This is a genomic window from Streptomyces erythrochromogenes (assembly GCF_036170895.1).
GTDB lineage: Bacteria > Actinomycetota > Actinomycetes > Streptomycetales > Streptomycetaceae > Streptomyces > Streptomyces erythrochromogenes.
Genome location: NZ_CP108036.1, coordinates 1473003 through 1530673, shown reverse-complemented (window position 1 = coordinate 1530673; position 57671 = coordinate 1473003). Strand labels below are relative to the sequence as shown.

Below are 57671 nucleotides of genomic sequence, written 5' to 3'. Positions count from 1 at the left end.
GGTGGATCTGTGTCTCACGCGTCGGATAGGGTCGCCGCTGGCCCGGATGCCGGGTTGACGTCCGCAGTAGAAACACCCAGCAGACCGCCCGGCTCGACGTGTGCGGCCGAGACTCCACGATGTGAAGGCCCTCAGTTGCCGCGGCGCTCGCACGGCCGCCGTTCTGGTCCGGTACCGGGGGATGAATTGAATACGCTTTCCGTCGTGATTCCGGCGCTCAACGAGGCGCCCAACCTGCCCACCGTGGTCAACTCGGTGCCCACGAGCGCGCTCCGCGCTCTGGGCTGGGAGACCGAGGTCATCGTCGTCGACAACGCTTCCACCGACGACACCGCCGCAGTGGCCGCCGCACTCGGCGCCACCGTCGTCTCCCAGCCGGAGCGGGGGTACGGCAACGCCTACCACGCCGGCTTCCGCGCGGCGAAGGGCGACGTCATAGCGACCGGCGACGCCGACTGCACCTACCCGTTCGACTCCCTGCCCGAACTGCTGGGCACCTTGACCGAGGCCGACGTCGAGTTCATGACGACCAACCGGCTCCGCCGCGAGAACCGCTCGGCGATGAAGCGGTCCCACACCGTCGCCAACCACGCGCTGAGCGCCCTGAGCCGGGCCCTGTTCCGCAACGGACTGCGCGACTCGCAGTCCGGCATGTGGGTCTTCCGGCGCTACGTCTGGGACGGCGTGGAGGTGAAGTCGACCGGCATGGCCTTCTCCCAGGAGATCAAGAACGCCGCGACCCGGGCCGGCTACCGGTACCTCGAAGTGCCCATCGAATACCGCAACCGCCAGGGCGAGGTGAAGCTCAACGCGCTGCCCGACGGGATGGCCAACCTGCGCCAGCTCTTCGAGCACCGCTTCCGCCGGTCCGGCCGGAAGCACCCCGCACGCTACGAACGGCGGCACACCCCGGCATGAGGAAGCGTCTGATCCGATCGGCCCTGGTGTTCGCGCTGGCGGCCGGCCTGTGCGCGGGCGCCTGGTCCCTGCCGTCCGTGCGGACGGTCCTGCTGGACTCGTTCACCCGCCGGCAAGCCGCCTACATCGAGCTCTACTTCACCGAGAACCCGCGCTTCGACGGAGCGAGCGTCCTCGTTCCCTTCGCAGTGAACGACCACGGCTCCGGATCCCGGTCGCTGGTCGCGACGCTCACCGTGGAGGCTGCGGACGGCAAGGTGCTGGCGACCGAGACCTACCCCGTCGAACCCCACCAGGGCGCTGCGGTCCCGGTCACGGCGCGGATCCGCGCCAAGGGGACCGACGTCGCCCTGGTCCGGGTCTCGCTCACCGGGCATCCCCAGACCCTCCACTTCCGCTTCGGCAAGCCCCCGGAACTCTGATGCGCACAGTCCTCCAGATCACCCCGTACTACCCCCCGCACCTCGGCGGCCTCGAGCGCGTCGTGCTGCACCTGTCGCGCTGCCTCGCCCAACGCCACGACGTCCGCGTCGTCACCACCGCGCTCGGCTCCGGCGGCGCGCCGCGGCGGGCCCAGGAGGACGGCGTCACCGTGCGCAGGCACCGCGCCACCGAGTTCGCCCACACCGCGATCGCGCCCGGTCTCCTCGGCTCGCTCCTGGCCGCGCCGCGCGGTGCCGTGCTGCACGCGCACTGCGCGCACGCCCTTCTGCCGGAGACCGTGGCACTCGCCGCCCGGCTGCGCCGGCAGCCGTTCGTACTCCACTTCCACCTCGACGTGGACGCCAGCGGGCGCCTCGGCGGACTCCTGCCCGCCTACAAGAAGCACGTCTTCGGACGCGTCGCCCGCGCCGCGGCGGCGGTCATCGTTCTGACCGAGCAGCAGGCCCGCTTCGTCGAAGAGGCCTACCGGGTGCCGCCCGCGCGCGTGCACGTGGTGCCCAACGGAGTCGGCCCGGAGTTCTTCCGTGCCGCTCCCGCCCCTGCCACCGTCCCGGTCGGCACCACGACCGCCACCCGCCGGCCCCTGCGGCTGCTCTACGTCGGACGCCTCAGCGCCCAGAAGAACATCGCGCGCCTGCTCGACGCGATCAACCTGGCCGAATCCCCGCTCAGGCTCCGCATCGTCGGCGGCGGCGAGCTCGACGCCGACCTGCGGGCCCGCGCCGCCGGACTCGGCCTCGGCGAGCGCGTCGAGTTCACCGGGCCCCTGTACGACGGGGACCTCCTCGCCGCCTACGCGGACGCCGACGTCTTCGTCCTGCCCTCCGACCGCGAGGGCATGCCCCTCGCCGCGCTGGAGGCCATGGCCGCCGCCCTGCCCGTCCTGGCCACCGATGTCCCCGGCAACGCGGAACTGCTGCGCGGCGTCGGCCTGCTGGCCGCACCGGACCCGGCCTCGCTCGCCGCCGCCGTGGACCGCCTCGCGGCCGACCCCGGCCTGCGCGGCCGACTGGCCGGCCGCAGCGCCGAGCGGGCCCGCCGCCACACCTGGGAGGAAGTCACCCGGCAGGTGGAGCTCGTGTACCGGAAGGCAGGGATATGAACCCGCCCACCTGGCTGCGCGGACGGCTCGGCGTCCTGCTGAGCCTCGGCCCCGCCTGCGCCGTCGAGACGCTGCCCGGCGTCCCCGCCCTCCTGCTCGCACCGGTCGGCCTGTGGCTGCTCTTCGCCGCGCCCGTCCTGCTGCTGCGCGGCCTCACCGACAAAGTGGTCTCCACCCGCAGTGGCTCCCTCCTGCTGGCGGCCGGCCTCGCCGTGCTCCTCGACATCCTCGTGGCGCTGGGCGTCAACACCGTGCTCCCGCTGCTCGGCGTGGAACGGCCCCTGACCCGGCTGGTGCTGGCCTCGGCGACCACCCTCGTGCTCCTCGTCCTCGGAACCCTCGCCCCCCAGTCACGACGGCCCCTCCTGCGCGGCGCGCCCCTGAGCGGCGCCCGCCCGGTGGCCTGGGCGGCCGGAGTCGCGCTGCTGCTCTCCGTGGCCGGTCCGATCAGGCTCAACAACGGCCTGGGCGGCGCCGTCAGCACGGCCGCCCTGGTCGTCGTCGCGGCGCTGATCGTCCTCCTGCTGCTTCGCCACGGACGCTGCTCCCCGATCGTCCTGGAGGCCGGCATCTACGCCGCCTCCGCCACCCTGCTGCTGCTCACCTCCCTGCGCGGCTGGTACATCGCCGGGCACGACATCCAGCGCGAGTACCTCTACTTCCGGCTCACCCTCGGCGGCGGTTTCTGGGACATCTCCGCCTACACCGACCCGTACAACGCGTGCCTGAGCATCACCCTGCTCCCGGTGAGCGTCTTCCGGCTCACGGGCATCGAGGACATCTACGTCTTCAAGGCCGTCCTGCCGCTGCTTTTCGCCCTGACCCCGGTCCTCGTCCATCGCGCGGTGCGCAACGTGGCGTCCCCGCTCGTGGCGCTGCTCTCCGCCGTGTTCTTCATGGCGTTCCCGACCTTCTTCACCGACATGCCGTTCCTGGGCCGGCAGGCCATCGCCTTCCTGCTGCTGGCCTGCGCGATGCTCGTCCTGACGGATTCCCGGCGCCCGCTGCCCCTGCGGCGCGCGGTGTTCACCGTGCTGCTCGCCGGAGTGGTCCTGTCCCACTACTCGACGATCTACGTGATCGTCGGCACCCTGGCGACCGCGTTCGCCGTGGACAAGGTCTGGCGGGCGGCCTCCCGGCCGGGCCGCGCCCGTCCGCACCGCTCCGTGGGCCAAGGCGGGACGCGGACGTTCCTGACCTGGTGGACCGTGGCCGTACCGGCCGTTCTCGCCCTGCTCTGGGCCGGTCCCCTCACCCACACCGGTGGCCAGCTCGAAAGCACACTGCGCGTCGTCGCGAGCGACCTGTTCGGCTCCGGCGACGCCCGCGGAGGCTCCTCCGACACCCGCTACAGCCTCTTCGGCGGCGCCGGAGTCACCCCCGAGGAGCGGCTCGCCGACTACCGCGAGGACACCATCGGCTACACCCGGGCCGACCGGGCCGACGGCAAGTACCTGCCGCTGGAGGCCCTCGCGAAGTACCCCACGCCCGTGGCCGAGAAGGAGAGCCTGCCGCTCACCCCCGTCGGCCGGGCGCTGGACACCGTCGGCCTGAGCGTGCCCGCCCTCAACGGCGTGCTCCGGCAGGCCGCCGCCCTGCTGCTCCAGGTCCTGGTCCTGGTCGGGTTCGTGATCGCCCTGCGCGGCCGGAGCAGCCCCTTCACGCCCGTCCGCGACCAGACCACCCTGACCGTGGGCGCCCTCGCGATGATGGGCCTGTTCACCCTGGTACCGCAGCTGTCGGTGGACTACAGCGTGCTCCGCGCCTTCCAGCAGGGCCTGTTGTTCTTCGCCCCGTTCATCGCCGCCGGCGCCCTGTGGGCCGTGCGCTGGGCCGGCCGCCGCGCCGTCCCCGTGCTGTGCGTCCTCGTCGCCGGGCTGCTGCTCGACCTGACCGGGGCCGTCCCCAAGGCACTCGGCGGCTACCCCGCGCAGCTCGCACTCAGCAATGCCGGTCCCGCCTACGACATCTACTACCCGCACGCCGAGGACCGCCGGGCCGCCATGTGGCTCAACCAGCGGGCTGCGGGCGACGACCTCGTCGTACAGACCGACCGGTACTCCTTCAGCCGTCTGCAGACCCTCTTCACCGTCCGCACGCAGGACAGCGTCCACCCCGCACTGCTGCGGTCCCAGTCCTACGTACTGCTCGGATCCACGCCGACCCGCAAGGACGAGGTCACCGTATTCTTCCGGGGCGACCTCGTGACGTACCGGTACCCGCGCGACCTCCTCGACACCACACGCAACCTGATCTACAGCAACGAAGGGGCGGCGGTCTACCGATGAACCACGTCCGGCGCCGGCCCCGGGTCCTGCTCGTCAGCCACTACTACCCGCCGCACCTGGGCGGCATCGAGAACGTCGTCCGCAACGAAGCGCTCCACCTCGCCCGGCACGGCGCCGAAGTCACCGTCCTCACCAGCGGCGACCACGCCGGGATCCACCACGAGGACGGCGTCCGCGTCGTCCGCGTCGCCGCGTCCAACGTGGTGGAGCGCCGGTCTGGCGTCCCCTTCCCGCTGTTCTCGCCGGCCCTGCTGCCCGCAGCCCTGCGCTGGGCCCGCCACGCCGACGTCGTCCACGTCCACGACTGCCTCTACGCCTCCTCCTGGGCGGCCGGCCTCGCCGCGGCCGCCACCCGCACCCCCACCGTGGTGACCCAGCACGTCGGCCTGGTGGCGCACCCCTCGGCCCTCGTACGCGCCGTCCAGCGGGTCGTCTACGCCATTGCGGGCCGGCCCCAGCTCCGCCGCGCCCGCCGGGTGCTCACAGTCAACGCCGACGTCGCCGCGTTCGTCCGCAAGCTCGGCGCCCGCGCCGAGGCCCGCCACCACCTCGCCAACGGCGTGGACACCGGCCTGTTCCGACCGCCCGCCGACCCCGCGGAGCGCGCCGCGGCCCGGGCGCGGCTCGGCCTGCCGGCCGGCCGCACCCTGGTGCTCTTCGCGGGCCGGCTCGTCCCCAAGAAGGGGTACGACCTCCTCCTCGACGCCCACGCCGACGACGCCGCATACGACCTCGTCTTCGCCGGTGACGGGGACGCCTCGGCCCTCGCCGGACGCTCCGGCGTCCACCACCTCGGCTCCCTGTCCGCCGAGGCCCTCGCCGACGCCTACCGCGCGTGCGACGTGTTCGCCCTGCCCTCCACCGCCGAGGGCTTCCCGCTCACCGTCCAGGAGGCCATGGCCTCGGGCCTGCCCGTCGTCACGACCGACGACCCCGGATACGCCCCGTACGGCCTGGACCGCCGCGTCGCCCTGCTCGTCCCCCGTACCGTCCCCGCCCTGCGCGCCGCGCTCGACGGCCTGGTCGCGGATCCCGCCGCGCGGGCGGCGACGGGAGCCGCCGCCCGCGCGTTCGCCGAGGCGTCCTTCGGCTGGGACCGGCACGTGACGGCGCTGCTCGGGCACTACGGGGACGCGGGCCGTGGGTAAGCACGCCCGGCCCGCGGACCAGATGTTCCGGAGCTCGTTCTTCCTGCTGGCGTCCACGGTCACGACGGCCGGGCTGAGCTTCCTCTTCTGGGTGGTCGTGGCCCGCTTCTACCCGCCCGAGCAGGTCGGGCTGGCCACCTCGCTGATCTCCGCGACCTCGCTGCTCTCCTACCTCAGCATGTTCGGCCTCAACAGCACCCTGATCCGCTTTCCCGCCGGAGGCAGGGCCCGCAACGCCCAGATCACCCAGTCCACCGCCCTGGTGCTGCTGGTCTCCTGCATCGCCGCCGGGATCTATCTGCTGGGGCTGCCCTGGTACGGGCACAAGCTGCTGTTCGTCCGCGACCACGCGCACCTCGTCGCCCTCTTCGTCCTGTCCTGCGCCTGCGCCTCGCTGAACCTCCTGGTCAAGTCGGTCTTCATCAGCGCCCGCATGGCGCAGTACAACGTGCTGTCCGACGGGATCCTCCAAGGCGTCGCCAAACTCGCCGCGCCCGTCGCCCTGGTCGGGTTCGGCGCGGCCGGAATCCTCGGCTCGGCGGGCATCGGCTACGCGGTCGCCGGCGCCGCGGCCCTGCTGCTGCTCCGGCGCCGCCTCGGCTTCCGCTTCGACTTCCGCACCCGGGGCACCCGGCTGCGCGAGCAACTGCGCTTCTCCGTCGCCAGTTACGTCTCCAGCCTGATCAACCTGGCGCCCGTCCTGGTCACTCCGCTCATCGTGCTCCAAAAGCTGGGCGCCGCCGAAGCCGGCTACTACTTCGTCGCTTTCCAGATCGCCGCCCTCCTGAACTCCGTCTCCACCGCCGTGGGCGAGGCCGTCTTCGCCGAGGTCTCCTCCGACCCGTCCCGGTTCGGTGAACTCCTGCGCCGCTCCGCGAAGACCATCGCCGCGGTGCAGGTACCCGCCGTCGCCGTCGTCGCGGCCGGCAGCGGGCTGCTCCTGCTGGTGTTCGGCGGCAGCTACACCACGGCCGCGAGCGGGCTGCTAAGGGTGCTCGCCCTCGCCGCCCTCGCCGTCGCCCTCAACACCTGGGCGTGCTTCGGGCTGAAGCTGGCCCAGCGGATGAAGCAGCTCATCGCCGCCAACACCGTCCTCGCGTGCACCACCATCGGCCTGTCCGCGTGGTGGGCGCCGCACGGGCTGGTCTGGGTCGGCTGCGCCTGGGGCATCGGCAACCTGGCGGCCGGACTGTTCGCCACCGTCGCCCTGCTGCGCGGCCGGCCCTCCGCGCCCCGCCCGCCGGAACCGGACCTCGACCCCGGACCGGGCTGGTCCCCCGTCGACACCCTCCAACTGCGCGCCGTGCGCCTGCCGGGGCCGACGGCCCCGGATCCGACGTCCGCCGCCGCGCCGTCCGCCGCACCACCTGCCGAGAGGTACCGCCCGTGAAGATCGTGGTGATCAACGCCTACGTCCGGGAGAACGCGGGCGACGCCGCGCTGCTCTCCGTCTGCCTGCGACAGGTCCGCGAGGCGTTCCCCGGCGCCGACGTCCGCGTCGCCGGCATGGAGGACCCCGCCGTCCACCCCGCATTCGAGGACGCCCCGAACCTCGGCTCGATCCGCCGCCACGTCGCCGACGGCACCGCTTCGCGTTCCCGCCGGATCCTGCGGAAGGTGTACGTCGGCGCGGTCTCCGCCGGCCTCCTCCTGCTGCCCCGGTCAGCGGCCGGTGTCCTGCGCAGGATCCTGCCCGCCGAGGCCCGGCGCGAGGCGGACGCCCTGGCCGGCGCGGACCTGGTGGTGTCCACCGGAGGCGGGTACGTCCTGGCCCGCCCGGGGCTCGACGGCCACCAGAACGTCTTCTTCGTCCTGTTGCCGGTGCTGCTCGCCCAGCGTGCCGGCGTGCCCGTCGTCTTCGCCCCACAGTCCTACGGCCCGTTCCCCTCGCCCCTCCAGCGGCGCCTGGTCGCCCGCGCCCTCGGCCGGTCCCCGCTCGTCCTGGCCCGCGAGGACGTCAGCGTGGACCAGCTGCGCGGCTGCGGCCTGCCCGACGCGGTCGTCACCCGGGGCGTCGACTCGGGATTCGCGTTCGACCCGCCGGCGTCCTCCGACTGGCGGGCCCGGCTCGGCATCGCACCGGAGCTGCGGCTGGTCGGGGTCACGGCCAGGTGCTGGCTGGCCCCGGCCGCCCAGGACGCGTACGAGCGGGCCCTGGCCGCGACGATCGACGCCGTCCAGGCCACTGGAGCGCGTGTCGTGCTGATCCCGCAGGTCAGCACCGACTACCTGAGCGACGACGACCGCATCGTGGAGCGCCGGATCGCCGCCCACTGCACCGCGGCACCCCTGCTGATCGAGGACCGGGTGGACTACCGCGATCTCAAGGGCGTCTACCGCGAGTGCGCCCTGCTGATCGGCACCCGCTTCCATTCGGTGATCTTCTCCCTGACCAGCGGCGTGCCCTGCGTGGCCATCGAGTACGAGCACAAGACCCGCGGCATCATGGCCGACCTCGGCCTCGGCGCCCACGTGCTGGCCATCGAGGACGTCACCCATCCCCGGCTGTGGGCGCTGGTCGCACCGCTGCTCCAGGACGACTCCGGCTACCGCGAGCAGCTGCGACGCCGGCTGCCCGGTTACGTCGCCGAGGCGGAAGGCTTCCCCGGCCTGCTGCGGGCCGCCCTGTGAACCCCCGCACGGTGGCCGTCGTCACCCCCTACTACCCGCCGCACCTCGGGGGCGTCGAGCAGTATGCGGCCCGGGTCGCGCGGGCCGTGCACGAAGCGCCCGGCCTCGACGCCGTCGTCCTCACCAGCGGGCCCGGGCTGCGCACCCGTACCTGCGTGGAGGACGGCGTGCGGGTCGTCCGGCTCGGCTCCTGGTTCCGGCTCTCCAACACCCCCCTCAGCCCCCTGTGGCCGCTTCAGCTGCGGTACTGGCTGCGCCGTACGGGTGCCGACGTGGTCCACGCGCACGCCCCCGTACCGGGACTCGGCGACATCGCCGTGGCCGTGGCGGGCCGCCGCCCGGCCGTGCTCACCTACCACGCCGGCTCGATGCTCAAGGGCGGCCCCGGCACCGGCGCCGCGGACCGCCTCATCGGCCTCTACGAACGCCGGGTCCTGCCCCGGGTGTTCGGCCGGGCCCGTGCCCTCGTCGCCGTGTCCCCCGTCTCCCTGGCCGCCGGGCGGCCCGGAGCCCTGGAGATCAGCCCCGGCGTCGACACCGCCCGGTTCACACCGGGCCCGCCGCCCTCCACCCGCCCGCCGACGCTCCTCTACGTCGGCCGCATCGACCGGTCCTCGGCGTGGAAGGGGGTCGATGTCCTCGTCCGCTCCCTGGCCGAAGTGCCCGGGGCCCGGCTGCGCCTGGTGGGCGGCGGCGACGCGGTCGCGGACCAGCTCGCCCTGGCCGCGTCCCTCGGCCTCGCGGACCGGGTCACCGCGTCCGGCGAGCTGACCGGGCCCGACCTCGTCCGGGCGGTCCGCGAGGCGGCTGTGCTGGTCCTGCCCTCCGTCACCGAGGCCGAGTCGTTCGGCATGGTGCTCGTCGAGGCGATGGCCTGCGGCACCCCTGTGGTGGGCTCGCGGGTCGGCGGCATCCCGTACGTCGTCGAGGACGGGCGGACCGGTCTGCTGGTACCGCCCGGCGACCCCGGCGCCCTGGCGGACGCCTGCCGGCGGCTCCTGGAGGACGGTGTCCTGGCGGACCGGCTGGGCGAGGCGGGGCTGCGTACCGCGCGTGAGCGGTACGCCTGGGACGGCCTCCTGGCCCGGTACGTGGACCTGTTCCGCTCGCTGTGACCGCCGGCGGCCTCCCGGCGCGGCCGGCCTGGCGGGGCTGCCGTCCTAGCGGGGCTGCTTCTTCGCGTACTCCTCGATGGCGGCCCGGAGCGCGGCGAACGCGGGCTTCGCGGAACCGTCGTAGCGGCGCAGCCCGTAGTACTTGGAATGGCTCTTGTCGTTGCCGGTGGCCGTGTCCTGATGGGCGAACCAGAAGGCGGCGGCCACGTATTTGTCCTTCGCGGCGGTCGGCACCGTGTCGGTGGCGATCCGCGCCTGGAACTCCTCGCTGACGTGCGTGATGTTCTCCGTCCGGGACTTCTCGTCGGCGGCGGGGTTGCCCGGACCGTTGGTCGGCGCGCCCGTCTCCGTCAGCCACACCGGCATGCCGGGCGTCCCGTGCCGCTCGGCGACGCCGACGAGGTTCTCCCCGGCGCTGCTGATCTCCGTGAACACCTTGCCGTCGTGCGGGAGCTGGGGCCAGGCGTAGGGGTGGTAGCTGAGCGCGTCCACCGCCTTGTTGCCGCCGAGCCGGCAGACCTGTTCCAGGAAGTCCAGGTGGGAGACGTACTTGATCGATTCCCAAGTGCCGACGGCGGCCAGACCGCCCATCAGCACGTAGGCCGTCGGGTCGGCTTCGCGCAGCGAGGCGGCGGTGGAGTTGAGCAGGGTGGTGTACGCCTTGGCGTCGGGCTTGGGGTACCAGAACTGGGGGAGGTTGGGCTCGTTCCAGACCTCCCACGTGTGCACGCCCTGGGGCGCGTAGCGCAGGGCGGCGAGCTTCGCGAACGCGGCGAACTTCTTGGGGTCGGCCGGCGGACACGTGGGACGGTGCCCCGTGCACGACTCGGCCCTTGCCCATGCGGGGGTGTAGGCGACCGTGGCGAGGACGTCGAGGTTGCGTTCGCGGGCCGCCTTCACGATCCGGTCGAAGCGCTGCCACTGGTAGGTGCGCGGGCTGTCCGGCTGGATGTTGTTCCAGGACAGGTCCACCCGGATCCAGGTGGTGCCCAGGCCGACCGCGTCGTTGAGGGCGGCGGCCAGGCCGTCGTCGGACTTCCAGGTGAGGGTGTCACCGTAGGAGACGCCGAGTCGCAGATCGTGCTCCTTGGGCGGCTCGGGCGGCCGCTGGAAGCCGCCGACTGGCCGCGCTCCCGCGTCCGACGCAGGACCTGTCGACGAAGCCGCCGCCACGACCGTCGCGGCGGTCGCCAGGACGCAGGAGACGAAGGCGACGACGAGCCGCTGCCGTGTACTCGAATGCCCCACCATGGGGTCACCCTAAGGCAAGCGCGCGGCGGCTCCTTCCCGCCCGAGCCCTCCGCGAGCGTTCCGCAACGGCCTGCTGCCGCACCACGGGGCCCCGTCGGCGGCAACAGGGACCACGGCTGCGGTGTCAGTGCGCTGGGCTATCCTTCCGGCCACCGCACACCGACCGTAGGGATCCGAAGAATTGACCGGCCTGTCTGCTTTCCCGCTGCCCTTCGCTGCGTCCCGTTCCATATCGTTCGCGAAGCCCCGGACGCTGCGGGAACTCGAGATCATGCAGTGCAGCGCGCACCTTCGGGCGAAGCCGGGGTGGTTCGACAAGAGGAACGATGCCGACATCGTCGCCCGGTGGACGCAGGAGGCGCTCGCCCAGGGCCTCACCGAAGCGCAGGTCCGCTACGTCCTTGCCGAGCTCGACCACTACGCCGCGCTGCGGGACGGACGAACGGGCATCGAGGTGTCCGCCGTCGACGGGGTGTGGCAGTCGGACGCACTGGTCGACGACAAGCTCAGGTCCCGGCTGCGCGAGGCGGTCCGGGTCCTGGAAGAGGTCCCCGAGGCGGAGCAGGACTGGCACCCCGGTTCGGACGGCCAGGTACTGGATCTGGTCCACCCCTCGATGTTCTGCCTGGTGAGAGAGGTGAGCGGCGCCCCCGAGCGGGCCTGGCAGAATCCGACGACCCGCTACTCGAAGTACGAGTTCTCGGAGAAGTTCCAGTGGCTGCCCACGGACGTGGACGTCAGTGACGACGGCGATGCCGCCTTCCGCTCGTACGTCAACAACGTCCACCCCGAGACCCATCACGAACTGGCCTCCGTCCTGCCGGACCTGTTCTCGCGGATGCTCCCGCTGTGGGAGAACGTGCTCACGGACCTGCGTCATCCGCGGCCCCTGCGGATCGAGGCCGATCCCTACGGGTGGTACGACTCGGAGCCGGAGTATCCGAACAAGTCCTCGTACAGCGATCCCGCGGCCCACAAGGAAGCCCTCCGTGCGTGGGAGTCCGCCCACGAAGAATGGTGGGAGAACCGCCGCCCGGTCGTCCCCGAGGCCCCGGAGTTCACCCTGCCCGAGGCGCCCGACGCATCTGCCAGGGTCGACCTGCGCGGCCGCCGCCTCCAGGTCATCGTCAAGCTCGCCACCATTCATCTCACCCCGGACAAGCCCGAGTACGCGGGCGGTTCCTGGCACGTCGAGGGGATGCTGAACGAGCGGATCGTCTCGACCGGCATCTACTACTGGGACAGCGAGAACATCACCGAAAGCCGGCTGGGCTTCCGGGCGGCACTGGACGACCCCGACTACGAGCAGAACGACGACAACGGTCTGCGCGAGGTCTACGGCCTGGAGGACGAGGACGCGCTGAACCAGGTGCTGGGATCGGTATCGACTCCGGAGGGCCGCTGCCTGGCATTCCCGAACATCCTGCAGCACCGCGTCGGCGACTTCCGCCTCGCAGACCCCAGCCGCCCGGGACACCGCAAGATCCTGGCCTTCTTCCTGGTCGACCCGTCGGAAACGATCGTCTCGACCTCCGACGTGCCGCCGCAGCAACCGTGGTCCGAGACCTCGACCATGACGCTCGAACAGGCCGCGGCCTACCGCGAACAGCTCATGCACGAGCGCAAGTTCTTCGTCGACGAGCACAACAAGGAGCTCTACGAGCGGGAATTCTCCCTCTGCGAGCACTGAGCCCGTCCACATCCTGTGCCTAGGGGCCGTTTCCGGAGCGATCCGAAGCGGCCCCTCGGCCTTTGTCCATCCGGCCCTGCCCCCGGAGACTCCGGCCACCTGATGTGTCAGGACCTCCCGGTCGGTCCGCGCCAGATTTCGAGGATCGTGGTGAACGCGTGCTGCAGACCGGCGTCCCGCACCACGGGCCGCAGGAAATCGGTGTCGCTTGCGCGCATCCGAAGCACGTCCGCTGTGCGCAGCGTCAGCAGGAGCGGTTCGGCATGGGTACCGAGCCATCCCTGTTGTCCCAGTTCCTCGGCCAGCCGCAGCAGTCCGATGACCAGCCGAGGGTCCCGTTCGCCCACGGGAAGTGCATCGAGCAGCGCGCGCCCCTGTTCCAGCGCTACGGTTCCCGGTCCCCATTCCCCCTCTGCCCAGACGCGGGTGCTCCCCGCCTCCCGCAGCAGGTGCTCCAGGCGTTCCTGCGGTCCGCGGAACAGTGCCGCATAGCCGCGAAGGGCGCCGACCAAGGCCTTGAACTGCGCCTCCGCGTCCTCCCGCCCCGGATCGAGCCCCGCCAACCCGCGGACCACATACTCCTCGAGGACGGGCCACAGGCCGGCCCACGGCGCCCCGTCTGCGGCGCCACCCGGCCGGATCACCTCGACGAGGAGTGCCCGGACGGTCTCTTCCGGCAGCCGATCGGCGTCGTGGACGAGGTGGCGTACAAGGAGGTCCGCGACGGGTGGACGCTCTCCGCCGGGCAGGTGGCGCAGCACATCGAGGACTTCGGCGTAATGTGCGGCGAGCGGCCTGTCCGTGTCTCGGCACAGCAGACCCAGGAGGGCGTGCGTCCCCGAAACGGTCCTCTGGCCTTCGTCGACGCGGTACGTGCGCAGGGTGTTCGGCAGGGTCCGCAGGAGCGGTGCCAGAGCGTGCAGCACATGCTGCACGTCCGTGTCACACAGGAGTGACAGCCGCCTGGTCAGAGCCGTGGCGTCCACTCCTCGTGGGTCGTGGTAGGCGGCCGGCCCCAGCACGCCGCTCTGCAGGATCCAGGAAACGTCGTCCGTGAGTTCGGAGGGCCCCTGGAGTGAGATCCACAGGTCGGTCGTGGTTACGGGGGTACCGGCCGTGCCGGCGCCGACAGCATCAGTGGCGGCCCTCTGCAGGGCCACCGTCCGGGCGAAGGATCCCCAGGACGCCTCACCGAACTGGGAACGCCAGAACTGCGCGCATCGCCGCCACCGGTCCACGGGATCCGGGACCGTCAGGAAGTCAGAGGCTCGAAATCCGTCCTCGACGACGAGGGCGAGTAGGAGGAGGTTCGCCTCGTAGACCGCGTCCCGTTCGGTGCGCCTGCGATCGCCGGGACTGTACGTGAGACCGGACGGCCCGTCACCGGTGCGGTCGTCCTTGTGGAACAGGGTCCGAAGGAGCCCCGGCAGGCCGCGGTGCCAGCGAGGTCCCGATGGTCCGGCCAGCTCCCTGAGGGTATCGAGGACGTGGGTACGGTCACTGAGCGGAACGAATGACATGAGCGCTCGGAGCACCGAGTCGTCGCACCCCGTCGTCGCGGCCCGCTCCGCTTCGACGCGTATCCGTCCCAGCTCGGCGCAGACGAGCCGGGCGACCAGGTACTCGCCGAACGTCGCGTGCAGGAACTCGTACGATCGCAGGCGCTCCTCTGCCACCACAGCCTGCGCCTCGTGCACGAAGAAGAACCGCCCGAACAGCAGTGCGGAGCCCGATTCGCCGAGCAGTCCGCCGAGATCACGATCCGCTTCGTCCGCGGTCAGGCTCTGCCGACGGCGATTGAACATCCCGATGGCGATCACGCCCAACCGCCCGAGCTCCTGCTCGACCGCTTCGGCTTCGACTGAAGGCGGCAGAGGGTCGCTGTGTTTCACGACCTGGCGCCGGACGAACTCCATGAGGAGCCGCTCGTACAGATCGACGCGCCGGATGTCCAGGCCGCCCAGGCTCCGCAGCGGATTTCCGGTGGCGTCGTAGAGCGCGAGCATGAGCAGGAGCAGTGAATGGCGCGCCAGTTCCCGATACGGCTGCACCACGTCCCACGTGAGCGGCTCAACCTCGTGTCGGGCGAAGTAGCGCCGGTTCGTTGCATGCCAGACCTCGAGCCAGCAGATGATGCGCGCGTCATCGAAGGGCTCTAAGCGAAGGACCGTGGCGGCGGCCGGTGTCAGCACCTGATCTGCGACCACCGTTCGACTCGTCACGATGAAGACGACCGGCCGGCCCAGCTCGTATTCGCGCTGCTGGAGTTGCTCGATGCTCTTCAGGTACTGCCATTGCCTCCTCATGTCGAGTCTTCCCGCGCCCGCCTGGATGAGCTCGTCCAGGCCGTCCAGCAGGACGACCCGTACGGTTTCACCCGAGGGGAGAGCGTCCGGCCAGGGCTCGCGGCGCCCGGTCGACCGGAACAGGGACCACTCCAGTTGTTCCTGGAGGTCGAGTTCGGCGGGAACGTGCCTCAGCTCGACGTGCAGGCAGGAGAACTCCGATTGCGGCATGCGGGCCGCCAGGAGCTTCATGAGCAGAGACTTCCCGGAGCCCGGGTGGCCGAGTACCAGCAGAGGCGTCTGGGTGGCTTGGTGGGTGAGCAGGTGTGCGGCAAGGAATCCCGCTATGTCCTCTCTGAGGGGTAGGCCTTCCCACCACGTATCGGCGGACAGCCGCCAGTCGGCTGAGCGTCCGGCCACGCGGAAGGCCGGGTTCACATAGCCGGCTGCCAGGGAGGGAATCGCAGGCCCCGACCCGTCGGCCGCGGCGATCGGCGCCCGAAGCAGCTCTCTTTGCCTGGTGGTGGGCGAGTCTGCCTGCGCGAACTCTGCCAGTACCAAGCCGAGTTCGATGAGGCCCACGCGGTCCGCGGTGGCCTGCGTGCGTTCCGTCTCCTCATCGGGGTCGTATGTCTCGGAGGTGAGGCGCAGCTCCGGGCAGTCCCAGGTCACCTTGGCGTGCACGGCCTCGTAGTGCCGCAACGCCAGCTGTGCGAGTTCGTCGTGCGACGCCCCAATGAAGCCCCCGAACGCCATGATGTCGGCGGAGGCCGCGTAGGCGGAGGCGATATCGGCACGGAGTTCGGCAGGGGCCTGGACACGTGTGGATCCGAGTGCCACCCGGCCGAGCTCTTCGAGCACCTGGGTCTGAAGATCGCTCTGCAGGCTCGCCTCAGCGTCGCGTACGGCCCCGAGCCGCCCGACCGCGTCGCAGAAGGAGCTCACGAGGAGGACCAAGTCTGCTGCGCACAACAGCGCTGTCCTCACGGTGCCGCTGCAGGCGCGGACCCGGGTCCCGAAGCCCTCGAAGAGGCCGGGCAGCTCACAAGGTCCCGCACCGATCAGGTTGAGCGGCTCCAAGATTTGCGCAGCCAGGCCCTTGAAGCCGTCGCGGTGGCCCACCAGGACCTCGACGGCGGATTCGAAGTCGAACGGGACGGCCTCGGGCAGTCCGATGGGTAACCGCTCCTGTGCGTGCCTCGGCCCTTGACGCCGTCGGCCCTCCTCCGTGGCCTGCAGTTCGGCGAGGCGTTTGCGCCAGAACTCCGGATCCAAGGCGAGGCCGGGCGGGGGGTGGCCGCCGGCCCGGACGCGGCAGTGGTTCACGATCGCCAGGACGTCATCCATGTGCGGAGCCCTCGCGCGCTGGCCGTTCAGGAGCATGGACACCGCCGAGTCGCTCCGGTTCAGCACCCGGGCGAGCTCCGACTGCGACACACCACAGCCGCGCACGATGCGGCGCAGGGTGGCACAGAAGTCCGCCACGGCGCCCGATGCGTCCCCCATCCGGCACCCCCTTTCGCCGCATTCCGGAAACCCTTCGTCAGCGTATGCCGTGACCTGCACTGATGTCCCCGTCTTCAGTCTTCTTCAGCGATTGATCCCACGGAACCGCGGCGGTCACAGACTCGGACTGCGGCCGCACCCGGCGGCTGTCCGAGCGGAAGGAACCCACATGCGCCTGCTGACCTCACACACGATCGTGTTTCCGGCCCTGATGTTCACGGCGTTGTTCGCCGGGGTCGTCCTCCCCGCCGTGTGGTCCTCGCGCCCGGCCCGCCGTCGAGCTGCGGCGGCCGTGCTGAGGGAGATCCTGCTGACGGTGCGGAGGCGCCGTTGACCGGCCGGGCCGACCGCGTGGGTGGGTGGTGATCCGCCGTTGATCGGCCGTAGAGCCGGGGCGGCGACCATCGGCGACAAGGGGAACAACGGCTCGGAGGTCACCACCGGTCGCAGCCGCCCTCGGTGGGCCTACGGCCTCCGGGCCCCTCGGTCCCCGGTACTTGGCCAACCCACGGAAGGTGGACTAGGCATGCACGGTGTTACGTCGCTGCAGTCGACGACGGGCTTCGGAGAGCTGCTCAGGGTCCGGCGCGAGCGCGTCGGACTGACCCAGCAGGTGCTCGCCGATCACGCGACCCTGAGCGTCCGGGCGATCCGGGACATGGAGAGCGGGCGGGTGCAGCGCCCCCGGCAGGAGACGGTCCGGCTGCTGGCCGACGCGCTGCGGCTGGAGGGCCAGCACCGGTCGAGCTTCGAGGCGGCGGCGCGCCGGCAGGCACTCGTCGAGGAGCCGCGCGACGAACCGACCGCGCCGCCGGTCGCCCGCGGTGCGATCGTCGGCCGGGAGCTGGAGGTCGAGGTGCTGACCGACGCCCTCGCCGTGCACGGCGACCGGCTGGTGACCGTGGCGGGCCTCGGCGGGGTCGGCAAGACCCGGCTGGTCCTGGAGGTCGCGAGACGGCTGCACCTCGCCTCGCGGTGGTCGGTGCGCTGGATCGACTGCGGCCGCCAGTCGGTCGCCGGACTCGCCCGGACGATAGGGGGGCGGCCCACCCTGCTGGTGCTGGACGGAGCCGACGCCGGTGTGGACACGGCCCTGCTGGACGAGCTGTTCCACCGCTGCCCCGGCCTGCGGGTGCTGATCACCGCCCGGGTGCCGCAGCCGCTGCCCGGCGGGCAGGTGATCCCGCTCGCCCCGCTGCCCACTCCCGGGCCGGAACTCGACCACGACCCGGTGGCGCTGGCCGAGGTGGGCGCCGTACGGCTGCTGCTCTCGCACCTGCGGCGGCTGCGGCCCGGGTTCCGCCTGGAGCCCGAGGAGGCGCCGGCCGTGGCCTCGATCTGCCGCCAGCTCGACGGTCTGCCCGGGGCGCTGGAACTCGTGGCCGGCTGGTCGACGGTGCTCTCCCCGCGCCAGCTCGTGGCGCGGCTCACGGACGGGCCGTTCCACCTGGCGCCGCCCCCGGCGGGGTTCGGCGGCCGGGCCGACGTGGGGGCGGCGCTCGGGGCCGCGCTGGACCGGCTGACGCTCGGCCAGCGGGACCTGCTTGAGCGGCTCGCGGCCACCCCGGGGGACTGGTCGGGCGAGGACGCCGTCGAACTGAGCGGCCGACCGCCGCAGGAGTGCCTGGCGGCGGTGCACGAGCTGCTGGCGAGCGGACTGATCCGCAGCGTCCCGGCCCGCGACGGCGTCCGGTTCACCGTGCTGAACCTCTGCCGGCGCCTGTGCGGGCCCGGTGTGTACGCGGAGCTGGCGGCAGCGAGCTGAGCCCTGTCGACGGCCCGTACACGGACCTGTACACGGCCCCGTCCCGAGCCTCCGGCCTGGGCCGATACTGCCCGAATCCTGCCGGGCGAGCTGCCGGTCCGGTGCCCGGAACCTCCCTAGCGTTCTGTCCACGGCCGGGCGGTCCCGCCCCCGGACATCCACCTACCGACACAGAGGGTTTGCGCCGTGGAGCAGCATGCCGTGGAGCAGCACGGAAAGGCCGAGCCGACCGGTCTGGACGTCGTCGTGACGACCATGGCCTCGGACTCGCACACCTGGAACCTGGTCTTCCTGCAGCTGCTGCTGGAAGAGCTCGGACACCGGGTCACCAACCTGGGCGCGTGCGTGCCGGACGAGCTGCTGGTCGCCGAGTGCCGCCGGATCGAGCCGGACCTCATCGTCCTGAGCAGTGTCAACGGGCACGGCTTCAACGACGGACTGCGGGTGATCGAGGCACTGCGCGCCCGCCCCGAACTGGTCCGCACACCGACCGTGATCGGCGGGAAGCTCGGGATCTCCGGCTCCGGCACCCCGGCCCGGCATCGGGCGCTGATGGCGGCGGGCTTCGACGGCGTCTTCGAAGAGGGCGGCTCGGTCCTGGACTTCCAGTCCTTCGTCGGTTCGCTGCCCGCCGGCTCCGTGGCGCGGGCGCTGCCCGCCGGGTCGGGGGTGCTCCTGTGACCGGCGCCGGGGGCGGTGCGGGCGCGGTTCCCGCCGTACGTCCGGACGCCGCCGCCGCGTCGTCCTGCGGCTTCGGCGCCTTCGTCGCCCGGGCCCGGGCGGCCGGCACCCTGGTGGTCCAGCCCCGGATGGGCATGGCCGACCCGCTGCGGATGCGCGACGGCCTGCGCGCCACCCGGGACGCGAAAGCCGTCACCGTCGGCACCGTCACCCTCGACAGCTACACCCGCACCGGCGACTTGGAAGCGGCCCGGCGCGCGCTCGCCGAGGGCGTCGGCCTGAACGGCTACCCGATCGCCACGCACCCCGCCGACACCACCCGTGCCGTCCTGCGGGGCGTCGCGGACGCGCGCTTCCCGGTACAGGTCCGCCACGGTTCGGCGATGCCCGAGCACATCGTCCGCGCGCTGCTGGCCGTCGGCCTGGACGCCACCGAGGGCGGCCCGGTCTCCTACTGCCTGCCGTACAGCCGTACGCCGCTGCGCGAAGCGGTCGCCGCCTGGCAGCGCAGCTGCGAACTGCTGGCCTCGACCCGGGAGTACGGGGCCGAGCCGCACCTGGAGACCTTCGGCGGCTGCCTGATGGGCCAGCTCTGCCCGCCGAGCCTGCTGATCGCGGTCAGTGTGCTGGAGGCGCTGTTCTTCCGGCAGCACGGGCTGACCTCCGTCTCGCTGAGCTACGCCCAGCAGGCCGACCCGCGCCAGGACGAGGAGGCCCTCACCGTCCTCGGGAGGCTGGCCGGGGAACTGCTGCCGGACGTCGACCACCACGTCGTGCTCTACGCCTACATGGGCGTCTTCCCGCGCTCGCCCGGCGGGGCCCGGCTGCTGCTGGAGGACGCTGCCCGGCTGGCGGTGCGGGCCGGCGCCGCCCGGCTGATCGTCAAGACCACCGCCGAGGCGCACCGGATACCGACCGTGGGGGAGAACGTCCGGGCACTGGAGACCGCCGCCGCGGCAGCCGCCGGCGAGGGCTCCCGGCCGGCGCCGACCGCCGTACGCGGCCCGCACGCCGTACGCGGCCCGCACGCCGTAGCCGGCCCGCACGCCGCCGACCGCCTCGACCGCCTCGACCTCCTCGACGGTCTCGAAGCCCTGGATGTCGCCGACACCGGTATCGAGGCGGAGGCGCGGGCGCTGATCGGCGCCGTGCTGGAGCTGGACGCGGACGTCGGCCGGGCGCTGGTCCGCGCCTTCGCCGCCGGCTACCTGGACGTCCCCTACTGCCTGCACCCCGACAACGCCGGCCGGGCCCGCACCTCGCTGGCGTCCGACGGCCGCCTGCTCTGGTCGAGCGTCGGCTCGATGCCGATCGCCGGTCTCGCGGACGACGGCCCGCGTCCGCCGATCCTCGGCTCGGCCGGGCTGATCTCGGCGCTCTCCCACGTCCAACGGACCTACGACGACCGCGCCGCCGACCCGTCGGCGGTCGCCCCGTCCGCCGCCGCTGCCGCCGCCTCCGGTGGCGTCCCCGGCACGCCCCGTACGTCCGTACCGCCGCCTACGACGTCCACGCCACGACGAGAGTTGGGACTGACCACATGACCACCGACGGGCACACGGCCCCCGCCGCCGCACCGATCCCGGACCCCGGGCGCCACCTGACCGCCCCGGCCACCCGCAGCGCGCTGCGGATCCAGCACCAGCTCCTCTTCGCCGCCCGCGAGTTCCTGCGCAGGCGGGGTTTCACCGAGCTGCTCCCCCCGATCATCGGGCCGGTCACCGACCCGGGCTCGCGCGGCTCCAAGCAGGTCGACGTCGACTTCTACGGCCACCGCTACAAGCTGATGACGAGCGCCATCCTCTACAAGCAGGCCTCGCTGCTGGCCTTCGACAAGATCTTCTGCATCGCCCCCAACGTGCGGCTGGAGCCGCTGGAGACCGCCGGCACCAGCCGCCACCTGGCCGAGTTCCACCAGCTCGACGTGGAGATGGCCGGCGCGAGCAGGGACGACGCCGTACGGCTCGTCGAGGAGCTCGTGGTGCACATGGTCGACAGCACGGTCCGCGAGCTGCCCAAGGAGTTCGCCGAACTCGGCCGGGACACCGCCGCGTTCACCCAGCTGCTGAAGGGCTCCTTCGGCCGGATGCAGCACAACGAGGCCGTCGCCGAGCTCCGGGGGCTCGGCCACCCGCAGAGCCCGGACGCCGAACTCGACTGGGACGGCGAGGCGTTGCTCTCCGCCCGGCGGGACCGTCCGTTCTTCGTGACCGACTACCCCAAGGGCTCGCGCGGCTTCTACGACCGGGAGGACCCCGAACGTCCCGGCCTGCTGAAGAACTTCGACCTGATCGCCGCCGAGGGCTACGGCGAGCTGTGCAGCGGCAGCCAGCGCACCAACGACTACGCGGAGATCGTCACCCGGATGCGGGAGACCGGCGAGAACCCGCAGAAGTACCGCTGGTACCTCGACCTGGTCCGCGAGGGCGTGCCCGGCAGCGCGGGCTTCGGCATCGGCGTCGAGCGGCTGACCCGCTACGTCGCCGGGCTGGACGCGGTCTGGCAGGCCAGCGCCTTCCCGAAGCTGGCCGGGGTGGTGTCGCCGTGAGCGACCTGTCGGCGCCCGGCTTCCCCGAGGAGGAGGTCCGCCGTCGCGCCCGGGCCGGCGCGGCCGCGGCCTTCCCGCCGCCCGCCGAGTACGGCCGGGTCCTGTTCGGCGCGGAGCACGGCGGTGACCGGCGGTCCGACGGTGAGCGCGATCCGCTCGACGCCCTGCGGATCACCCCGCCGGTCCTCATGCCGCAGCGGCTCGCCCGGCTGATCGACCTCGGCCGCGAGCCCGACTACCGTGACGTCGAACTGGCCACCTCCATAGGCGGGTTCACCTCGGCCATGCCGGTGTACGTGTCGGCGCTCGGCTCCACCCGAGCGGCCGGCGGCGATCTCGGTCTCGCGCTCAGCCGGCAGGCCGGCGCGCTCGGCCTGCCCATGGTGATCGGCGAGAACGTCGTCCCCGTGAACGGCTACGGCAGGCAGGGCGAGGCGGCGGACCGGGCGCTCCTCGGCCGCCTGCGCGCCTACGCCGAGCAGCTGCCCGACGGGCGGGGCGGGGTCGCCGTCCAGCAGTCCACCGAGGACGCCGACGCCGAGGTGTGGAACCTCGTCTACAGCGACCCGGCGGCGCTGCCGCTCCTCGAATCCGGCCGGCTGGCCTTCGAGCTGAAACTCGGGCAGGGGGCCAAGCCGGGCCTCGGCGGGATGACCGTCCTGGACGCCGACGCGGCCGCCCGGGTCGGTGACCGGTACGGGCTGGACGACGTGTTCGGCGACGGCCGCGTGCTGCGCTCCAGCACCCCCGGCACCTTCACGGCCGAGATCCTGCGCCAGCAGATCCGGCTCATGCGCAACAACTTCCCCCGGGCCCGGGTCTGGGTGAAGCTGCACCCCGGCCGGGACGTCGCCGAGGCCGCCCGGGTGGCCGCCGGGGCGGGCGCGGACGCCGTCACCGTGGACGGCGCCGAGGGCGGCACCGGCTGGGCGCCGGAGGCCTTCCCGGCCCAGGTCGGCCTGCCGCTCGCGGAGTGCCTGCGCCGAATGGCGGCCGCCGGGCCCCCGCCGTGCCTGCTGGTCTCCGGACGGATGTGGGAGGGCGGCCGGGTGGTGAAGAGCCTGGCGCTCGGCGCCCGCGCGGTGGGCCTGGGCCGGGCGGCCCTGCTCGCCGCGGCCGAGGACCCGCAGGCCGGTTTGATCCGTTTCACGCAATGCCTTGCGCTCGAACTCCGACTGCTGATCAGCGCCCTCGGGAAATACGCCCCGGACGCGCTGGACCGGGACGACGTATGGTCCCAGGATTTCCCCGCAATTCCCGCCGCCGGATAACCGAAAAAGCTTTCTTCCCAGCCCGCCGAGGCGCCCGTGCGCACCTCGGCGGGCTGCCCCCTCTGCGGCTTCGAGGCTCTTCGCGCCGAGCTTGGAGCGGCAGTTGAAACTGCCGATCGCCTTCCTGGCAATCTGCCGATCGGTGCGGAAATGCGGCCCTATCGTCGAGACGACTACCCGCAGCGTCGTTAATTCATCGGGGTTGGATGATGGAATCTCGCGGTTTTCCCTTCATATCCGTCGCACGCCGGTTCCCGGACCGCCCGGCCCTCAGGCTCGGCGCCCGGACCGTTGCCTACCGGGAGCTGGACGAGCTGAGCGGCGCCCTCGCCGCCCGGATCGCCGCCCGGACCGCGCCCGGCGCGACGGTGGCCGTCACCGGCCGGGACCGGCTCGACCACGTGGTCGGCCTGCTCGCCGCGCTCCGGGCCGGCGCCACCTACCTGCCGCTGGACCGGGAGGCGCCCGAGGAGCGCAACCGCTGGATCCGCGCGGACGCCGGCGCCGCCCTCGCCTACACCGACGGTGAACTGGTCGGGGCCGACGGCCCCGCCGGACCGGCGGAGGGGCCGGACCGCGAACCCGACCGCGACCCCGACCGCCAACCGGACCGCCAACCGGACCGCGAACCGGACCGCGGCCCGCACCTCGACCTCGACCCGGGCCGTGACCCGGACCGCGACCAGGTTCCCGACCTTGACCGGCCCGGACACCTCTCCGCCGCGGGTTACCTCATCTACACCTCCGGCACCACCGGCCGCCCCAAGGGCGTGCACGTCCCCCTCGCCGCACTGACCGGCCACCTGGCCGCCGCCGTCGAGTGCTTCGGCCTCACCGAGGACGACGTGGTGCTGCACTTCGCCCGCCCCACCGTGGACGTGGCCGTCGAACAGGTGCTCACCGCCCTCTCGGCCGGCGCCTGCATCGTCGTACCGCAGGAGCAACTCCTGGCCCCCGCCGCCCTGCTGGAGCTGCTGGACGCCGAGGGGGTCACCGTGGCCAACCTCGCCGCCGGCTACTTCCAGGAAGTGGTCGCCGCACTGCGCGAGGACGCCCGCCCGCCGCGCACCCTCCGCCTGATGATCTCCGGCAGCGACCGGCTCTACCCGGACGCCGCCGACCGCTGGCGGGCCGCGACCGGGGTCCCGCTGCTCAACGCCTACGGGCCCACCGAGACCGTCGTCACCGCCACCGTCCACGAGCCGGCCGGCCCGGCCGCCGGCGAGGCCGACACGGTCCCGATCGGCCGCCCGCTCGGCGGCCGCTGCGCGTACGTGCTGGACGACCGGCTGCGGCCGGTGGAGCCCGGCGCGTCCGGCGAGCTGTACCTCGGCGGGCCGGTGCTGGCCTCCGGCTACCACGGCCGCCCGGGCCTGACGGCGGGCCGGTTCGTCGCGGACCCCTTCGCAGCGGAGCCGGGCGCCCGGATGTACCGGACCGGAGACGTGGTCCGCCGGTCCGGAACCTACGCCCCGCTGGAGTTCGTCGGCCGTACGGACCACCAGGTGAAGATCCGCGGCTACCGGGTCGAGCCCGGCGAGATCGAGCAGGCGCTGGCCGGCCACCCGGACGTCGCCGCGGCGGTCGTGGTGGCGCGCGAGGGCCGGCTCGCCGCCTACGTGACCGGCACCGGGGGCGCCACCGGCGGCGGCGCCCCCGACCCGGCCGGGCTGCGCGCCCACCTGGCCGAGCGGCTCCCCGAGCACATGGTCCCCGCGACCGTCACCCCCCTGGACGCCTTCCCGCTGACCGCCGGCGGCAAGGTGGACCGGGCGGCGCTGCCCGAGCCCCAGGCCGAACCCGCCGCGCCGGCCGCCGGCCACCGCCCGCCCCGCACTCCGGCCGAGCAGCTGATCGCCGCCGTCTGGGCCGACGTACTCGGCGTGCCCGAGGTCGGCGCCGACGACAACTTCTTCCACCTGGGCGGGGATTCCCTCACCGCCGTGCGCGTGGTCGGCCGCGTCTTCGACGTGTTCGGCATGATCTCCCCCTACACCATCTTCGACGCGCCGACCCTCGCCGAGTTCGCCGCCGCGGTCACCGCCGCCTCGGACGACGGCGAGCGTCCGGCGCTGGAGCGCACCGGTGCCACCGAGGCGCCGCTGGCGAACTTCCAGCGCGGGCTGTGGTTCCTGGACCGGTGGAACCCGGGCGCGCCCACCTACACCGTGCCCTGGGTGTTCCGCTTCGACGGGCCGGTCGACCCGGAGCTGCTCCGCCGTGCCCTGGCCGGCGTCGCCGACCGGCACGAAGCGCTGCGCACCACCTTCGAGCTGGGCGAGGACGGCCCCCGGCAGGTGGTCCACCCGTCCGTGGAACTGCCGTTCACCGTCGTGGAGACGAGCCCCGGCGCCGTGGACGGGCTGCTCGCCGAAGCCGCGCTGGTGCCCTTCGACCTGGAGACCGGCCCGCTGGTCCGCGCCCACCTCTACCGCACCGGCGACACGTCCACCCTGCTGCTGCTCTGCCACCACATCGTCTGGGACGAGGGCTCCCTGCCCGTCCTGGAGGCCGAACTGGCCGCCCTGTACGAGTCCCTGGCCACGGGCCGACCCGTGGCCCTTCCCGAACTCGCGGTCCAGTACGCCGACTACAGCACCTGGCAGCACCAGGACGGCACCGCCGAGCGGCAGCTCGACCACTGGCGCGAGCACCTGCGCGACGCGTCCACCGAGCCCGTCCTCCCCACCGACCGGCCCCGCCCCGAACTGCAGGCCTTCCGCGGCGCCTTCCACCGCTTCGCGATGCCCCGGCCGGTCGCCGAGTCCGTCCGGGCGCTGGCCCGCAGCGAGGACGCGACCCCGTTCATGGTGCTGCTCGCCGGGCTCGCCCTCACCCTCCACCGCCGGACCGGCCGGCGCGACCTGGTGCTCGGCTCCCCGGTGAGCGTCCGCGGCCGCGCCGAACTCGACGCACTGATCGGCTACTTCGTCAACCTGCTGCCGCTGCGCGTCCGGATCGGTGAGGGGATGGACTTCCGCGACCTGGTCCGGCACGTCCGCGAGGTGGCCATCGACGGCTACCGCCACCAGGAGGCGCCGTTCGACGCCATCGCCGGCGCGGTCATGGAGGAGCGCCCCGACGACCGGACCGAGGACCGCAACCCGCTCTGCCAGGTCCTGCTGGAACTGCACCCGCTGGACACCCGCCCGCTGACCATCGGCGGCACCCGGGTCACTCGCGAGCTCCACTCCAACCCGGTCTCCCGCTTCGACCTGTCGATCTCCGTCGACGACCGGGGCACCGACTTCACCGGCCGCTTCGAGTACGACTCCGACCTGTTCGACCCGGCCACCATGGCCGAACTGTGCGAGGCCTGGATCGGCACGCTCGCCACCGCCGTCGAGGCCCCCGTGCACACGCTCTTCGAGGACCGGGCCGCCCGCGACCCGCACGCCCCCGCCCTGGTCTGCGGCGAGGACCGCCTCGACTACGGCACCCTGAACGAGCGGGCCAACCGACTCGCCCACCACCTGCAGGCCTTGAGCGTCGGCCGCGGCGACACCGTCGCCGTCCTCGTCGAGCGCGGACCGGACCTGGTGGTCGCCCTGCTCGCCGCGCTGAAGGCCGGCGCCGCCTACACCCTCCTCGATCCGGACTTCCCGGCCGAGCGGCTGGCCGGCGCGGTCGCCGACTGCGGCGCGACCCTGCTGGTCACCCACCGCGACGCGAGCCCGCCCTTCCCCGTCGCCCGCCACCTCGACCTGGACGCCGAGGCCGCCGCCGTCGCGGCCCGCCCAGGCCACGACCCGGGCCTGCCGGTCACCGGCACGGACCTCGCCTGCGTGATGTTCACGTCCGGCTCCACCGGCCGCCCCAAGGGCGTCGCCGTCCCGCACCGCGCCCTCACCACCACCTACCTCGGCCAGGACTACGCCCGCTTCGGACCCGACGAGGTGTGGCTCCAGTGCTCCCCGGTCTCCTGGGACGCCTTCGCCCTGGAGCTGTACGGCGCGCTCGCCTTCGGCGGGGTCTGCGTGCTCCAGCCCGGCCAGCGGCCCGACCCGCAGGCCGTCACCGAACTCACCCGCCGCCACGGCGTCACCCAGCTCCAGCTGTCCGCCAGCCTGTTCAACTTCCTGCTGGAGGAGTTCCCGGAGACCTACGACGACCTCAAGGTGGCCTTCACCGCCGGCGAGCGGGCCTCCGTCACCCACGTCGGCAAGGCGCTCGACCAGTACCCGGACCTGGTCGTCGCCAACGGCTACGGCCCGGTCGAGAGCCTCGGCCTCACCACCTGCCACCGGGCCACTCCCGAGGATGCCGCCGGTGCCTCCATCCCGATCGGCCACCCGCTGCACGGCAAGGCCGTCCACGTCCTCGACGAGCGGCTGCGGCCCGTCCCGGACGGCACCACCGGCGAGCTGTACGCGGCCGGCGGCGGGCTCGCCCTCGGATACGTCGGCCGGCCCGCGCTGACCGCCGAGCGGTTCGTCGCCTCCCCGTTCGGGGCGCCCGGCGAACGCCTCTACCGCACCGGAGACCTCGGCCACCGGAGCGCGCAAGGGGTCCTGGAGATCACCGGCCGGATCGACGACCAGGTGAAGGTCCGCGGCTTCCGCGTCGAGCCCGGCGAGATCGAGGACGCGCTCACCCGCCACCCGTCCGTGGCGGAGGCCGCCGTCACCGTCCACGAGCCCGCTCCGGGCGACCGCAGGCTCGCCGCGTACGTCACCGCCGCCACCGGAGCGCAGGCGCCCGACCCGGACGCGCTGCTCGACCACCTGGCGGGGCTGCTGCCCGAACACATGGTGCCGGCCACGCTCGACGTACTGGACGCACTGCCGCTCAACCAGAACGGCAAGGTCGACCGCCGCGCCCTGCCGGCCCCGGCCGGGCGCCGCGCCGCCGCCCCGGCCGACCCGCTCGACCGGGACCAGCGGCTGGTCGCCGACGCCGTGCGCGAGGTCCTGAAACTGGCCGACGACCTCGGCCCGGACGCCGACTTCTTCCGGATCGGCGGCAACTCGCTGGCCGCCGTACGGGTCGCCATGCGGCTCTCCCAGCAGACCGGCACCCGGGTCCCGCCCCAGGCGGTCTTCCGCGGCCGGACCGTTGCCGCCATCGCCGAACGGCTGGCCGCGCGATGACGCGCCACCCGGCCCTCCGGTCCGTCCACGAGTCCGCCAGCCCGCCCGTCGGTTGGCCCGTGGGCCGGCCCGTCAGCCCGTTCGCCAGCCCGCCCGTCCGACCGAAGGGAACGAGGCCGTGAGCCCGTCCGCCGACCTGCCCGCCGCGCCGCCGTCCCGCCCGTCGGCCGAGCCGCCCGCCACCCTCCCCGCCGACGCGGCAGCCGTGCCGCCCGCCGGCCCGGTCCGTACCGCCCCGGTCACCGGCCTCCAGCGGGGCCTCTGGTTCCTCGACCGGTGGAACCCGCAGGCCGCCACCTACACCACCCCCTGGACCTACGACGTCACCGGCCCGCTCGACCTCGTACTGCTCCAGCGGGCGCTGGACGGCGTGAGCGCCCGGCACGAGGCGCTGCGCACCACCTTCGCCCTCCACACCGACGGCCCGCGCCAGCACGTCCACCCGGCCCTGCCCGTACCCCTCGCCGTCACCGACCTGCGCTCATTGCCCGAGGACCAACGGGGCGACCGTGCAGAGCAGTTGATCACCGAGCGGGCGGTCGAACCCTTCGACCTGGCCACCGGACCGCTGCTGCGCGCCGAGGCCTTCCGGCTCGCCGACGACCGCACCACGCTCCTGTTCACCGTCCACCACATCGTCTGGGACGGCTGGTCGGCCGAGCTCTTCGACCACGAACTCACCGAGCTGTACCGTGCGTCCGCCGAGCACCGGGCCCCCGTCCTGCCGGTGCTCGCCACCCAGTACGCCGACTGGGCCGAGGAGGAACAGCACACCTCCTACGAGGAGCACCTCGCCCACTGGAAGCAGAGCCTCGACGGCGCCCCCACCCTGCTGGAGCTGCCCGGCGACCGGCCCCGGCCCGCCGAGCGCAGCCAGCGTGGCGCCACCGAGCCGTTCGACCTCGCCCCCGGCACCGCAGCCCGGGTCCGGGAGCTCGCCGAGCAGGAGGGCGTCACCCCGTACACCGTCCAACTCGCCGCCTTCGCGCTGCTGATGGGCCGCTGGACCGGCCGGGACGACCTGCTCGTCGGCACCCCCGTCACCACCCGCGGGCGCCCCGAACTCGCCGACCTGCTCGGATACTTCGTCAATCTGCTGCCGCTGCGCGTCCGGCTCGCACCCGACGCGACCTTCCGCGGCCTGCTCGCCGACCTCCAGGACACCGCCTTCGACGCCTTCGGCTACCTCGACGTCCCCTTCGACCAGCTCGTCGACCTGCTCGGCGCCACCCGCACCCCGCAGCACCCGCCCCTGGTCCAGGTCGTGTTCGGCGCCCACACCGAGGACCCCGCGCCGCTCGCCCTCGGCGCCGCGGTCACCGCCCGCCGTACCGTCCGCTCCAACGGCACCAGCAAGTTCGACCTCACCTGGTCCGTCTTCGAGGACACCGACGGCGGCGGCCTGCGCGGCGAAGCCGAGTACAGCACCGACCTGTTCGACGCCGGGACCGTACGCCGCCTCGCCGCCGACTACGCCGCCCTGCTGGGCGCCGCCCTCGCCGACCCGGACGCCACCGTGCTGCGGCTCACCTCCGCCGGGCAGCCCCACCGCCCCGCACGGCTCGACGCCGGCCACTGCCTGCACCACCTCTTCGAGCGCGCCGCCGACGCCTACGGGGACCGGCCCGCCGTGAGCGACCCGGACGGCACCCTCGACTACGCCGAACTCGACCGCCGCGCCAACCGGCTGGCCCACACCCTGCTCGCCCGCGGCGTCCGCCCCGGCGACCGGGTCGGCCTCCTGCTGGAACGCACCGCCGCCGTGCCCGCCGCCATCCTGGCCGTCCTCAAGACCGGCGCCGCCTACGTACCGGTCGACCTGGCCGCCCCGGCGGACCGGGCGGCCCTGGTCTTCGGCGACACCGCCGTCTCCCTGGTCCTCACCGACCGGCCCGACCGCACCCCGGACGGCCCCTGGCAGATCCTCGACCTGGCCGCCGACGCGGCGGAGATCGCCGCCCACCCGGCCGTCCGGCCCCCCGCCGCCGGCCGCCCCGCAGACATCGCCTACCTCATCTTCACCTCCGGCTCCACCGGCCGTCCCAAGGGCGTCGCCGTGGCCCACGAGCACGTCAGCCGGCTCCTCGACTCCGGCCGGGACCACTTCGGCTTCGGCCCGGACACCATCTGGACGCTCTTCCACAGCTACGCCTTCGACTGGACGGTCTGGGAGCTCTGGGGCGCGCTGCTGCACGGCGCCCGCCTGGTCGTCGTACCCCACCTCACCAGCCGCTCGCCCGACGAGTTCGCCGGCCTGCTCGACGAGGAAGGGGTCACCCACCTCTGCCTCACCCCCTCGGCGCTGCGCCAGCTCGAACCGGCCCTGCGCCGCCACCCCCGCGCCCTGCCCGCCCTCCGGTGGATCATGCTCGGCGGCGAGGCGCTCGACCCAGGCGTGGTCCAGCGCTGGCACGGCCTCGACCCGCTGCCGCCCGCCCGGCTCTGCAACCTCTACGGCATCACCGAGACCACCGTCCACGTCACCGTCCACGACGTCGCCGAGGGCGGCGCCGGCTTCGAGTGCAGCCTCGTCGGCGAACCGATGCCGCACCTCACCGCGCTCGTCCTGGACGACTGGCTGCGCCCCAGCCCGCCCGGGGTCCCCGGCGAGCTGTACATCGGCGGCGGCAGCCTCGCGCACGGCTACTGGGGCCGCCCCGGCCTCACCGCGGGCCGCTTCGTCGCCGACCCGTACGGCCCGTCCGGTTCCCGGCTCTACCGGACCGGCGACGTCGCCAGAAGACTGCCCGACGGCGGGCTGGAGTACGTCGGCCGGGCGGACTTCCAGGTGAAGCTGCGCGGCTTCCGCATCGAGCTCGGCGAGATCGAGAACGCCGTCGCCGCGCACCCCGAGGTGGACGCCTGCGTCGTCACCGTGCACGACGACCGGCTCGCCGCGTACGTCACCGGCCGCTCCCCGGCCGAGCCCGCGGACCTGCGGGCCTTCCTGGGCCGCTCGCTGCCCGAGTACATGATCCCGGCGAGCGTCACCGTCCTGGACGCGCTGCCGCTCACCGTCAACGGCAAGGTCGACCGGGCCGCGCTGCCCGACCCCGACCGGGCCGCGCCCGGGTCGGCCGGCCGGCACGTCGAGCCGCGCACGCCCGAGGAGGAGCTGTTCGCCGGGGTCTGGACGGAGGTCCTCGGCGTGGGTGGGATCGGCGTCCACGACGACTTCTTCCACCTCGGCGGGGACTCCATCCGCGCCGTCCAGCTGGCCGGCGCCCTGCACGACCGCGGCTGGCAGGTCACCCTGCGGGACGTCTTCAACGCGCCGACCGTCGCCGAACTGCTGCCGCTGGCCCGCCCGGCGGCCGCCGACCCCGCCGCCGACCGGCCGTTCGCACTGATCGCCGAGGAGGACCGGGCCGAGCTGCCGCCGGGAATCGTCGACGCCTATCCGATGGTCTCGATGCAGCTCTCCATGGTCTTCCACATGGAGGTCGCCGGCGGCACGGACAGCTACCACAACGTCAACTCCTACCGGATCTCCGGCGACCTCGACGAGAGCGCCCTGCGCCGCTCGGTCGAGGAGGCCATGGCCCGCCACGCGGTCCTGCGCACCGGCCTCGACCTCTCCGGCTACGGCGAACCGCTCCAGCTCGTGCACGGCACGCTGCCCGTGCCCGTCGAGTTCGCGGACCTGCGGGAAGCGGCCGCGGCCGAGCAGGACGAGGCGGTCCGCGCGGTCTTCGCGCACCACCGCGACCGGCCCTTCGACCTCGCAGAACCGCCGCTCTTCCGGGTCACCGTCCAGCGGCTGGCCGACGACGCCTTCCAGCTCACCGTCTCCGAGCACCACGCCATCCTCGACGGCTGGAGCTTCACCTCCCTGCTCACCGAGATCCTCGAACGGCACACCGCGCTCGCCGCCGACCCGGCCTCCGCGCCGACCCCGCCGCCGCGCACCGCCTTCCGGGACTTCGTCGCCGTGGAACGCGAGGCCGCCGCCGACCCGGACTCCCTGGCGTACTGGCGGAGCCGGCTCGACGGCGCCACCGGCCAGCTCTGGCCCGGCAGCGAGGACGTCCACGAACTGCCGCGCACGGTGGAGCGGGTGCTGCCCGACGCCCCCGGGCAGCTGCGCAGGGTCGCCGACGCGCTCGCCGTCCCGGTCAAGTCGGTCGCGCTCGCCGCGCACCTGTACGCGCTGGCCGAGATCACGGGGCGCCGGCGGGTCACCACCGGGCTGGCGATGAACGGCCGGCTGGAACGGCTCGGCGGGACCGAGGTGTACGGGCTGTTCCTCAACACGGTCCCGCTGGTGGCGGAGCCGGACGAGGACGACCTGGCCGCGCTGGTACGGCACGTGCACAGGGAGGAGCTGGACATGATGCCGCACCGCCGGGTGCCGTTCGCGCGGCTGGCCCGGATGATGGCCGACACCGCGCTGGACAGCCAGTTCGGCTACCTGCGGTTCCATGCGCTGGGGCGGCTGAGCGCGGCCCGGATCGAGGACGGCCGGATCGGCTGCGAGCCGACGCTGCGGCACGAGCCCAACAGTTTCGCCTTCGGCGCCTCGCTGATCCAGGACCCGGTGTCGCAGCGCGTACTGCTCGCCGTGGACCACCAGCGGGCGGTGGTCGACGACGCCGCGGCGGAGCGCTTCATCGACGCCTACGCGCAAGCCCTGACCCGACTGTCGGCCCCGGCCTGACCTGCCGGTGGCGGTACCGCCGGGCCGGACACGGCGCAAGCCATGTGCCACCGGCCGGGCCCGCAGCCCCGACTCCGGGCGGGGCCCGGAAGCTCCGCACCCGTCCGGCAGACCCGGCCGCAGCCGCCCGGCTCCACCTGGCGCCGCCCTGCGGAGGGTGATGCCCGTCCGACCCCGACCGGTTCGGGGCCCGATGCCCCGCCCGGGATCGGACCCGGAACCGTCGGCGCGGCCCCGTCGACCCGGCCGAGCCGGACCGGTCCCCGCCGACCGCCTGTGAGGCGGGTGGCCAGGGCCCCTCGGAGCGTCGGCCCGACCGGCCATCGGCCGCACGGTTGGGCCGGGGTGCGGAACCCCGTCCGGGGCAACGCCCCGTCGGCTTCGCCGGGTGGCGGAGCCGGTACCCCGGCCGCGCGGGCTGTGCATGGTGCCGGTCCGGTCCTCGTCGCCGGGGCGACGCCCCGTCGGCTCCGCCGGGGCAGGCGGAGCCGGTAGCCCGGCCGCCCGTGCGGTGCGCGGTGCCGGTCCGATGCTCGCCGGGGCTACGTCCCGGAGGGCCGGCCCGGGGTACGGGGGCCGGTCAACGGCCTCCGGGCCGACGCCACCCCGCCGCAAGAGCGGTCGCGGTACCGGCTCCGCTTGCCCCCGGCGGGCCCCGCGCTCCGGTCCGCGGTTGCGCGCGCCGGCCGGACCCCGGCCGGCCGGGCAGGGGCACGTGCCCCGGAGGGCAGGACCGGCTCCGGCGGGGAGTGGGGCCGGCCTTGCCCCGGCTGGGCGCCGGACCCTCCCGGGGCCGGGCCCGAGGCCGTTGGCCGAACGGCCCGTACACCACAGCGTGATCCATCCATTTCGCCGCACCCGACCAACGAGGAGTTCCGCATGACCACTTTCGCCGAGCCGTCCACCGTCACCGCCGACCTGCTGGCCCGGCTGCGCGGTGTCGTCGCCGCGCACCCCGGGCGGGTCGCCGTGCACGCCGTGGACGGGAGCCTCGACTTCGCCGAGCTGGACCGCCGTACCGCCGCACTGGCCCGCGCCCTGCGGGCGGCCGGGGTGCGGCGCGGGGACCGGGTCGGGGTGCACCTCGCCCGTACCGCCGACCTGCCGGTCGCGCTGCTCGCCACGTGGCGGGCCGGCGCGGCGTACGTCCCGCTCGACCCGGCCTACCCGGCCGAGCGGATCGCGTTCACGGCCGCCGACGCCCGCCTCGCCGCCGTGGTGAGCGCCGACGCCGAGCCTCCCGTACCGGCCGGTGTGCCGGTGCTCCACCCGGCCGCCGACGCCCCGGACACCGACGCCCCGGAGGCCCGGTCCACCGCGGACCCGCTCGACTCCGCCTACGTCATCCACACCTCCGGCTCCACCGGCCGCCCCAAGGGCGTCGAGGTCCCGCACGGCGCCGTCGCCGACCTCGTGGCCGCCCTCGAACTCAGCGGCGCCTACCGCCCGGAGCCGGGCGTCGTCGCCTGGAACGCCAGCGTCTCCTTCGACGCCTCCGTCCAGCAGTGGGTCCGGATCTGCCGCGGCGACACCCTGGTGGTGATCGACGACGCGCAGCGGGCCGAACCGACCCGCCTCGTACGGCTGCTCGCCGAGCACGGCGTCACCGACCTCGACCTGACCCCCTCGCACTGGCAGCTGCTGCGCGAGCCGCTGGCCGGCGCCCGCGTCCCCCGCCTGTTCATGGGCGGCGAGCCCGTACCGGCCCGGACCTGGCGCGAACTCGCCGACGCCCGCATCGACGCCCTCAACCTGTACGGCCCCACCGAGTGCACCGTCGACGCGATCACCGCCCCGATCACCGGCCCCGGCCCACACCTGGGCGAACCGCTCGCCGGCGTACGCGCCTACCTGCTGGACGGCCGCCTCGCCCCCGTGACGGCCGCCGGCGCCGTCGGCGAGCTGTACCTGGCCGGGCCCGGCCTCGCGCACGGCTACCCGGGCCACCCGGGCCTGACCGCGGGCCGGTTCACCGCGGACCCGTTCGCAAACGAGCCCGGCGCCCGGATGTACCGCACCGGCGACCAGGCGCGCCGCTCCGCCGACGGCCTGCTGGAGTACGTCGGCCGGGTGGACCGCCAGGTCAAGCTGCGCGGCTTCCGCGTCGAGCTCGGCGAGGTCGAGCACGCGCTGGGCGCCCTCCCCGCAGTCACCGCGGCCGCCGTCACCCTGCACGAGGCCGCCCCCGGGGACCACCGCCTGGCCGGCTACGTCACCGGCGCGGACCTCCGCCCCGCCGACCTGCTCGCCGAGCTGCGCCGGACCCTGCCCGCCCACCTGGTGCCGTCCACCGTGACCGTACTGGACGCCCTGCCGCTCACCCCGAACGGCAAGGTCGACCACGCCGCCCTGCCCGCCCCGGCGGCGCCCGCCGCCGAGCCGGCCGCGCAGGGCGGGGTGGACGAGCAGGTCGCCGAGGTCTGGCGCACCGTGCTCGGGGTGCCCGACATCGAGCAGACCGACGACTTCCTCTCCCTCGGCGGCCACTCGCTCGCCGCCCTGCGCGTCGTCCACCTGCTGCGCCGCAAGCTCAACGTCGAGCTCCAGCTCCGCGACCTGCTGGACGCGGCCGACCTGGCCGGCTTCACCGCCGCGGTCCGGCGCGCCGCCGCGGCCGGCCCGGCCGCCGCCCGTCCCACCCTCACCGCCCGCCGCGAGGCCGTCCGATGAGCACCGCCACCCCTCCCGCGCGCACGGCCCGCCCCCGGGTCGAGGGGGACTGGCTGTTCGTCCCCGTACCCCAACCCCACCGCCCCGTGCGGCTGTTCTGCTTCCCGCACGCAGGCGGCGACGCCACCGCCTACACGCCGCTCGCCCGCGCCCTGGCCCCCGTGGCCGAGGTCTGGGCACTGCGGCCGCCGGCCCGGGGCGGCCGCAGCCGGCACCCGATGCCGCCCGACTTCGACGCGCTCGTCGCCGCCGTCTGCGAGGCGCTGGCCCCGCACCTGACCGGCGGCGACGGCGGCCGGCCGGCCTTCTACGGCCAGAGCTTCGGCGCGCTGCTCGCCTACGAGGTCGCCCGCGCGCTCCCCGCCGACCGCCGCCCCGAGCTGGTGGTCGCCGTGGGGGCGCCCAGCCCCGCCGAGTGGACCGAGCGCGAGACCAGGGACCTGGACGCGTCCGAACTCCTCCGGCTCACCGGCCTGGACGAGTCGGTCCGGGCCCATCCGGACCTGGTCGAGCTCGCCCTCGGAGCCATCCGCACCGACCTCGCCGTCAGCGCCACCTACCGCCACCGTCCGCACGCGCCGATCGGCTCCGCCATCCACGCACTGGCCGGCGCGGAGGACCCGATGCTCGCCACCACCGGCCTCACCGGCTGGGCCGCCCACACCCGCGGCGCCTTCGGCCACCGCGTCGTCCCCGGCGGGCACCTGCTCGCCACCGTCGACCGACCCGGCCCGGTCGACCTCCTGACCTCTCTCCTCACCCCTCTCACGGCGGACCGCCAGGTGCCCGCCGCGCCCCGCCACGCCTCCAGGGAGCAGTGATGCTGACCACCGCCACCGCCACCGCCACCGCCACCGCCGCCGCCCGCACCGCCCGCACAGAGACCGCCACCGCGGCCGCCGCCGGCGCCGTCGATCTCACCGACCCCGACCTGTGGGCCCGCCCCGACACCCCGGCCCTCATCGCCGAACTGCGCCGCGAGGCCCCCGTCCACCGCACCGAGACCGTCGACGACGGCCCCGTCTGGTCCGTGCTCACCTACCGGGAGTCGGCGGACGTGCTGCGCAACGCGGCCGTGTTCAGCTCGGAGTCCGGCTCGCTGCTGGGCTCCGGAGAGGGCAACGTACCGGTCGGCTCGGGCCGGATGATGGCCCTCACCGACCCGCCCCGCCACCGCGAACTGCGCGCCCCCGCCAACCCGTTCTTCTCCAAGGGCGGGGTGCGCGGCGCCGCCCGGTCCATCACCGAACGCGCCGGCGAGCTCTTCGACCGGGCCGTCGAGCAGGGCGACGTGGACCTCGTCGACGTGGTCTCCGCCCTCCCGCTCGCGGTCATGTGCGACCTGCTGGACGTCCCCGAGGAGGACCGCGACATGGTGGTCCGCGTCTGCGACGTGGCCTTCCTCGGCCGCACACCGGAGGAACGCCGGGCCGGCCACCAGAAGTTGATCCCCTACCTGATGCACCAGGTGATGCTGCGCCGCTCCGACCCGCGCGACGACCTGATCTCCATGATGGCCACGTACAAGGTCGGCGGGCGGCTGCTCCCGATCGAGGACGTGGTGCTCAACCTGGACAACATCGTGGTCGGCGGTGTCCAGACCGTCCGCCACACGGCCGCCATGGGCCTGCACACCCTCGTCCAGCGCCCCGACCTGTGGCACAAGCTGCAACGCGGCGAGGTGTCCATGGACTCCGCCGTGGACGAGCTCCTGCGCTGGACCTCGGTGGGGCTGCACACCCTGCGCACCGCCACCCGGGACATCGAGCTGGGCGGACAGCGGATCCGCCGCGGCGACCGGGTCGCGGTCTGGGTGTGGTCCGCCGACCGGGACCCGGAGGCCTTCGAACAACCCGAGGAGATCCGGCTCGACCGCTCGCCGAACAAGCACCTCTCGCTGGGCCTGGGCGCCCACTACTGCATCGGCGCCCCGCTGGCCAAGGCCGAGCTGAGCGCCCTGTACACGGCCGCGCTGGAGAAGGCCGCCGCCATCGAGCCGACCGGGCCCGTCACCTACAACCGCTCGATCATCAACTTCGGCCTGGACCACTTCCCCGTCCGCCTCACCCCCCGCTGAGCGTGGGGGACCCGGCAGTGCGCCAACTGCCTCTCACCTGCCGGAGCTTGTGCCGCTCCGGCCCGTCCGGCGCCCATACCTTCGAATCGCACCCCAGAGCATCTCTCACTCTACGGAGACCACCATGAGCAACCCGTTCGAGGACGACAACTCCGGCTACCTGGTCCTGGTCAACGACGAGAACCAGCACTCGCTCTGGCCGGTCTGGATCGACGTGCCGGCCGGCTGGACCACCGTCCACGGCGAGGCCGCCCGCCAGGAGTGCCTCGACTGGATCGAGGCCAACTGGACCGACATCCGCCCGGCGAGCCTGCTCGCCTCCATCGACCAGCGGTGAGCGCCGCCATGCCGAACTGGGAGCTGAACCCCGGCCGCCCGGCCCTCGCCCACGTACCGGCCGCCGCCGGCCTCGCCGAGGCCTGCGAGTGGCTGCGCGAGAACGAGGCCGCGCTGACCGCCGCCCTGCACGAGCACGGCACGATCTTCCTGCGCGGACTGCCGGTGGCGCAGGCCGCCGACGTCGCCGCCGTCCGCGACGTGCTCATCCCCGAGCCCACCCCCTACCGGGAGAAGGCCACCCCGCGCAGCGACTTCGGCGACGGCGTCTTCTCGTCCACGGACCTGCCGCCCGCCCAGTCCATCCGGATGCACAACGAGAACAGCTACACCCTGACCTTCCCCGGCCGGCTGCTCTTCGCCTGCCTGACCGCCCCCGCGACCGGCGGCGCCACCCCGACCGCCGACGTCCGCAAGGTCCTCGCCGCCCTCCCCGACCACCTGGTCGAGCGGGGCCGGGCCTCCGGCTGGACGCTCACCCGCACCTACTCGGACTACATCTCCCTCGGCTGGCGCACCGCCTTCGGCACCGACGACCGCGCCGACGTCGAGCGGTACTGCCGGGAGAACGGCATCGCCTGGGAGTGGCAGCCGGACGGCAACCTGCGCACCAGCCAGCTGCGTTCGGCCACGATCCACCACCCGCAGACCGGCGAGGAGGTCTGGTTCAACCACCTGGCCTTCTGGAACGAGTGGTCCCTCGACCCGGACATCCGGGAGGCCATGGTCGAGGAGTTCGGACCCGAAGGCCTGCCGTTCAACACCGGCTTCGGCGACGGCGAACCCCTCTCCCGCGAGGACGTGGACGCCCTCAACGCGGCCTACGACGCCGCCACCGTCCGCGAGACCTGGCAGGTCGGCGACGTGATGCTGGTCGACAACGTGCTCTGCACGCACGGCCGCGACCCGTTCGGCGGCGACCGGAAGATCGCCGTGGCGATGGGCCGCCCCGTAGCCCTCTTCGACTGCCGGCCCACGGTGCGCCCGACGACCGCAGTCCCCGCCTGAGGCCCACCCCGAACACCATCCACGCCGTGACGTGAGCAGAGGAAGCACCGTGATCCCGGTTTCGTACGCACAACAGCGTCTTTGGCTGATCGACCAGATCGAAGGGCCGACCGCGCTCTACAACCTGCCGTTCGCGGTCCGCCTGCGCGGCACGCTCGACACCGACGCGCTGCGCGCCGCGACGGCGGACGTGGTCGCCCGCCACGAGGCCCTGCGCACGGTGTTCCCGGTGGCCGGGGGAGTCCCGGTGCAGCACGTCCTGCCGTCGGCGGAGGCGCGGATCGCCTTCGAGACGCTGGACTGCGCACCGGACGAGTACCCCGTCCTGCGGGACCGGGCCGCCGCCCGCACCTTCGACCTGAGTGCCGAACTGCCCATCCGGGTCACGGTCTTCTCGCTCACCCCCGCCCAGGACTCCACCGTCCTCACCGCTTCCGCCGACGAGCACGTGCTGCTCGTCGTGCTCCACCACATCGCCGGCGACGGCTGGTCGCTCGGCCCGCTGCTGCGCGACCTCGCCGCCGCCTACGCCGCCCGCCTCGGCGGCGGCGCCCCCGACTGGGAGCCGCTGCCGGTCCAGTACGCCGACTACACGCTCTGGCAGCGCGAACTGCTCGGCGACGAGAGCGACCCCGGCAGCGTGCTGAGCCGCCAACTCGACTACTGGAGAGGCGCCCTGGCCGGCCTCCCGGAGGAGCTGGAGCTGCCGACGGACCGCCCCCGGCCGCCCGCCCCGACCGGGGCCGCCGACGCCGTGCCCTTCGGCTACGGCCCCGACCTGCACGCCGCCCTGGCGGGCCTGGCCCGCCGGCACCGCACCACCCTGTTCTCCGTCCTCCAGGCCGGGCTCGCGGCGCTGTTCACCCGGCTCGGCGCCGGCACCGACATCCCCCTCGGCACCGGGGTCGCCGGCCGCTCCGACGAGGCCCTGAACGACCTGGTCGGCTTCTTCGTCAACACCCTCGTCCTGCGCACCGACACCTCGGGCGACCCGACCTTCGCCGAACTCCTGCGCCGGGCCAGGGAATCCCAGCTCGACGCGTTCGCCCACCAGGACGTGCCGTTCGAGCGGCTCGTCGAGGAGGTCAACCCGGCCCGCTCCCTCGGCCGCCACCCGCTCTTCCAGACCCTCCTCGTGCTCCAGAACCACGAGGAGGGCGAACTCGGCGGCCTGCCCGGCCTGCAGACGCAGCCCGAGGAACTCGGCCTGCGCGTCGCCAAGTTCGACCTCAACATCGGCATCACCGAGCGGCACACACCCGACGGCGCCCCCGCCGGCCTCACCGGCTCGGTCGAATACGCCGCCGACCTCTACGACCGCGCCACCGTCACCACCCTGTTCGAGCGCCTGGGGCTGCTGCTGGCCGCCGCGGCCGCCGACCCCGAGGCACCGATCGGCACCCTCGACATCCTCACCCCCGAGGAGCACGACCGGCTGCGCGACGAGTGGAACGCCACCGCCGCGCCCGTCCCGGCCGGCTCGCTGACCGAACTGTTCGAGGCCCAGGCGGCCCGCACCCCCGATGCGGTCGCGCTCGCCCACGACGGCGGCACCGTCTCCTACGCCGAGCTCGACACCCGCGCCAACCGGCTCGCCCACCACCTGACCGCCTCCGGTGTCCGCCCGGAGTCCCCGGTCGCCCTGCTGATGGAACGCTCGGTGGACCTGGTCGTCGCCACCCTGGCCGTGCTCAAGGCCGGCGGTTGCTACGTCCCCATGCACGCGAGCCTGCCCCCGGAGCGGATGGCCGCACTCCTCGCCGACACCGCCGCGCCCGTCCTGCTCACCGACCGCGCCGACCCCGGCTTCCCGCACGAAGCCGTCGTGGTCCGCCCCGGCGACGACAACACCGCCCCGGCGCACGCCCCCGGCGTCCCCGCCCACCCCGACCGGCTCGCCTACGTGATGTTCACCTCGGGCTCCACCGGCACTCCCAAGGGCGTCGCCGTCCGCCACCGGGACGTCGTCGACCTCGCCGCCGACCGCCGCTGGCAGGACGGCCGACACCGGCGGATCCTGCTGCACTCCCCGCACGCCTTCGACGCCGCCACCTACGAGCTGTGGACACCGCTGCTGTCCGGCGGCACCGTCGTCGTCGCCCCGCCCGGCACCCTGGACGCCGCCGCCCTGCACGCCGTAGCCACCCGGCACGAGGTCACCGCCGTCTTCCTCACCAAGGCCCTCTTCGACCTCGTCGCCGAACAGGCCCCCGAGACGTTCCGCGCCCTGCGGACCGTCTGCACCGGCGGCGAAGCCGCCTCCGGCACCCTCATGCACCGCGTCCTCGAGCACTGCCCCGACCTGCTGCTCGCCCACGTCTACGGGCCGACCGAAGCCACCACCTTCGCCACCCACCACCCCCTCGCCCCCGCCGACCTGGCCGGCCCCCGGCCGCCGATCGGCGCCCCGCTCGACAACATGCGCGCCCACGTCCTCGACGCCCGGCTCCGGCCCGTCCCGCCCGGCGTCCCCGGTGAGCTGTACGTCGCCGGCGCCGGCCTGGCCCGCGGCTACTGGCGCCGGCCCGCGCTGACCGCCGAGCGCTTCGTCGCCGACCCGTACGCGCCGGGCGAGCGGATGTACCGCACCGGCGACCTGGTCCGCCGACGCACCGACGGCGCGATCGAGTTCCTCGGCAGGATCGACGGCCAGGTCAAGCTGCGCGGCTTCCGCATCGAGCCGGGCGAGATCGAGGCCGTGCTCTCCGGCCACCCCGCCGTCCGCCAGGTCATCGTGATCCCCCGGGAGGACCGCCCCGGCGACACCCGGCTCGTCGGCTACTGCTCGGTACCCGGCCACGCCCTCGACGGACAGCCCGAACTGGCCTGCGAACTCAAGCAGTTCGCCGCCGCCTCCCTCCCCGGCTACATGGTCCCCTCGGCCGTCGTCGTCCTACCCGCCCTGCCGCTCAACGCCAACGGCAAGGTCGACCGGCGTGCCCTGCCCGCCCCCGAACTCGGCGCCGACACCGCCGGCCGCGCCCCCCGCGACGAGCGCGAGCGCGCCCTGTGCACCCTCTTCGGCGAGATCCTCGGCATCGACGAGATCACCATCGACGACGACTTCTTCGAACTCGGCGGCCACTCCCTGCTGGCGACCCGCCTGGTCGGCCGGGCCCGCACCGAACTGGGCGCCGAACTCGCCATCGGCGACCTCTTCCAGGCCCCCACCGTCGCCGCCCTCGCCGACCGGCTCGCCACGGACCCGGCCCGGCCCGCGCTGCGCCCGGAACCCCGGCCCGAGCACCTGCCCGTATCCTTCGCCCAGCGCCGGCTGTGGTTCATGGGCCAGGCCGAAGGCCCCGCCGCCACCTACAACGTCACCCTCGCCCTCCGCCTCACCGGACCGCTCGACGCGGACGCCCTCGAAGGCGCCCTCCACGACGTCGTCGCCCGCCACGAGAGCCTCCGTACGGTCTTCGGCGAACACGACGGCGTCCCGTACCAGCGGGTCCTGCCCGCGCCCCCGGCCCCGCTGCTCACCGTCACCGACCGCCCCGCACAGGAGCTGACCGGCCACACCTTCGACCTCGCCGACGACGTCCCGCTGCACGCCTACCTGCGCCCCGAGGCCCCCGACGAGCACGTACTGCTCCTCGTGATGCACCACATCGCCAGCGACGGATGGTCCCTGCGGCCCCTCTTCCGCGACCTCGCCGACGCCTACACCGCTCGGCTCGGCGGGCAGCCGCCCGTGTGGGAGCCGCTGCCGGTCCAGTACGCCGACTACACCCTGTGGCAGTACCGGCTGCTCGGCGCCGACACCGACCCGCAGTCCCCGCTCTCCCGCCAGCTCGACCACTGGAGGCAGGCACTGGCCGGCCTGCCGGACGAGCTGCCGCTCCCGTTGGACCGCCCCCGCCCGTCGCTCCCGAGCCACCGCGGCGACGTCGTCCCGCTGGAGCTCGACGCGGACCTGCACGCACGGCTCGCCGACCTCGCCGCGAGCCACGGGGCCACCCTCTTCATGGTCCTCCAGGCCGCCTACGCCACCCTGCTGCACCGCTTCGGCGCCGGTGAGGACCTGCCGATCGGCACCCCGCTGGCCGGCCGCCTCGACCCGGCCCTCGACGACCTGATCGGCTTCTTCGCCAACACCCTGGTGCTGCGCACCGACCTCACCGGCCGACCCACCTTCGCCGAGCTGCTCGCCCGGGTCCGGGAAGCCGACCTGGCCGCCTACGCGCACCAGGACGTACCCTTCGAACGACTCGTCGAGGAGCTCAACCCGGCCCGCACCCTGGCCCGGCACCCCCTCTTCCAGGTGATGATCGCCTTCGACAACACCGCCGGCGGCGGTCCCGAGTTCCCCGGCACCCGCACCGCCCACGAGCCGCTCGGCCTGCCCACGACCGCCTTCGACCTCACCCTCAACCTCTCCGAACGCCACCGCCCGGACGGCACCCCCGGCGGCGTCGAGGGCGGCCTGGAGTTCGCCACCGACCTGTTCGACCGGGCCACCGCCGAACGCCTCGCCGACGCCCTGCTGCGCCTGCTCGCCCAGGCCGCCGAAGACCCGCACCGCCCGGTCGCCGAACTGGACGTCCTGGGCGAGGCCGGCCGGACCGCGCTGGCCGGCTGGCACGACACCGCCCGGCCGGGCGCGGCCGACGTCCTCGTACCGGACGCCTTCGCCGCCCAGGTCGCCGCGACCCCCGACGACACCGCCCTCGTCTTCGAGGAGACCCGGCTGACCTACGCCGAGCTGGACGCCCGCGCGAACCGCCTCGCCCACGGCCTGACCGCCGCCGGCGCCGGCCCGGAGGACGTGGTCGCGCTCGCCCTGCCCCGTTCCGCCGAGTCCCTGGTCGCGGTCCTGGCCGTACTCAAGGCCGGCGCGGCCTTCCTCCCGCTCGACGCCGACCACCCCCGCGAGCGGATCGCCCACATGCTGGCCGACGCCCGCCCCGCGGCCGTCCTCACCAACGCCGCATGGCCGCTGCCCGAGGTCCTGGACGGCCTGGCCGGCGCCACCGTCCTGGACACCGGCCAACCGTCGCGGTCCGAGCTGCCCGCCGACGCCCAACCCGTCCGCGTCACCGGCTCCCACGCCGCCTACGTGATCTACACCTCGGGCTCCACCGGCCGCCCCAAGGGCGTCGTGGTCCGCCACGCAGGCCTCGCCAACCTGCTCGCCTTCCACCGCGACGAGACCATCGCCGCCGCCCGGCAGGCCCACCCGGGGCGCAGGTTCCGCTTCGCCCAGGCCGCCTCGCTCTCCTTCGACACCGCCCTCGAGGCACTGCTGTGGATGGTCGCCGGCCACGAACTCCACCTGCTCGACGACGACCTGCGCCGCGACGCCGCCGCGATCGTCGCCCACGTCGAGCTCACCGGCGCCGACGTCCTCGACGTCACCCCCGGCCAGGCCGAGCGGCTGGTCGAGGAGGGCCTGCTCGACCGCTGCCCGCCGGCCCTGCTGATGGTCGGCGGCGAGGCCCTCGGCCAGACCCTCTCCGCAACCCTCACCGCCGCCGCCGACACCGTCGTGCTCAACATGTACGGCCCCACCGAGTGCACCGTCGACGCGCTGTACCACCGGCTGTCCGGCGACCCGCGCCCGCTCATCGGCCGCCCGCTGCCCAACCTCCGCGCCCACGTCCTGGACGCCGGCCTGCGGCCCGTACCGCCGGGCGTCCCCGGCGAGCTGTACCTGAGCGGCGCCGGCCTCGCCCGTGGCTACCTGGGCCGGCCCGCCCTGACCGCCGAGCGGTTCGTCGCCGACCCGTTCGCGCCCGGGGAGCGGATGTACCGCACCGGCGACCTCGCCCGGCGCCGCCCCGACGGCCGCGTGGAGTACCTGGGCCGCACCGACCACCAGGTCAAGGTCCGCGGCTTCCGCATCGAACCCGGCGAGATCGAGACCGTACTGGCCGCCCACCCCGACGTCCTCCAGGCCGCGGTCCTGCCGTACCAGGACGGCACGGACAGCGCGGCGGGCACCAGGCTGGTCGCCTACGTCGTGGCGCGCACCCCGCTCGACGCGGCCGCGCTGCGCGCCCACGCGGCCGCCGCCCTGCCCGACTACATGGTCCCGGCGGCCTTCACGGCGCTCGACGAGCTGCCGCTCAACGCCAACGGCAAGCTCGACCGGTCCGCGCTGCCCGCCCCCGACTTCGCGGCGGCCGCGGGCGGCCGGGCCGCCCGTACGGCACGCGAGGAGATCCTCTGCGGCCTGTTCGGCGAAGTCCTCGGCCTCACCGGACCGGTCTCGGCCGACGACGACTTCTTCGCCCTCGGTGGACACTCCCTGCTCGCCACCAGGCTGCTCAGCCGCGTCCGCGCCGTCCTCGGCGCCGAACTCGGCATCCGGGACGTCTTCGAGGCGCCCACGGTGGCGGGCCTGGCCCAGCGCCTCGACGGCGCCACCGCCCGCCTCGCACTGACGGCCGGCGAGCGCCCGCAGGACCTGCCGCTCTCCTTCGCCCAGCAGCGGCTCTGGCTGATCGACCGGATGGAGGGCCCGAGCGCGCTCTACAACATGCCGCTCGCCCTGCGCCTCACCGGCCCGCTCGACCCGGCCGCCCTGGAACTCGCCCTCGGCGACCTCGTCGCCCGGCACGAGATCCTGCGCACGCTGATCGCCGAGCGCGACGGCGAGCCCCACCAGATCGTCATCCCCCCGGCCGGCGCGGCCCTCCCCGTCGAACTCCTCGAATGCGCACCGGAGTCGGTGGACACCGAGGTGGACCGGGCCGCCCGCCGCCCCTTCGACCTGGCCGCCGAACCGCCCGTACGCGTCACCCTCCTGCAGGTCGGCCCCGAGGAGCACGTGCTGGTCGTCGCGCTCCACCACATCGTCGGCGACGGCTGGTCGATGGGCCCGCTGCTGCGCGACCTGGCGGACGCCTACGCCGCCCGCCGTGACGGCTCGGCGCCCGGATGGCAGCCGCTGCCCGTCCAGTACGCCGACTACGCGCTCTGGCAGCGCGAGCTGCTCGGCGAGGAGAGCGACCCCGCCAGCCTGGTCTCCCGCCAACTCGCCTACTGGCGCGACACCCTCGCCGACCTCCCCGAGGAACTCGCCCTCCCCGTCGACCGGCCGCGCGGAGCGCGCGCCGACCACCGGGGCGACCGGGTCGCCCTGCCCATCGGCGCCGAACTGCACCGGGCGCTGGCCGGGCTGGCCCGCGAGCACCGCGTCACCATGTTCATGACCTTCCAGGCTGCCCTGGCGGCGCTGCTGACCCGGCTGGGGGCCGGTACCGACGTGCCGATCGGCTCGGTGGTCGCCGGCCGCTCGGACGAGGCCCTGGACGACCTGGTCGGCTTCTTCGTCAACACCCTCGTCCTGCGCACCGACACCTCGGGCGACCCCACCTTCAGCGAACTCCTCGGCCGCGTCCGGGAGACCGGACTCGGCGCCTACGCCCACCAGGACGTGCCCTTCGAGCGCCTCGTCGAGGAGCTCAACCCGGCCCGCTCCCTCGCCCGCCACCCGCTCTTCCAGGTGGCGATGGTCCTCCAGTCCAACACCGGCGGCGAGCCGGAGCTGGCCGGGCTGCGCGCCGAGGCGCTGCCCGCGGACACCGGGGTCGCCAAGTTCGACCTCAACATCACGCTGGAGGAGTTCTTCGGACCGGACGGCGAGCCCGCCGGACTGGACTGCGCGATCGACTTCGCCACCGACCTCTTCGACCGGGAGAGCGCCGAGTCCATCGCCGACCGCTTCGGCCGGCTGCTGACGCAGATGACGGCCCGGCCGGACGTGCGGATCGGCCGCGCCGACCTGCTGGCCGAGGGCGAGCGCGCCGAACTCCTCGCCGGACACCGCCCGCTGCCCGCCGAACCGCCCCTGGTACCGGCCGCCTTCGCCGCCCGGGTGGCGGCCACGCCCGACCTGACGGCCCTCGTCTTCGAGGAGACCCGGCTGACCTACGCCGAGCTGGACGCCCGCGCGAACCGCCTCGCCCACGGCCTGACCGCCGCCGGCATCGGACCCGAGGACGTGGTCGCGCTCGCCCTGCCCCGCTCGGCGCAGACGGTGGTCTCCCAGCTCGCCGTACTCAAGGCCGGTGCGGCCTTCCTCCCGCTGGACGCCGAATACCCGCTGGAGCGCACCGCGCACATGCTGGCCGACGCCCGCCCCGCGGCCGTCCTCACCAACGCAGCATGGCCGCTGCCCGAGGCGCTGGACGGCCTCGCCGGCGCCGCCGTCCTGGACGCCGACGAACAGCACTGGGCCGAGCGGCCCGCCGACGCCCCGCCCGTCGGCGTCACCCCGTCCAACGCCGCCTACGTCATCTACACCTCCGGCTCCACCGGCCGCCCCAAGGGCGTCGTGGTGAGCCACGGTGCGATCGCCGGCCTGCTGGCCGCCCACCGGGCCGAGACCTTCGCCGGGCCCGAGCGGACCCACGGCCGGCTGCGCGCCGCGCTGACCGCCTCGCTCTGCTTCGATGCCTCCTGGAACAGCCTCCTGTGGATGGTCGCCGGCCACGAGCTGCACCTGATCGGCGAGGACCTGCGCCGCGACCCCGCCGCACTGGTCCGCCACATCCGCGACCAGGGCCTCGACGCCCTCCAGTTCACCCCCACCTACGCCGAACAGCTCATCGCCGAAGGGCTGCTGGACGCACCCGCGCCGCGCGTGGTGCTGCTCGGCGGCGAACCGATCGGGCAGGCCCTGTGGACCCGCCTGCGCGAGGCCCCGGCCACCACCGGCCACAACCTCTACGGGCCCACCGAGTGCACCGTCGACACCCTGGTCCAGTCGTACGCCGGCTCGGAGCGCCCCACCATGGGGCACACCGTCCTCGGCACCCGCGCCCACGTCCTCGACGAGTACCTCGCCCCCGTCCCCGCCGGAGTCCCCGGCGAGCTGTACCTGGCCGGCGACAGCCTGGCCCGCGGCTACCTGGGCCGGCCCGCGCTCACCGCCGAACGCTTCGTCGCCGACCCGTTCGCGCCGGGGGAGCGCATGTACCGCACCGGCGACCTGGTCCGCCGCACCCGCGACGGCCGGATCGACTACCTGGGCCGCACCGACCACCAGGTCAAGATCCGCGGCTTCCGCATCGAGCCCGGCGAGATCGAGCAGGAGCTGACCCGGCACCCGGCCGTCCGCCAGGCCGTCGTCACCCCGCACGAGAGCGCCGACGGCGACCGGCGCCTGGTCGCGCACTGCGCGGTCACCGCGCCCAGCCCCGAACTCTCCCTGGAACTGCGGCGGTTCGCCGCGCAGGCGCTGCCCGCCCACATGGTCCCGGCGGCGGTCGTCACCCTCGACGCGCTGCCCCTGACCGGCAGCGGCAAGGTCGACCGGCGCGCTCTCCCCGCCCCCGACTTCCAGCTCTTCGCCGGCGGACGGGCCGCCCGTACGGCACGCGAGGAACTCCTCTGCGGCCTCTTCGGCGAAGTCCTCGGCGCGACCGGACAGGTCTCGATCGACGACGACTTCTTCGCCCTCGGCGGGCACTCCCTGCTCGCCATGCAGCTGGTCAGCCGGGTCCGCACGGTCTTCGCGGCCGAGATCGGCGTCCGCGACGTCTTCGAGGCGCCGACGGTCGCCGGCCTCGCCCAGCGCCTCGACGGCGCCGGGGCGCGACTCGCCCTGACGGCCGGCGAGCGCCCGGAGGGCCTGCCGCTCTCCTTCGCCCAGCAGCGGCTCTGGCTGATCGACCGGATGGAGGGCCCCAGCGCCCTCTACAACCTCCCGCTCGCCCTGCGCCTCACCGGCCCGCTCGACCCGGACGCGCTCGAACTCGCCCTCGGCGACCTCGTCGCCCGCCACGAGATCCTGCGCACCCTGATCACCGACCGGGACGGCGAACCCCGGCAGCGGATCGTCCCGCCCGCCGAGGCCCGCATCCCCTTCGAGCGCCACACCGCCGCGCCCGCCGACCCGGCCGCCACCCTGGCCGAGTGCTCCGCGACCCCCTTCGACCTCGCCGCCGAACTCCCCGTCCGCGCCCACCTGTTCCCACTCCCCGCCGACGAGCACCTCTTCGTCCTCGTCCTGCACCACATCGCCGGCGACGGCTGGTCCATGGACCCGCTGCTGCGCGACCTCGCCGCCGCCTACGCCGCCCGCTGTGACGGCTCGGCCCCCGGATGGCGGCCGCTGCCGGTGCAGTACGCGGACTACGCGCTCTGGCAGCGCGAGCTGCTCGGCGACGAGGAGGACCACGAGAGCCTGGTGTCCCGCCAACTCGCCTACTGGCGCGAAGCCCTGGCCGGGCTCCCCGAGGAGCTCGCGCTCCCCGTGGACCGCCCCCGGCGCACGGACAGCGGCCACCACGGCGACCGCGTCGTGCTCCCGCTCGGCGCCGAACTGCACCGGGCGCTGGCCGGGCTGGCCCGCGAGCACCGCGTCACCATGTTCATGACCCTGCAGGCCGCCCTGGCGGCGCTGCTGACCCGGCTGGGGGCCGGTACCGACGTGCCGATCGGCTCGGTGGTCGCCGGCCGCTCGGACGAGGCCCTGGACGATCTCGTCGGCTTCTTCGTCAACACCCTCGTCCTGCGCACCGACACCTCCGGCGACCCGACCTTCACCGATCTGCTCCACCGCGTCCGGGAGACCCAGCTCGACGCCCACGCCCACCAGGACGTGCCCTTCGAGCGCCTCGTCGAGGAACTCAACCCGGCCCGCTCCCTCGCCCGCCACCCGCTCTTCCAGGTCATGCTGCTGCTCCAGGGCGCGGGCCGGGCCGGCGGACCCGGAGAGGCCCCGCTGGACCTGGCCGGCCTGCCGGCCACCGTCGAACCGGTCGGAGGGTACGCGGCCAAGTTCGACCTCTCCATCGCCATGGGCGAGTCCTTCGACGCCGACGGCGCACCCGCCGGGCTGGAGTGCGCGATCGACTTCGCCACCGACCTGTTCGACCGGGAGACCGTGGAGTCCATCGCCGTCCGCTTCGGCCGGCTGCTCACGGCGGTCGCGGCCCGTCCCGACCGTCCCATCGGCCGAGCCGACCTGCTCTGCGCCGAAGAACGCGCGGAACTGCTCCACGGAGAAACGCAGTTGCCGTCGGCCGTGCCGCTGCTGCCCGCCGCCTTCGAGGCCCAGGCGGCCCGCACCCCCGACGCCACCGCCCTGGTCGCCGGGGACACCCGGCTCAGCTGGGCCGAGCTCGACGCCCGCGCCGACCACCTCGCCCACCGCCTGACGGCCGCCGGCGCCGGTCCGCAGACGGTCGTCGCGCTGGCTCTGCCGCGCTCCGCGGAGAGCGTGATCGCCCTGCTCGCCGTACTCAAGGCCGGCGCTGCCTCGCTCCCGCTGGACGCCGGATACCCGGCCGACCGGACCGCGGCCATGCTCGCCGACGCCGCGCCCGCGCTGGCCGTGACCTGCGACGGCTGGCCCCTGCCCGAACTCCTCGCCGGCCTGCCCGTCCTGGCGGCCGCTCCGGCGGACGAGAACGACCGCCCCGCCACTCCGAACCCGCCGCCCCGCGCGGCCGCCGCCGACGCCGCCTACGTCATCTACACCTCCGGCTCCACCGGCCGCCCCAAGGGCGTCGTGGTGAGCCACGGTGCGATCGCCTCGCTCCTCGCCTCCCACCGCTCCGCGACCGGCCCTATCGGCGCCACCGAGCGCGAGCACGGCCGCAGCCGCGTCGCGCTCACCGCCTCCCTCTGCTTCGACGCCTCCTGGGACGGCCTGCTCTGGCTGATCGCCGGCCACGAACTCCACCTGATCGGCGACGAGGTCCGCCGCGACGCAGCCGCCCTCGTCCGGCACATCGAGGCGGAGTCCGTCGACGTCGTCGAAGTCACCCCCTCCTACGCCGAACAGCTCCTCGACGAAGGACTGCTGGACGCGCCCGCCCCGCGCGTGGTGCTGCTCGGCGGCGAGGCCGTCGGCCAGTCCCTCTGGGACCGCCTGCGCGAGGCCCCGGCCACCACCGCCCACAACCTGTACGGCCCCACCGAGTCCACCGTCGACGCGCTCACCCAGCCGTTCACCGCCACCGGCCGCCCGACCCTCGGCCGCAGCGTCCTCGGCACCCGCGCCCACGTCCTCGACGAGTACCTGGCCCCCGTCCCCGCCGGAGTCCCCGGCGAGCTGTACCTGGCCGGCGCCGGCCTGGCCCGCGGCTACCTGGGCCGGCCCGCGCTCACCGCCGAACGCTTCGTCGCCGACCCGTTCGCGCCGGGGGAGCGCATGTACCGCACCGGCGACCTGGTCCGCCGCACCCGCGACGGAGACCTCGAATACCTCGGCCGCACCGACCAGCAGGTCAAGATCCGCGGCTTCCGCATCGAACCCGGCGAGATCGAGCACGTGCTCACGCGCCACCCCCGGATCCTCGCCGCCACCGTGACGGTCCACGACGACGGCACCGCCGGCCCCCGCCTGGTCGCCCACGTCGTGCCGGACGGCCCGCTCGACCGGGCCGAACTGCGCGCCTTCGCCGCCGAGTCGCTGCCCGGCCACATGCTCCCGGCCGCCTTCGTCCCGCTCGACGCGCTCCCGCTGACCGCGAGCGGCAAGGTCGACCGGCGCGCCCTCCCCGCCCCCGACTTCCACGCCCCGGCCACCGGGCGGGCGCCCAGGACACCGTACGAGGAACGGCTCTGCGGCCTCTTCGCCGAGGTCCTGGGCCTGCCCGGACCGGTCTCCATCGACGACGGCTTCTTCGACCTCGGCGGCCACTCCCTCCTCGCGATGAAGCTGCTCGGCCGGATCCGCACCGCATTCGGCGCCGACCTCGGCATGCGGGCCCTCTTCGAAGCCCCGACCGCGGCCGCCCTCGGACGGCGCCTGCTCCGGCACCTTGACCCGGGGAGCCCGGCGGGCACCGGCGCCGACAGCGCCCACAGTGCACTCGACGTACTGCTCCCGCTGCGCGCGGGCGGCACCAGGACCCCGCTGTTCTGCGTCCACCCCGCCGCGGGCATCAGCTGGGTCTACTCCGGGCTGCTGCGCCACCTCGACCCCGACCGGCCGGTCCACGGCCTCCAGGCACGGGGTCTGCGCGGCGGCTCCCCGTCCTCCGTCACCGAGATCGCGGAGGACTACGTACGGCAGATCCGCGCCGTCCAACCGGACGGGCCGTACCACCTGCTCGGCTGGTCCTTCGGCGCGGTCGTCGCCCAGGCCATGGCCGTCGCCCTCCAGACGGCCGGCCAGGAGGTCGCCCTGCTGGCGCTCCTCGACGGCCTGCCCGCCGACCCCGCCCGGTACGGCGCCGACGCCGCCCCGCCCGCAGACGACCCGGTCGACACCCTCGCCGCACTGCTCGCCTCCCTCGGCTACGACCCGGCCGACGGCCGCGGCCAGGCCGACCTCACCGCACTGCTCGGCGAGGCCGCAGCCGTCCTGCCCGACGTCTTCGAGCAGAACGCCAAGCTGATGGCCGAGCACGTACCCGGCCGCTACCGGGGCGACGCCGTCTTCTTCGGCGCCACCCTCGACAAGCCCGCCGACTGGCCCCACGGGGACGCCTGGCGGCCGTACGTCGACGGCCGCATCGAGCAGCACCGCATCACCTGCACGCACGGCGCCATGACGCAGCCGGAGCCCGTCGCACGGATCGCCGCCGTGCTCGCCGAGAAGCTTGGAGAGTGACCCGCCATGACCACAGCCTCCGTGAAACCGCCGTCGCCCCCCGAGGGGGACGCGCCGCGGAAGAGCCGCTGGGGCCTCTGGGCGCAGGGCAACTTCCGCAAGCTCTGGATCGGTGAGACCACCAGCGGCCTCGGCACCGCCGTCGGAAACGTCGCGCTCGCCCTGGTGGCCGTCGTCACCCTGGAGGCCTCGCCGTTCACGGTCGGCCTGCTCACCGCCTCCGCCTGGGTGCCGTGGCTCTTCCTCGGCCTGCTGGCCGGCGCCTGGGTGGACCGCTGGCCCCGGCTGAAGGTGATGCTGGTCTGCGACCTCCTGCTGCTGGTGCTGTTCGGCAGCGTGCCGGTGGCGGGCTGGCTGGGCCTGCTGACCATGGCCCAACTGGTCGTGGTCGCCCTGCTGGCCGGCGCGGTCAAGGTGTTCCTGTCCACCGCGAACAGCGCCGTGCTGCCCGTACTCGTCGCCAAGCCCGACCTCCTCGAGGCCAATGTCAAACTGCGCTCCGGGGACGCGGCCGCGGAGATCGCCGGCCCCGGCCTCGCCGGCCTGATCTCCCAGGCGTTCGGCGCCGTCACCGGCCTGCTCGCCGACGCGCTCACCTACCTGGTGGCGGCCCTGTGCGTGGGGTCCATCAAGGCCGAGGAGAAGCCCCCGCCGGTCTCCGAACGGCGCGGGATCCTCCGCGAGATCAAAGAAGGCGTCCGCTTCCTCGTGCACGACCCCTACCTGCGCACGCTGGCGAGCTTCGCCGCCGTCGGCAACCTCGGCCTCAACGGCATCCAAGCCGTGCAGACCATCTTCCTGGTCCGCACCGTGGGTGTGACACCCGGCGGCGTCGGCGCCGTCTTCGCGGTGGTCTCCATCGGCGGCCTGGCCGGCGCCGCGCTCGCCGGGCGGATCGCCCGCCGGTTCGGGACGGCCCGCGGACTGCTGCTCTGCGAGCTGGTCGGAGCGCCGTTCATCCTCCTGCTGCCGATGGCCGGGGAGCGGCTGCCGCTGGCCGTGAGCGCGGTGGCCTGGTCGATCGCGGTCTGCGGGGTGATCGCCGGGAACGTCATCGCCGGCAGCTTCTACCAGGCCTACTGCCCGCCCGCGATGATCGGCCGGATCCGGGCCAGCGCCTCCACCGTCAACTTCAGCGCCATCCCGGTGGGCGCCCTGCTCGGCGGCTGGCTGGGCGAGCTGCTCGGCGCCCGCACCACCCTCTGGATCATGGCGAGCGTGCTGCTCTCGGCCGGCCTGGTGCTGCTCGCCGGCCCGCTCCGGGGCCTGCGCAGCTTCCCCGAGCGTCCCGCGCACTCCTGACCGGCCGGGCCCTGCCGGCCGTCCGGTTCCTCCCGCCTCGCCACCACCCCCGCCCGCACGCCGCCCGCACGTCCGTCCGTACCCTCCCGGAGCCCGCCATGACCCGTACCGCCCGCCCCCGCCGCTTCCTGATGTGCCGTCCGACCCACTTCGAGGTCAGCTACGCGATCAACCCGTGGATGGACCCGGCCAAGCCGGTCGACACCGGCCTCGCCGTCGCCCAGTGGGAGCGGCTGTACGAGCTGTACGTCGAACTCGGCCACCGCGTCGACCTGATCGACCCGCTGCCCGGCCTGCCCGACATGGTCTACGCGGCGAACGGCGCCACCGTCGTCGACGGCCGGGTGCTCGGCGCCCGGTTCCGCAACGCCGAGCGGGCCGCCGAGGGCCCCGCCTACCTGGCGTGGTTCCGGGCCAACGGATTCACCACGCACGACCCGGTCCACGTCAACGAGGGCGAGGGCGACCTGCTGCTGACGGGCTCCTACCTGCTCGCCGGGCGCGGCTTCCGCAGCGTCACCGCGGGGCACGCGGAGGCGCAGGAGTTCCTCGGCCGCCCGGTGGTCGGCCTGGACCTCGTCGACCCGCGCTTCTACCACCTCGACACCGCGCTCGGCGTCCTCGACGACGACGAGGTCGTGTACTACCCGGGCGCGTTCTCGGCGGGCAGCCGGGAGGTGCTGCGCCGGCTCTTTCCGGACGCGGTGCTCGTGGAGGAGGCGGACGCGGCGGTGTTCGGGCTCAACCTGATGAGCGACGGCCTGAACGTGGTGCTGCCGGAGGCGGCGACCGGGGTCGCGGCCCGGCTGCGCGAGCGGGGCTTCCGGCCGATCGGCGTGGACCTCTCCGAGCTGTTCAAGGGCGGCGGCAGTGTGAAGTGCTGCACCCTGCACGTCCGTGAGGCCGCCTGACCGGCGTCCGATCGACAAGCCGATCGACGCCCCGATCAACGAGCCCGATCGACGCACGGTGCTCGTGCGTCGATCGGCTGTTGAACGTGCCTTGCGATGCTCCTCCCATCAGCCCGGAACACTCCGGGAAGAACCGGAAGCCCCCTTCCCACCAGGGAAGACGTCCCTCAGGAGCAGTCATGGCGAACCGCGCGAACAACAACGCTGCCACCCGGGTCTGCCTGGCCGTCGCGGGCCTCGGTCTCGGCACGCTGATCGCCCTGGGCGCGGCCGGCGCGGCGATGGCCGACGACGCCACCGGCACGGGCACCGGGCAGGGCGGCGGGACCGTCAGCACCAACCAGGCCCCGGCGCCGACCCCCTCCCCGTCCGACGACAAGGACTGGAACAGCACCGGCTCCTGACCCGCACCCGCGGCCCCCGACCACCACCGCCCCCGCTAGGCCTCCAGCCCGCAGGGTTCGACCAGGGCCAGCGCCGGCTGCTCCAGCAGGCAGGCCACCTCGGCCGCCTCCGGGAGCCCCAGCCGGCAGAAGATCTCGTACGCCTGCCGCAACCGCGCCCCCGCCTCGGCCCCGCGCCCCAGGTCCGCCAGCGAGCGGCCCAGCACCAGCAGCGCCTGAGCCTGGTCCCGCTCCGCCCCCAGTTCCTCGCAGAGGACCAGCGCCTGCCCGGCGTGGTCGAGCGCCTCGTCGGCCCGGCCGAGCGAGCGCAGACTGTCCGCCAGCCGGTAGCGCGCGTGCGCGGCCCGGTCCCGCAGACCCGCCCCCGTCGCCACCGCCAGGCACTCCCGGAACCAGGTCACCGCCTCCTCGTGCCGCCCGAGCCCGTGCAGCGCCAGGCCCAGCACGTACAGGGTGTACGCCCGCCCGGGATCGTCCTGGCGCGTCCGCAGCTCGGCGAGCACCTCGTGACAGATCTCCACCGCCTCCTCCGCGCGCCCGCTGCGCACCCGTGCCAGCGCGGCGTTCACGGTCGTCACCAGGGCGCCGGAGCGGTGCCCCAGCTCGTTGGCCAGCAGCAGCGCCTCGTCGTAGTGGTCCACCGCCTCGTCGTAGCGGCTCAGGAACTGGCAGATCAGGCCCAGGTCGTTGAGCGCCTGGCGGAGGATCACCGTGTCACCGGCGGTCCGCGCCGCGTCCACCGCCCGGCGCGCGGCCGCCTCGGCGGCGTCCAGCCGGGTCGCCGCCAGGGCGACGTTCCCGCGCAGGAAGTGCGCCCGTCCGGCGGCCCGCACGTCGCCGTGCCGCGCCGCCGCCTCGGCCAGCGCGTCGGCGGTGGCGGCGAGTTGCCGGCTCGGCGGGGTGAGCACGAACGGCGTGAGCGCGATCAGCAGGTCGATCGCGGCCCGCAGCGCCGTCCCCTGAAAGCCGCCCGCCGTGCCGCCCGCGGAGCCGGACGCCGGGCCCGCCGCCGCGTCCGCGGCGACCTGGGCCGCCAGCGCCACCGCTCCGGCGCGCTCCGCCCCCGTCCACTCCCGGGCCGCGTCCCACCCGGCCAGCGGCACCCCGGGGGACCGGGCCGGCCCCAGCGCGCCCGCCGCCGGATCGCCCGGAACCGCGTGCTGGAACGCGGTGCAGGCCGTGGCCAGCAGGTGGTCCAGCAACCGGTCCCGGGCCGCCACCGCCTCCCCGCCGTCCGTCGCTCCGCCGTCCGCGGCGGCGGGGTCCGCCTCCTGCACCGGGCGCCGCCGGGCGAAGGAGCGCAGCAGGTCGTGGTAGCGGTAGCGGCCGGGGAACGACGACTCCACCATCGCCACGTCCACCAGGGCCTCCAGCAGGTCCTCGGCGTCGTACGCGTCGAGGTCGAGGAGGGCGGCGGCGGCCGGCAGTCCGATGTCCGGCCCGTCCACCGAGGCGACCAGCCGGAACGCCCGGGCCTGGTCGGCGGTGAGCTGCCGGTAGCCCAGTTCGAAGGCCGCCGCCACCGCGAGGTCGCCGATCCGCAGTTCGTCGATCCGCCGCCGCTCCACCTGGAGCCGGCGGCTGAGCGTCTCCACCGTCCAGCCCGGCCGGGCCGCGAGCCGGGCGGCCACGATCCGGACCGCCAGCGGCAGGTACCCGCAGGCCACCACCAGCTCCAGCGCCGCGTCGCGTTCGGCGGCGAGCCGGTCCGCGCCGATGGTGCGGCCGAGCAGCTCCAGCGCCTCGGACGGGTGGAACACGTCGAGGTCGACGTGCACGGTGGCCGGCAGCCCGGCCGGCCGGGTGCGCCCGGTGGTGAGGACCGCGCAGCCGACCGCCCCCGGCAGCAGCGGCCGGATCTGCGCCGTGTCCTTGGCGTTGTCGAGCACCAGCAGCAGCCGCCGCCCGTCGACGACCGACCGGAAGAGCGCCGAGCGGGCGTCCAACCCGTCGGGCACCGCGTCGCCGGGCACCCCGAGCGCCACGAGGAAGCTGCTGAGCACCGCTTCGGGGTCGGCGGGCACCGGGTCGGAGCCGCGCAGGTCCACGTACAGCTGGCCGTCCGGGTAGGACTCCCGGACGCGGTGCGCCACGTGCAGGGCCAGCGCCGTCTTGCCGACGCCGCCCATGCCGACGACGGTGGCGATCACCAGCGCCTGGCCCGAGGGGGTGCCGAGTGCTTCCTCCAGCACCCGGACCGGTGCCGTGCGCCCGGTGAAGTCGGCGGCGTCCGGCGGGAGCTGGGCCGGTCTTGGGGGCGCGGCCGCCGGTCTGAGGGCCGCCTCCTGTCCCTTCTTCCCCTCGTGCCGGTCCGGTTCGGCCGCCCGGGGGCCGGATCCGTGCCCGGAGTCGTCGGCGAGGGTCTCCCGCGCCGGCTCCCGCTGTCTCTCGGGCTCCTCCGCGGGCGCCGCCGGCGTGACCGGTTCGGGGGCGGCCAGCGCCGGATCGCCCTCCAGGATCCTGCGGTGCAACTGCTCCAGGTCCGCCCCCGGCGCGACGCCCAGTTCTGCGAGGAACAGCTGCCGAACCCCGCGGTAGACCGCCAGCGCGTCCGCCTGCCGCCCGGCCTGGTACAGCGCCCGCATCAGCAGCTCGTACGCCCGCTCGTGCAGCGGGTGCTCGGTGGTGAGGGAGGTCAGCTCGGGGATGCAGCGCGAGTAGCGGCCGAGCGCCAGGTCCAGCCCGATCCGTTCCTCCAGCAGCGTCAGCCGCAGTTCCTCCAGCCGCTGCCGGTGCCGTTCCGCGAACGGGCCCGGTACGCCGGCCAGCGGTTCGCCCTGCCACAGTTCCAGCGCCTGGTTGAGCAGGTCCCGGGCGCGCAGCGGATCGGTCCGCGCGGTGCGCTCCGCCTCGGCGGCCAGTGACTCGGCCTCCGCGGCGTCGACGGCGAGCTTCGGCAGGACCAGGCGGTAGCCGTCCCCCATCGACACCAGCACGCTCGGCGCGGGCCGGTCGCTTCCGGCCCCGCCCCCTTCGCCGTCTTGGCCGACGGCGTCCAGCACCTTGCGCCATCGCCACGCGTACGTGCGCACCGTGGTCATCGCCGCGCTCGGTGGC

General features: G+C 74.3%; 29 protein-coding genes (1 of these 29 only partly in view). 26 read left to right on the top strand and 3 right to left on the bottom strand.

Annotation, left to right across the window (positions count from 1 at the left end; all coding sequences use genetic code 11):
* The first annotated feature begins 204 nt into the window (after positions 1–204).
* From OHA91_RS07160 to OHA91_RS07125, 8 genes are read left to right on the top strand one after another with little or no spacing between them, the layout of a single operon-like run.
* Complete coding sequence (locus OHA91_RS07160; protein ID WP_051893881.1) at positions 205–918, top strand: glycosyltransferase family 2 protein; 714 nt, start codon at positions 205–207, stop codon at positions 916–918.
* A complete protein-coding gene (locus OHA91_RS07155; protein ID WP_266493723.1) occupies positions 915–1340 on the top strand; it encodes a hypothetical protein in 426 nt (141 codons plus the stop codon). The genes OHA91_RS07160 and OHA91_RS07155 overlap by 4 nt, the downstream gene beginning before the upstream one ends.
* A complete protein-coding gene (locus tag OHA91_RS07150) occupies positions 1340–2464 on the top strand; it encodes a glycosyltransferase family 4 protein (protein ID WP_266493727.1) in 1125 nt (374 codons plus the stop codon). The genes OHA91_RS07155 and OHA91_RS07150 overlap by 1 nt, the downstream gene beginning before the upstream one ends.
* On the top strand, positions 2461–4752 hold the full coding sequence (locus tag OHA91_RS07145) for a DUF2206 domain-containing protein (protein WP_266493729.1): 2292 nt from the start codon (positions 2461–2463) through the stop codon (positions 4750–4752). The genes OHA91_RS07150 and OHA91_RS07145 overlap by 4 nt, the downstream gene beginning before the upstream one ends.
* The gene (locus OHA91_RS07140) at positions 4749–5900 is read left to right on the top strand and encodes a glycosyltransferase family 4 protein (RefSeq protein WP_031157674.1); all 1152 of its coding nucleotides are present in this window, start codon (positions 4749–4751) and stop codon (positions 5898–5900) included. Before OHA91_RS07145 ends, OHA91_RS07140 begins: the two co-directional genes overlap by 4 nt.
* On the top strand, positions 5893–7290 hold the full coding sequence (locus tag OHA91_RS07135) for a lipopolysaccharide biosynthesis protein (protein WP_328738868.1): 1398 nt from the start codon (positions 5893–5895) through the stop codon (positions 7288–7290). Before OHA91_RS07140 ends, OHA91_RS07135 begins: the two co-directional genes overlap by 8 nt.
* Positions 7287–8531 (top strand): polysaccharide pyruvyl transferase family protein, encoded by a 1245-nt coding sequence (locus OHA91_RS07130; RefSeq protein ID WP_328738866.1) that lies wholly within the window; start codon positions 7287–7289, stop codon positions 8529–8531. The genes OHA91_RS07135 and OHA91_RS07130 overlap by 4 nt, the downstream gene beginning before the upstream one ends.
* Positions 8528–9646: a glycosyltransferase family 4 protein gene (locus OHA91_RS07125; RefSeq protein ID WP_031157668.1), complete on the top strand. Its 1119-nt coding sequence runs from the start codon at positions 8528–8530 to the stop codon at positions 9644–9646. Before OHA91_RS07130 ends, OHA91_RS07125 begins: the two co-directional genes overlap by 4 nt.
* 45 nt (positions 9647–9691) lie before the next feature.
* On the opposite strand, the gene OHA91_RS07120 is transcribed toward OHA91_RS07125, so the two are convergent.
* Positions 9692–10897: a cellulase family glycosylhydrolase gene (locus tag OHA91_RS07120; protein ID WP_328738865.1), complete on the bottom strand. Its 1206-nt coding sequence runs from the start codon at positions 10895–10897 to the stop codon at positions 9692–9694.
* Positions 10898–11078: 181 nt separating this feature from the next.
* Between OHA91_RS07120 and OHA91_RS07115 the strand changes: the two genes are divergently transcribed.
* On the top strand, positions 11079–12587 hold the full coding sequence (locus OHA91_RS07115; protein ID WP_031157666.1) for a DUF4246 domain-containing protein: 1509 nt from the start codon (positions 11079–11081) through the stop codon (positions 12585–12587).
* Positions 12588–12694: 107 nt separating this feature from the next.
* Here the strand turns inward: OHA91_RS07115 and OHA91_RS07110 are convergent, their stop codons facing one another.
* Complete coding sequence (locus tag OHA91_RS07110) at positions 12695–16438, bottom strand: NACHT domain-containing protein (RefSeq protein ID WP_328738864.1); 3744 nt, start codon at positions 16436–16438, stop codon at positions 12695–12697.
* A 109-nt stretch (positions 16439–16547) separates the two neighbouring features.
* Here OHA91_RS07110 and OHA91_RS07105 point away from each other — a divergent pair, with 109 nt between their 5' ends.
* From OHA91_RS07105 to OHA91_RS07025, 17 genes are all read left to right on the top strand, one after another.
* Positions 16548–16712 (top strand): hypothetical protein, encoded by a 165-nt coding sequence (locus tag OHA91_RS07105; RefSeq protein ID WP_167344703.1) that lies wholly within the window; start codon positions 16548–16550, stop codon positions 16710–16712.
* Positions 16713–16904: 192 nt separating this feature from the next.
* Entirely contained in the window at positions 16905–18143 is a 1239-nt protein-coding gene (locus tag OHA91_RS07100) for a helix-turn-helix domain-containing protein (RefSeq protein ID WP_031146715.1), read from the top strand.
* A 186-nt stretch (positions 18144–18329) separates the two neighbouring features.
* Positions 18330–18824, top strand: a complete 495-nt coding sequence (locus OHA91_RS07095; RefSeq protein WP_037631558.1) for a cobalamin B12-binding domain-containing protein — start codon at positions 18330–18332, stop codon at positions 18822–18824.
* A complete protein-coding gene (locus OHA91_RS07090) occupies positions 18821–20368 on the top strand; it encodes a methylaspartate mutase (RefSeq protein ID WP_408059155.1) in 1548 nt (515 codons plus the stop codon). The genes OHA91_RS07095 and OHA91_RS07090 overlap by 4 nt, the downstream gene beginning before the upstream one ends.
* Entirely contained in the window at positions 20365–21372 is a 1008-nt protein-coding gene (locus OHA91_RS07085; RefSeq protein ID WP_328738863.1) for an asparagine synthetase A, read from the top strand. Before OHA91_RS07090 ends, OHA91_RS07085 begins: the two co-directional genes overlap by 4 nt.
* Positions 21369–22643 (top strand): glutamate synthase-related protein, encoded by a 1275-nt coding sequence (locus tag OHA91_RS07080; RefSeq protein ID WP_328738862.1) that lies wholly within the window; start codon positions 21369–21371, stop codon positions 22641–22643. Before OHA91_RS07085 ends, OHA91_RS07080 begins: the two co-directional genes overlap by 4 nt.
* Positions 22644–22852: 209 nt before the next feature.
* Positions 22853–27733 (top strand): amino acid adenylation domain-containing protein, encoded by a 4881-nt coding sequence (locus OHA91_RS07075; protein ID WP_456293593.1) that lies wholly within the window; start codon positions 22853–22855, stop codon positions 27731–27733.
* A gap of 118 nt (positions 27734–27851) precedes the next feature.
* Positions 27852–32390, top strand: a complete 4539-nt coding sequence (locus OHA91_RS07070) for a non-ribosomal peptide synthetase (RefSeq protein ID WP_328738860.1) — start codon at positions 27852–27854, stop codon at positions 32388–32390.
* Positions 32391–33269: 879 nt separating this feature from the next.
* Positions 33270–35060: a non-ribosomal peptide synthetase gene (locus tag OHA91_RS07065; RefSeq protein ID WP_266493756.1), complete on the top strand. Its 1791-nt coding sequence runs from the start codon at positions 33270–33272 to the stop codon at positions 35058–35060.
* Entirely contained in the window at positions 35057–35881 is an 825-nt protein-coding gene (locus OHA91_RS07060) for a thioesterase II family protein (protein WP_245239994.1), read from the top strand. The genes OHA91_RS07065 and OHA91_RS07060 overlap by 4 nt, the downstream gene beginning before the upstream one ends.
* The gene (locus tag OHA91_RS07055) at positions 35881–37137 is read left to right on the top strand and encodes a cytochrome P450 (protein ID WP_266493760.1); all 1257 of its coding nucleotides are present in this window, start codon (positions 35881–35883) and stop codon (positions 37135–37137) included. The genes OHA91_RS07060 and OHA91_RS07055 overlap by 1 nt, the downstream gene beginning before the upstream one ends.
* Positions 37138–37261: 124 nt before the next feature.
* The gene (locus OHA91_RS07050) at positions 37262–37474 is read left to right on the top strand and encodes an MbtH family protein (RefSeq protein ID WP_031146736.1); all 213 of its coding nucleotides are present in this window, start codon (positions 37262–37264) and stop codon (positions 37472–37474) included.
* A gap of 8 nt (positions 37475–37482) precedes the next feature.
* Positions 37483–38481 (top strand): TauD/TfdA family dioxygenase, encoded by a 999-nt coding sequence (locus OHA91_RS07045; RefSeq protein WP_328741097.1) that lies wholly within the window; start codon positions 37483–37485, stop codon positions 38479–38481.
* Positions 38482–38512: 31 nt separating this feature from the next.
* A complete protein-coding gene (locus tag OHA91_RS07040; RefSeq protein ID WP_328738859.1) occupies positions 38513–51997 on the top strand; it encodes a non-ribosomal peptide synthetase in 13485 nt (4494 codons plus the stop codon).
* Between the two features lie 6 nt (positions 51998–52003).
* Positions 52004–53299: an MFS transporter gene (locus tag OHA91_RS07035; protein ID WP_031146741.1), complete on the top strand. Its 1296-nt coding sequence runs from the start codon at positions 52004–52006 to the stop codon at positions 53297–53299.
* Positions 53300–53397: 98 nt separating this feature from the next.
* Positions 53398–54210 (top strand): dimethylargininase, encoded by an 813-nt coding sequence (gene ddaH / locus OHA91_RS07030; protein WP_328738857.1) that lies wholly within the window; start codon positions 53398–53400, stop codon positions 54208–54210.
* 179 nt (positions 54211–54389) lie between these two features.
* The gene (locus OHA91_RS07025) at positions 54390–54614 is read left to right on the top strand and encodes a hypothetical protein (protein ID WP_031146745.1); all 225 of its coding nucleotides are present in this window, start codon (positions 54390–54392) and stop codon (positions 54612–54614) included.
* A gap of 35 nt (positions 54615–54649) precedes the next feature.
* Here the strand turns inward: OHA91_RS07025 and OHA91_RS07020 are convergent, their stop codons facing one another.
* Positions 54650–57671, bottom strand: partial view of an AfsR/SARP family transcriptional regulator gene (locus OHA91_RS07020; protein ID WP_328738856.1) — the 3' portion only. Its footprint extends 134 nt past the window's final position; 3022 of the gene's 3156 nt are visible here — the last part of the coding sequence; its start codon lies beyond the right edge, outside the window — the gene reads right to left on this strand; it ends in the stop codon at positions 54650–54652.

Bases quoted from the DNA above. Each gene is read 5' to 3' on its own strand.
- OHA91_RS07140 (WP_031157674.1), top strand. From the start codon at position 4,749: ATGAACCACGTCCGGCGCCGGCCCCGGGTCCTGCTCGTCAGCCACTAC.
- OHA91_RS07045 (WP_328741097.1), top strand. From the start codon at position 37,483: ATGCCGAACTGGGAGCTGAACCCCGGCCGCCCGGCCCTCGCCCACGTA.
- OHA91_RS07100 (WP_031146715.1), top strand. From the start codon at position 16,905: ATGCACGGTGTTACGTCGCTGCAGTCGACGACGGGCTTCGGAGAGCTG.
- ddaH (WP_328738857.1), top strand. From the start codon at position 53,398: ATGACCCGTACCGCCCGCCCCCGCCGCTTCCTGATGTGCCGTCCGACC.
- OHA91_RS07155 (WP_266493723.1), top strand. From the start codon at position 915: ATGAGGAAGCGTCTGATCCGATCGGCCCTGGTGTTCGCGCTGGCGGCC.
- OHA91_RS07145 (WP_266493729.1), top strand. From the start codon at position 2,461: ATGAACCCGCCCACCTGGCTGCGCGGACGGCTCGGCGTCCTGCTGAGC.
- OHA91_RS07055 (WP_266493760.1), top strand. From the start codon at position 35,881: ATGCTGACCACCGCCACCGCCACCGCCACCGCCACCGCCGCCGCCCGC.
- OHA91_RS07105 (WP_167344703.1), top strand. From the start codon at position 16,548: ATGCGCCTGCTGACCTCACACACGATCGTGTTTCCGGCCCTGATGTTC.
- OHA91_RS07050 (WP_031146736.1), top strand. From the start codon at position 37,262: ATGAGCAACCCGTTCGAGGACGACAACTCCGGCTACCTGGTCCTGGTC.
- OHA91_RS07035 (WP_031146741.1), top strand. From the start codon at position 52,004: ATGACCACAGCCTCCGTGAAACCGCCGTCGCCCCCCGAGGGGGACGCG.
- OHA91_RS07120 (WP_328738865.1), bottom strand. From the start codon at position 10,897: ATGGTGGGGCATTCGAGTACACGGCAGCGGCTCGTCGTCGCCTTCGTC.
- OHA91_RS07075 (WP_456293593.1), top strand. From the start codon at position 22,853: ATGGAATCTCGCGGTTTTCCCTTCATATCCGTCGCACGCCGGTTCCCG.
- OHA91_RS07025 (WP_031146745.1), top strand. From the start codon at position 54,390: ATGGCGAACCGCGCGAACAACAACGCTGCCACCCGGGTCTGCCTGGCC.
- OHA91_RS07085 (WP_328738863.1), top strand. From the start codon at position 20,365: ATGACCACCGACGGGCACACGGCCCCCGCCGCCGCACCGATCCCGGAC.
- OHA91_RS07150 (WP_266493727.1), top strand. From the start codon at position 1,340: ATGCGCACAGTCCTCCAGATCACCCCGTACTACCCCCCGCACCTCGGC.
- OHA91_RS07060 (WP_245239994.1), top strand. From the start codon at position 35,057: ATGAGCACCGCCACCCCTCCCGCGCGCACGGCCCGCCCCCGGGTCGAG.
- OHA91_RS07065 (WP_266493756.1), top strand. From the start codon at position 33,270: ATGACCACTTTCGCCGAGCCGTCCACCGTCACCGCCGACCTGCTGGCC.